Here is a 56106-nt window from a genome sequence, read left to right on the forward strand (position 1 = left end):
GGGGCCAGGACCGCGTTCATCGAGCCGGGCAGCCCCTGGGAGAACGGTTATTGCGAAAGCTTCAACTCCAAGCTCCGCGACGAACTCCTCAACGGCGAGATCTTCTACAGCCTAGCCGAAGCCCGGATCGTCATCGAGAGCTGGCGCTGCCACTACAACACCAAGCGACCGCACTCCTCGCTCGGCTACCGGCCACCCGCTCCAGCCACCGTGCCGTGGCCGGCTGCGCCACCCCAACCTGCTTCGCCGGCCACCTCTACCGTCGCCTGCAAGCCCACCATGCATTAGATTGAAACCGGGCCACCTAACCGGGGCAGGCCATTGCGGCCGGATCAAAGTGCGAAAAATTGGCCGACGATCGGTCGTAACCGTCGAAGACTCTCATGCGTGGCTGAGAAGTCTACCTGTTATTGGCGAAGCGCCGGTCGGTGAACCGCAAGAAAGCCCTGCCAAGCGCCTACACACTGACGAATGGTGGTTTCTAGACGACGACGGCAAGACCGATCGACGGTCGGATCGTCAGACGTCAGATGACCGGCGATGAGAACCACCGTGACGACTAAATATGATTGGCTCGAGGCAGTGGCTTGCGAGCCTAGCTTGGCGCGTCATCCTCGTGTGATCAGGCTCGCGATCCTGCTGTGTGGCCGGTTCAATCCGAATGAGGGGCTTGCTTGGCCTTCGCGCCTCTCCCTTGCGCGATGGCTGGGGTCGAACGTCACGACTGTATCAAGGGCGATCACCCATCTTCGAAGAGTCGGAGCCCTTACGGTTGTTCGCGGCAGGGACGTTTCTCCTGCCCAGCGCAAAGGCAAGGACCGGCGTTCGAACTTCTACATCTTAAACGAGGCATGGGCTGCAGCTGTCCTCGTTCGCCGCCAGAACCTCAATGGGGGTGAAAGGGAAGAGCCGGCACAGCTGCGGAAGGGTCGTTCGAAGCAGCGGCTGACGAGAAAGGTGCCCGGGACAGCCACCCTTTCAGATGACTGTGACGGCAATCATTATACGATAGGTTCAAACCTTATTGAAAATGCTCCGGACCTATCCAACGGAGGCAGATACGCGTGCGCGAAGCGGCTAACGTCTGAGATCCCGCTAACGCCGTCCTTCACAATGCTAAGCGATGCTAATCCAAAAAAACCTAGGAGGCGTAGTGGGCCATTCGATCCATTGCCGAGAAGGCCAAGGTTAGAGTAACAAATTGTGACGCTTGGGGCCTGTCCGACCGCCGACGGCGCAGGCTTTTCCGCCATCTATCCAACCTTCGGACGGTGTCCGCTTCCCAAGCCGCGATCGACAGCAGCACCCTTAGAAATCCGAAGATCAAAACGCTCCTGATGTTGATGCTGCGAACGACGAATTCGCTCGAAAGCTGTCGTCTCGTAGTTAGGTTCTTGCGTCTCTGGATGTTGCCTGCGGTCCCGCTGAGAAATGCAGGGATATCGGGATCATCTTGGTTTTACGGCAGATGGTTGGGGCGCTAACGCGAGGTCGCTCGTTGGTCGATCTGATCCGACCGCTCGCGGTGACGCTGTTCACGTAGCCTCCGTGACGCGAGGAGCGTGGCAGATGGAAGTCGGATCTGGTCGGTCGGATCAAGGACTTGAAGAAGGAGAATGCCTCTTTGCCAGGATGGTGTTGGATCTGACCCGGGAGAATGTGATCCTGCGAAGAGTTGTCTGAATTAGGGGTGGGCCCCAGCTGATGGCGGCGCTATCGACCATGCCGTCTTGGAGTGCAAATGCTGGAGCGGTTGGAATGCCAGGTCGGCAACCCGCTTTGTCGGCTCTACCAAGTTTCGCCAGCAAGCCCACCGTACACTCGTCTTGTGCCAAGCATTTGGTAGGCAGACGAGCGTAACGAATTGTTACGGCAATGGCACCCCAACGCTCTGCATTTGCGGCTGCTTATTTTCGTTCACAGCGCCTGCGCGACTACCAGCGTTGCGGCACACGACCGATGTGCCGTCCTTCCAAATCGGCTGGGCCGATCGGGCTGATCAGACGGGCGAAGCGTCACCAAATGTTACGGTCTATCGTCGCAAGTGCCTGTGGTGAACGCCCAACTGCCAGATGGTTTGCTCAAATCGAGTGAGGGCAGCGCGCTCCACATTCCGTTGTGGTTCCTCATGTGTTGCTTCGGCAACCCGATGCCCGAAGGGTGGTAGCACTCGCGACGATAATGCGCCCTCTGCTCTTTACGCCTCGAAGTTGCCTCCGGTAGCCTGCGCTTATGAAATTGCCAGGCTGAATTCGTGACGTCGCAGAACTTCGATCATTTGCGTCCCCTCAGCGCCGAGCTGCATCGGCTTGGCATCCTAGCGGAGCGCTTCTTCGTCATCGATGCCAACACGTCCTTGATGAAAAGCCGACAGTTCGGCGAGTATATGGTGAAGGAGATCGCGGCCCTGTCCGGGGTCTACGACCGGGACCGTCGCGAGACGACGCATGACCTCTTGCGTCGCCTTTCAGCCGCGCAAATCTTGCCTCGGGAGGTTGCGGACGTCTTCCATGCCATTCGCAAGCGCGGCAATGAAGCCGCTCATGATCTAAGCGGCACACCAGCAGAAGCGCTGGCGGCACTGAAGTTCTGCCGATCGCTCGGCATCTGGTATCGCCGAGCTTTCGGAAGCGATCCACGCTTCCAGCCCGGACTCTTCGTCCCGCCGCAGGCAGCCGCCGACGTTGACGCCGCTACGCAGGCCGAACTGGAAACGCTGCGCCGGACGGTTATCGAGGCCGAGGCTGCACTTGCGGCCTCGAAGGCCTCCGCGGAAGACATGGCCCGTGCTCGTGCCGCAGCGGAGGAACTGGCTCGCCAGGCGGCGGAAGACAGTGCCGTATGGGAGAAGACGGCGGTCGAACTCGAGGCCGATCACGCGGAACTCAACCGAAGGCTTGCACGCCTTCAGGCGGAGGCCGCTGCCAAGCCCGATCAGCAGCTTCGTGAAACCCGCCAAGCCGGCCGGGATGCGGCTACGCGCTTGGAACTCGACGAGCAGCAGACGCGCCTCCTGATCGATGCGCAGTTGCGAGGCATGGGTTGGGAGGCGGACAGCGCGGTGTTGCGCCATTCCGAGGGAATCCGACCGGAGCCGGGGCGCAACCTCGCAATTGCCGAATGGCCGGCGGAGAAGGGGCGTGTCGACTACGTTCTCTTCTGCGGAAGCACTTGCGTTGGCGTCATTGAAGCCAAGCGTGAGGCCGCCGACGTTCCGTCTGTTCTGGCGCAGGCGGAGCGTTACGCACAGATGATCCACCTCAACCCGGAAGAGCGCGTTTCGGGTGGTCCATGGCAGCATGCCTTGGATGAACCTTTCCGCGTGCCGTTCGTCTTCGCAACGAACGGCCGGCCCTTCGTGCGGCAATGGCTGGTCAAGTCCGGCATCTGGTATCGTGATGTCCGGCGGCCGATCAATCACGCGCTGGCGCAGCCGGAATGGTTTTCGCCGGGCGACCTGCTGGCCAAGCTTCAGACCGACGTCGACTCGGCGGCACAAGGCTTGGCCGAGGACGCGTTCGGATCAGGAAAAATCCGTCCCTATCAAGAGGACGCGATTACGGCGGTCGAGCTAGCTCTGGAGAGAGGTCAGCGCGACATCCTAATCTCCATGGCGACGGGAACCGGCAAGACGCGCGCCTCGATCGCCCTCATGTACCGGTTGCTAAAGCACAAGCGCTTCCGCCGCATCCTTTTCCTCGTCGATCGCAAGGCGCTCGGCAAGCAGACGTCGGACGCGCTGGACACCACGGAGATCGAGGGCTTCCTGAACTTCGCTCAGGTCTACAAGGTGGCAGGCCTCGAGCAGAAGGTGCCGGAGCCAGACGATCAGGTGCAGGTGGCGACCGTCCAGTCGTTGATCGCCCGCATCCTGAACGAGCCCGATCCTGCCAAGCGCCCGACACCCGGGACCTTCGACTGCATCATCGTGGACGAGGCGCACCGCGGCTACACGCTCGACGCGGAACTGCGCGAAAGCGACATCGGCTTCCGCGACATCGAGGACTACCAGTCGGCCTATCGCCAGGTCCTCGACTATTTCGACGCCGTGAAGATCGCGCTGACGGCGACGCCGGCGCTCCATACCCGCGAGATCTTCGGGCACCCCGTCTTCCACTACGGCTACCGGCAGGCCGTCGTCGAAGGCTATCTCAACGACCATCTGCCGCCACGGCGCATCACCACCGCGTTGTCGGAGGCCGGCATCCACTATGAGGGCGGCGCGGAGGTCGAGATCGTCGATCGCCGCACCGGGCAGATCGACCTGTTCGAGCTGCCCGACGACGTCTCGCTCGACTACGATCTCGCCGACTTCAACCGCCGGGTCTATTCAGAAGCCTTCAACCGCGTGGTGGCTCAGGCGATCGCCGCCGAAATCCCGCCGGACAGGCCCGGCAAGACCCTGATCTTCGCGGCGCGCGACACCCATGCCGACGATCTCGTGCGCCTGCTGCTGGAGGCGCTGCGCGACGAGCACGGCGCGGACGCCATACCGCACGCGATGGTCGCGAAGATCACCGGGACCGTCGACAAGCCGGATGAGATGATCCTGCGGTTCAAGAACGACCCCCATCCGAAATACGTCGTCACGGTCGATCTTCTCACCACCGGCGTCGACGTCCCCGCGATCTGCAATCTCGTCTTCGTGCGCCGGGTGAGGAGCCGCATTCTCTACGACCAGATGATCGGCCGGGCGACGCGGCTTTGCCCGGAGATCGGCAAGGAGAATTTCCGCATCTTCGATGCCGTCGATCTCTATGCCGAGTTGCAGGAGATGACGGACATGCGGCCCGTCGTCGTGAAGCCCGACATCTCGCTCGGCCAGCTCGTCATCGATCTCGGCAAAGCGGAGGACGAGGAGGACGTGAACTGGGTCGCCGGCCAGGTCGTCGTGCGGATGCGTTCGCTCGCCAGCCGAATGGACGAGGAGACGCGGGCGAGTTTCGAGCGCCATGCGGGCGAGACGGCCGAGGCGGCGATCGGGCGCCTTGCCACGCGCCCCGGCACCGAGCTGGCCGACTGGCTGGCCGACCACCCGCGAGCCGTCGAGCTTCTGGAGCGCCGTCCCGTCGGGGCGGCGCGCGCCAACGACGGCGTCGTCATCTCGACGCATGACGACGAGCTTCTGCGCATCGAGGAGATCTTCGGCCGCAACACGACGCCGGAGGACTACATCACCGGCTTCGAGCGCTTCGTGCGCGAGAACATGAACGAGATCCCCGCCCTCGTCGCCGTCACCCAGCGGCCGCGCGAGCTGACCCGCAAGGAGCTGACGGCGCTTGCCGCGCTCCTCGACGAAAAGAACTATTCCGAGGCCATGCTGCGCGCGGCCTATGGCCGGGCCCGCAATGCCGACATCGCCGCCCACATCATCGGCTTCGTGCGGCAGGCCGCGCTCGGCGACCCGCTGGTGCCCTACGCCGTGCGCGTGGAACGGGCGATCGAGCGGATCGAGCGCTCGCGCGCCTGGACGCCGAAGCAGAAGGACTGGCTGCGCCGCATTGGCCGGGCGTTGAGAGATAAGCCCGTCGCCGATCCCAGCCTCTTCGATCAGGGCTCATTCGCCGACAAGGGCGGCTTCCGGCGCATCTCGCAGGACTTCGACGGCACCCTGGAGGATGTCCTGCACGCCTTCAACGAGGCGATCTGGCAACCCGCCGCCGCGTAAGTCCCGCGTCCGGTCCGACGCCTACGAACGACCGACTGTAACGCCATAGGGTGTCGACACCTCATGAATGCCAACGCCATCGTCCAGAAACTCTGGCGCCTCTGCACCGTCCTTCGCAAGGACGGCGTCACCTACCAGCAGTACGTGACGGAGCTGACCTACCTCCTGTTCCTCAAGATGATGGCGGAGCGCAACCGGGAGGAGGGCAGCCTGCCCGTCGGCATGCGCTGGGCCGATCTCGTCCAGGCGAACGGGCTGTCGAAGCTCGAACTCTACCGCAGGACCCTCGTCACGCTCGGCTCCGTGAGCACCCGCCTCGGCAAGGGCGATGCGCTGGTCACGCCGCCGGGGGAGGGTGCCTCGATGGAGGAGCGAAAGCGCTATGCCGACGCGCGGCTCCTGCCGAAGATGGTGCAGGAGATCTTCGACAACGCTTCGACCTTCATCCGCGAACCCCAGAACCTGACGACGCTCGTCACCGCCATCCACGAACTCGACTGGTTCTCTGAGGAACGCGACCAGTTCGGCGATCTCTACGAGGGGCTTCTTCAGAAGAACGCCGAGGAGACCAAGCGGGGCGCCGGCCAATATTTCACGCCCCGCGTCCTGATCGACGTGCTCGTGCGGCTGATGCAGCCGCAGCCCGGCGAGGTGATCCAGGACCCGGCCGCCGGCACGGGCGGTTTCCTCATCGCGGCCGACCGCTACATGCGCGAGCGCACGGACAACTATTTCGACCTCGGCGAGACAGGGCAGACATTCCAGAAGCACCACGCCTTCCACGGCATGGAGAACGTGCCGGGCACGCTGCGCCTTCTCTTGATGAACCTCTATCTCCACGATCTCGACAGCGACCATGTCGATCTCGGCGATACGCTGTCGGACAAGGGCAAGACGCTCGGCCGCGCCGATCTCATCCTCACCAATCCGCCCTTCGGCCCGGCCGGCGGCGCGCCGACGCGCGACGATCTCTCCGTCACGGCCACCGTCTCCTCCTACCAGCTTCCCTTCGTCGAGCACTGCATCCGCGCGCTGAAGCCCGGCGGTCGGGCGGCGATCGTCGTGCCCGACAACGTCCTTTTCGAGGACGGGCGTGGCAAGGCGCTGCGGAAGATGATGATGGACTGGTGCGACCTCCACACGATCCTGCGCCTGCCCACCGGCATCTTCTATGCGCAAGGGGTGAAGACCAACGTCCTCTTCCTCACGCGCGGCAAGACGGAGACGGGCAACACGAAGGCCACCTGGATCTACGACCTGCGCGCCCAGATGCCGAAGTTCGGCAAGACGACCCATCTGACGGCGACCCACTTCGAGAGCTTCGTCGCAGCCTACGGGCAGGACTCGAACGGCGCGGAGCGCGGCCCCGACGAGGGCGAGGCGGGCCGCTGGCGGCGCTTCTCGCGCGAGGACGTTACCGCCCGCGGCGACAATCTCGACATCTCCTGGCTGCGCGAGGCGGAGGACGAGGCGGAAGAGGGGCTGACCGAGCCGGACGACATCGCGGCGGCAATCCTCGGGCATTTGCAGGCGGCGATGGTGGAGATCGAGGCGCTGAGTGAGGAGCTTGGCGGCGAGATCGACATGCCGGAGGCGGCGGAATGAGTGGGCTGCCGAGGGGGTGGATTGCGACGCAACTCGAAATAATCGCGAAAGTTGGGTGGGGAAATACCACCCTTACAAAAAAGACCTATACGGATAAAGGTTACACTGCGTTTAGCGCCGCAGGTCCCGATGGATTTTTATCTACAGCAGAACATAACGGTTTTGGAATTATACTTTCGGCCATTGGCGCAGGTTGCGGACGCTGCTTTCGAGCGAATGGAAAATGGACCGCGATCAAAAACACTATGACGATTACAGAGTGCTTGGCTGAAAGGGACTACCTGTTCGCCTTCTTGAACGACCCCAAGAGGTGGCCCAAAAAAGGTGGGGCGCAGCCCTTTATTACTCTTGGGGATGCACGCCTCGTATCTATTCCCCTTCCGCCTCTCGCTGAGCAAAAGCGCATCGTTGCCAAGCTGGACGCGCTGTCCGCGAAATCCGCCCGCGCCCGCACCGAACTCGCCCGCATCGAAACCCTCGTCTCCCGCTACAAGCAGAATTTCCTTCGAACATCGTTCTTGGGAAAAGCGACGGAGGAGTGGCGTGCCAAAAGACCGAATCTGGAAGCGGCCTCGGATTTAATCGGTCGGATAACCGCTCCGCCCAAAGCGCGAGGGGGGCGCGACGCAACGGATCGGGTGATTGAGGGGAAGGCCGCTCTCGCTGTCAACAAACCTCAACGGGCAGCACCGTCGAATTGGCAGTGGGTTCCACTGGGTCAAATAGCGCGACAAGAAACCGGACACACTCCCAGCCGGTCTCATCCTGAATGGTGGGGTGGGGATATACCTTGGATTGGCATCAAGGATGCCGGCCTCCATCATGGCCAGATCATTGAAGACACCTTGCAGAAAACGAATGACGCAGGTCTTGCCAATTCTGCGGCTCGGCTTCTTGCAGCAGGAACCGTCTGCCTCTCTAGAACGGCATCTGTAGGCTACGTGACGATCATGGGTAAACCCATGGCGACAAGTCAGGACTTTGTTACGTGGACCTGCACGGAAGCGCTTCTTCCAAAATTTTTGATGTACGCGCTAATGGCAGAGGGGGACGATATTACAGATTTTGGAAATGGGACCACACATACGACGATATACTTTCCGGAAGTGCGCGCCATGCACATTTGTTTGGCGCCCCTCGAAGAGCAGTACGAAATCGTCCGCCGCATCGAAACCGCCTTCGCCCGCATCGACCGCCTTGCCACGGAGGCCAAGCGTGCGTTGACGCTCGTCGGCAAGCTGGACGAGGCGATCCTCGCAAAGGCCTTTCGCGGCGAACTCGTGCCGCAGGACGAGAGCGACGAGCCGGCCAGCGTCCTCCTCGAACGCATCCGCGCCGAGCAGGCGCTCGCGCCGAAGCCGAAGCGTGGACGAGGCGGCAAGCCGTCGCTCGTCTCGTGACGGTGATCGTTGGGGAACGAACGAGAGAAGCCAGGATCATGCCCGCAGCATCACGGGATACGGTTCGCCGATGGATTGTCCATGCGCTAACGGCGCTCGGGCCCTCCAGCCCTCGGGAGGTCTACGACTGGATCCGGCACAACGAGACGGTGCCGGCTGCCGACTTGGCCGGGCAGACCGACGACGGAGAGTGTCTCTTCGAAAAGGAGGTGCGTTTCGCCCGCTGGACGATGCGGCGCGACGGCACGATCGTCAGCCCCCGCCGCGGTGTCTGGGCTTTGACATGAACCGACCATCGCCTTCCCCTTCGAGACGCTGACATGGCGATTCCCGACTACCAATCCCTCATGCTCCCCGTTTTGCGCCATGCGGCCGGCGGCGAGACGCGGGTGCCGGATGTCTCCGAAAAGATCGCCGACGAGTTCGGCCTGTCCGACGTGGAGCGCGACGAACTCCTGCCGAGCGGTCGCCAGCGCGTGCTGCACAACCGCATTCACTGGTCGAAGTTCTACCTGTCGAAAGCCGGTCTCGTCGTCTTTCCGGCTCGTGGGCGCTTCGTTGCGACCGATGCGGGGCGGGCGCTCCTAGCCAGTCCGCCCGAAAGGCTCGATACGCGCTTCCTGGAGTCCTATCCGGCCTTCCGGTCCTGGTACCAGAAGGAAGGTGGGCAGGAGGCGGAAGGGGCAATGGCCGCCGTGGTGCCGGGTTCGCCGGTTGCGGACCCGCAGGCCACGCCCGAGGAGCAGATCGACGCGGCCCACCGCGCCTTGCACGCAGCGCTTCGGGCGGAACTGCTGGATCGCATCCGTGACAACTCGCCCGCTTTCTTCGAGCGCCTGATCGTCGATCTGCTGGTGGCGATGGGCTACGGCGGTGGTCACAAGAACGCCGCCGAGCAGCTCGGGCGCTCCGGAGACGGTGGCGTCGACGGCGTTATCAGCGAGGACCGCCTCGGTCTCGATCGGATCTACGTGCAGGCCAAGCGCTACGCGGAAGGGAATTCCATCCAGCGCCCGGAGCTGCAAAGCTTCGTCGGCTCGCTCGTCGGTCTCGGCGCCTCCAAGGGCGTCTTCGTCACGACGTCGAGCTTCACGAAGGGCGCCACGGAATACGTCCGCAACTTGCTCCAGCGCGTCGTGCTGATCGACGGAGAACGCCTGACGGCGCTCATGATCGAGCACGGCGTCGGCACGAGGCTTCAAATCCGGATCGACATCCAGCGCCTCGACGAGGACTTCTTCACCGAGGACTGACCGCTTGGGGCTGTCGTCGTCCGCGGATGTGATGTGCGTCGGGTCGCCTTCCCCGCAACGGGGTTCAGGAGGTGGTTCCGTTGGATCCGGTCGAGGATGAGACGGGATGGCGAACCTGGTCGTATGGACGAAGACCTTCGAAGCGAACCGGGAGTCAGTCGTGGGTGCCGGAATGCTGGGCGTGCGGGGGTACATTCAGCGCGAATGTGAGGCCCTACATCTGGCGGCACACCCGTTCAGCGACTCATCATAGCTCGAAGCGAACGCGCAGGGACGTTGCAAGGACGAGCACGAACAGCAGGCAATTGCAGTGGGGAAAGAAGTGGGGATCAGTCTCGAGCCGATCGAATTTTCACTGCAATTTCAATGACTTGAGTAAATAAACTGGCGGAGGGAGGGGGATTCGAACCCCCGATACGGTTTCCCGTATACACACTTTCCAGGCGTGCGCCTTCAACCACTCGGCCACCCCTCCAAGCCGCTCCTGGGAGCGGCGTCGGTCCGCGGCGGGCCGCGTCCGGATCGGGGGGCACTAGCATCCGGTGATCGGCCAAGGCAAGCGCAATTCGCGCACGGGCGCCCGCACCTGGTCCAGCCCGCACCAAGCGCCCGTGGCTCGGTCTTGGCGCGCTTTGCATCGGGCGTCGCGGTCACTATGATGGGCATGTTTCGTGCAAGGCCTGTCCTGCTGTCGCCGCCATGGTGCGGTCTCGAACGCCTGAAGGAGAACCGTCATGCGATTGGTCGCCTGGACGCTGCGCCTCCTGGGGTGTCTCGTTCTGGCCGTTGGCGTGGTGCTCGCGGTCGGCGATGCTGCCCGATCCATCGCCGCCGATCGACTCACGCTTCTGTCGATCGACGAGACGCTGGCGATGGCCATGCCCGCCAACCCAGCGGAAGCCGCCACGGCAGGGCCGGCCGCCTCCGGCGTGTTCGGCGCTGCCAGCGAAGGGGCGCCACTGAGCGCGGTATTGGGCCTTCAGCCGGCTTCCGTGGTCGCGGGCCTTGCCGGTCTCCTCCTGATTGCGCTCGGGCGCCCGCAGGGTCGCGGTCGCCGCAGCTATGCCCCGCGACGCAGCAAGGCGGAGTAGAGGCCGCCGGCGCGCCCACGTTTTTTGGTGCACCCGCCCGCAAGGCGTGCCAGTTTGCGGCACGTTTCGCCGGAATTCGTTCGCGGACCGGCGGACTGCACGTGCCCCTCGTGTCAACCCACAGGACCCTCGACGACGCTCATGAAGCACCTCCTCGCCGCTCTTCTGGCCGCCAGCGCTTCCCTGGCCGGGGCCAACGCCCAGGCTGCCGAGATCAAGCCCGCCGTGATCTTCGATCTGGGCGGCAAGTTCGACAAGTCCTTCAACGAATCGGCCTTCAATGGAGCCGAGCGCTTCAAGACCGAGACCGGAACCAGCTACCGCGAGTTCGAGATCCAGAACGAGTCGCAGCGGGAGCAGGTGCTGCGTCGCTTCGCGCGCGACGGCCATACGCCGATCGTGGCCGTCGGCTTCGCCCAGCAGGCGGCGGTCGAGGCCGTGTCGAAGGACTATCCCGACCTTCAGTTCGCGATCATCGATACGGTCGCGGCCGGCGACAACGTGCGCTCCATCCTGTTTCGCGAGGAGGAGGGCTCCTATCTGGTCGGCATGCTGGCGGGCTTGAAGTCGCAGTCCGGCACGGTGGGCTTCGTGGGCGGCATGGACATCCCGCTGATCCGCAACTTCGCCTGCGGCTACAAGGGCGGCGTGATGGCGGCCAAGGCGGACGCCAAGTATCTCGAGAACATGACCGGCACGACGGCGGCCGCGTGGAACGACCCGGTGCGTGGCGGCGAACTGGCGCGCGCGCAGATCGACCAGGGTGCGGACGTGATCTTCCACGCCGCAGGCGCAACGGGCGTCGGTGTTCTTCAGGCCGCGGCCGATGCCGGCAAGTTCGGTATCGGCGTCGACTCGAACCAGAACATGCTGCATCCCGGCCGCGTCCTCACCTCGATGGTGAAGCGCGTCGACAATGCCGTCTATCAGGCCTTCGCGGATGCGGCGGGCGACAAGTGGACGGCCGGAACCCAGGTGCTCGGTCTGAAGGAGGACGGGGTCGGCTACGCGGTGGACGACAACAACCGTTCGCTGTTGACCCCCGAGATGACGGCCGCCGTCGAAAAGGCCAAGGCCGACATCGTGGCGGGCACCACCAAGGTCCACAACTACACGACCGACAACAACTGTCCCTACTAAGGACGCAGACAGGCGTTGTCCGACGCGGACAGCGCCTGTCACGCAAGGAGCCCCCGGCTGGCTCCGTATCGGCACACTGGACGTCCCGCATACCGCTGTGGGACGTCGCGTACACGATCTGGTGCCAGCCCGCTAAGGAACGCGATCGACAGGCTGCTGAAGCCAGCGTTAGCGTCGCGCCGGCCAGAACCCGTACTGGATCGACGTCAGTGGCGGACGCGGCCCATTGCTCGGCTACCCTGCAAGCGCGAGGGGAGCCGGCGCTTGGGTTGCGACGCTCGTCGTCGACTGGGCGCGGTGGAAAGAGCGACTGGTCGATGCCGACGGCGTTGGTGCGCCGGCGCCAGGGCGTACAGCGCGGTCGTCGCCGTCGCGTTGGACCTGAGCCGGAGCCGAACGGCTGCGATCGAGGTCCAAGTAAGCTCGAAAGCGGAAAACGGTGATCGAACCCTTCGTTCTTCTGTCGAGCAAACCACAGCGGTTCATAGGTCAGGATCCGGAGATGCTGGCCGGATTGCGAATGGCCGTCCACGCCACCTGATCGAGCTTTTGGTCTTGCTCCGGCAACTGGCGTCCGGCAGCCGCGCGACTGACGCCGACCCCCGCATCGGCCAGGTCCGCACGTAGAGGGGAGGGGGTCGCACCGGATCGGCTCGCTTGTGCGGCACGACGACGAAGGTGAGGTGGCGCGGTGAAGGGGTGACCGAGCACACCGATTGCGCGGCTCGGTGCTCCAGCATCCGTCGCATTTCCCCTTCCTCGATCGTCGCTTGATACCCCACGGTCCGTCGATGCCGGCGGTCGCCGGTTAGGCAGCGTCTCTTCATACCCACATTGGCATCCCGCAGCACTCGAGGTGCGCGCACCCAGGTTGTGATCGATGCGGGAGTTTATGCAAGAAGACGCAGAGAAGTCGGGTGCCGCAAAGGCGATGCTCGATGGGGCTGCGGAGAAGATGGAGAACGCTCAACGAGCCATCGGCGATCAGTTACGCGAGCCGCGGTACGCACAGCGCCGTATCGGGTCGACGACCTCATACCGCCGCTGGATCCTGAGCCGGAGTCCGGTCCTCTTTATGCGTCGTCGGCATCCTGACCGACTGCTTTGGCTCCCGGCGCGCCGACGACCGGAGGCTCCGAAGCCTGTCCCGTGCGCTGGGGGCATGCGATCTAACGATCTTTGCGTCGCTGCCGCGCTGCTCGTTCTCGGTCCTGACGCGGGCGCGTTCGCTGCATCGCCCAACTGTCCGGGAAGCTGCGCTGGCGGCAAGGCCCCCGCTTCGCGCGGCTCGCACACGCCATGCCGGCGCGGGAGCTTGGCGGGCGCGAGCTCGCCGTCCTGCACCCGAACGCCGCTCTAGGCCGGCCGGCATCCGATGGCTTCGATATGCCTATCTGGTCGCATGTCCTCCGGGTCTCCGGTCGTCTCGCCATCCGGAGCCCACCCGTCCATGCGGTCCATGGCCTCGACCTGAGCCAGACCAGGATCCCGGAAGCGCATGAATGTGTCTGAGAAAGGCTAGCGGTCGCGCAGACGTCTCCGCTCGTAACCGGCTGAAATCTTTGCATCCCGCTCTTCATCCATAGCCCGCTGCGCCCGAATAAGGGAAGCGATCGTCTCGTGGACGTCGCCGCCGCAGGCTTGAATCGCCTCCGCTACCGCCACGTCGATTTCCTCGATCACGGACTGCCGTTCCGGTGTCGCCATCGTCATTCCCCTTCCGATTCGCTCCGGCTGATGATGACTCCGGTAAGGCTCTCAGGGAAGCTTTTGTTCCTAATTCGTTCCGCTTCGTAGGAATGGCTTCCCGGTCGAGGGACCCAGGTTCGAGCTCATGGAACTCGGGACGTAGGGCAGCCTCGAACCGCAGCCGATCACCATCAAGGCGCTGAGCGTCGTCGCTCTCGACACGAGGCCCTTGAACCGTTTTCTCGACCTGTCGGGGGTGAAGCGGACGGTTTTCGGCAGGCTGAAGCCGACCCGGCTTCCTCGCCCGCGTGCTGGACCTCCCCCTTGGCGAACGAGTTGGCACCCTTCCGCCTTCGATCACGCCATGCCGACGCCGCCCGAAGTCGTCGAGATCGCAAAAGAGATGCTCGACGCCAACCCCTGCGCTGTGGTTCCAGGGATCAAGCATGGCGCCGGTCTCACCGTTGCACCCTTGTGCGCTTGCCGGACGATAAACGTTCTGTATTTGTTCTGAGATCGGAGGATCCGGGACAAGGACGACGAGATGCTGGAACTGCGTACGCTGCGACGAGCGCCCGATATCGATGCCGAGGCCGTCGCGATCGATGCCCTCGCCTTCATCGCCGGCGACCAGGAGTTGCTGGGGCGCTTCCTGGATCTGACGGGTTTGCGGGCGGACGAGATCCGAGCGGCCGCCGGGCAGCCCGGCTTCCTCGTCGGCGTGCTGGATTTCGTGTTGGCGCATGAGCCGACGCTGGTGACCTTCTGTCAGAACACGGCCACCGAACCGGAGATGATACAGATCGCCCGCGACCGGCTGGATGGCGCGACGGCCCGGTGATCGGAGCGCTTGGGAACGCGTCGGGTGGCCCACGACGTGTTGCGGTTCGTCGTCGCGTCGGCAAGCGCGACGGACTTGCGCCGATCCGGCAACGCCGCCGCGCCGATCGAACCGATGTCCGGGACGCTCGAGCTGCCGCACGGCGTCGCCCGATCGCGTGCCGTGCCGCTAGATCGCATGGATTGACGGTTCGGCAGATCCCATCGCGTCCCGGACACCGGATCGCGCTACGCGCGAGGGCGGCTCGGGCGCGACCTTTGCCGGATATAATCCGGCTGAACCGAAGCTGAACCGATCGGTTCAGGCTGCTGTGGGCCGATAGCGCCTAAGACCGTCGTCACCGAAACACGAATGGTGACGACGATGACCGACGATCTTCACGACACGCCCCGCCACGCTCCCGACGAAACGCTGCAGGCATCTGAACGGGCGGGACGCCGGCTGCGGCCGTCCCGGCGCAACGCCGTCCTCGGCGCGGGCGCCCTCGGCATCCTGGCGCTCGGCTTTGCCGGCGGCGCAGCGGCCTGGAGTGCGACCCAGCACCGCGAGGCCACCTTCGATGCGGGTCTTGCCACCACGCCGATCAGCCAACTCTCGAACGCGTCCGCGGTCGGCATCGCCGGAGAGGTCGCCGAAATCTACGGCAACAAGTTCGTCGTGAGCGACGGTGCCGCAAAGGCGTTGGTGGAGACCGGACGGGCAGGCGAAGGCGGTAAGCTCGTCACCGTTGGCGAGAGCATCACGGTCCAGGGCCGTTTTCGCGACGGCTTCCTCCACGCAAGCGCCATCCGGCATGCCGACCAGCGGATCGATGAACTGGATCCGCCGCCCCCGCCCCATCGCGGACCCGGCCATGGCGCCCGCGATGCCGGACCGGCCACGTTGGAGGCTCCGGCTGACGCGAACTGACCATCGCGCGCGGCAAGACCAGACCCATCCCATCCCCCAATGTCCGGTGAGACCACCGGACAGATCGCGGGCCCCTTCGACGTCCACCCCTTTGGGACGCCACGGCTCACGCCCCATCCGAAAGGCGCCGGATCGGGCCTCTCGTTCAAGGATCGAGATCCCATGCTCAAGTCAGCTCTGCTCGCGTCGGCATTGGCCGTCGGGTTGACCTCGTTCGCATCGGCGCAGGCGACGCCCGCACCGAACGCCCCACCGCCGCAGGCGGCCGCTGCCGCCGCCGCCATGCCGGGACCGGGGGGCGACGCCCGTCCTATGCCCGGCGACAGGCCGCCCCCGCCCCCTCCGGGCGAGGGACCACGACCGGGCGATCACCGCGGCCCGCCGCCCCCGCCGCCGATGGGCAAGGGTGTCGAAATTCGGCTCGGCCGCGATGCCGGTATCCGCATCAACTGCGGCGACGAGCCGATGGACGCCTGCATCGCGGCCGCCAAGCCGCTGACCGACCGTATTCCGGACATGACCTTGCCCTCGGCGCCGACCGCACCGATCGGCACGCCGGTGCCCTCGGCGAACTGACAACGAGGGGCCGTGCGGCGGGACACCGCCGCACGGCTCCACGGCGGGCACGAACTGGCGGTCCCGGACGGATCGCCGTTCGTCGCGCCGAACGTCGCGCCGGAACTCCTTGTGGGGCAACCCATCTGGTCCGGCCGCGTCGACGTCTTGCGATTCAGCCCAACTCCAGGGTCGTGATGCCGAACACCTCGGCGTCGGATAGACGGGGCGCCGATCCCCGATACATCCGCAGGGTCTCGAAGATCGGTACCCAGTCCAGCGCCCGAACGAGTTCGACGGCCGGTTGATTGTGTTCGGGAACGTCGATCGCGATCCGCTGGCCGGGAACGGTCGCTGCGGCGGCATGAACGAGGCCCCGCGCCACGTCGACGTCGCCGGCGAACAGCGGGCCGATCTTGTAGCCGTCCCGGCACTGGCGAAGCGTGGCATAGCCATTCACCCGCGCGCCATCGGCATTCACGAAGGTGCGGTGCGGGGCCTTCAGCCAATCTGCCAGGAAGGCTCCGCGTTCGGCCGGAAAGCAGCGGCGATCGATCTCGGCGACCGATGCGGCCTGTTCGGCCGGCAAGGGCCGCACCTGTGGGTCCAACGGCCCGACCGGTGCCTCGCCAGCGTAGCGGATCGTTCGATAGGCGGGGACGAAGCCTTGTCGTCGGTAGTTGGCCTGTTGCTCCTGAACGCCATCGAGCCCGATCGTCGCACCCGCCAGCCGCGATATCCCGGCCTGCCAGACGGCGCGACCCAAGCCGTGACCCCTTCGGTCGGGACGCACGATGAACAGCCCGATGAACCCGAACGCGGGTGAATAGCGGACAGCACTGATCGCGGCTGCGAGCGCGCGTCCTTCGAACAAACCGACGAAGCCATCGGGGTCGGCGGCACGAAACGCGTTCGCGTCGGCCAGACCCGGGTTCCAGCCCTCCTGGCTCGCCCAGCCGATCAGGTCCCGGATTTCGTCCAGCGTGAGCGTGCGAACATCAAACGATCTGCTGACGGGACTCATGGATGGCTCTCGCTCCGTTTCGTCCTTCACGTCTAGCATCAAAAGCTCGCCGCGAGCGGCGCACGGAACTGCGGCCTCGTCCGCCCGCTTGCGAGTTCGGTGGGATCGCGCCCTTGCGATCCCGTCCGATCCCGTCACGGGCGAGCGGTTACCTCGTGGCGGGCGTGCGCACGCTGAGCTTGTTTCCGTCGGGATCGCGGAGGTAGGCAACGAAGGCTCCGTTCGGGCGCTCTGCGGGCGGGCTTTCGATGGCCGTCCCACCATGCGCCGTGCCGGCCTGATGCCAGGCACGGACGTGGTCGGGAGTCGGAGCGTGGATGCCGATCGTCCCTCCGTTCGCCGCGGTCGCCGGTTTGCCGTCGATCGGTGTCGTGATCATGAGCCGGCCGTTCTCGTGACCATAGATCAGCCTGCCTCGGGCGTCAGTCTCTCCGGGCCGGCCGCCCAATGCGATGAACGTGGCGTCATAGAAGGCCTTGGACCGTTCCAGATCGTTGCTGCCGATCATGACGTGCGTGAACATGTTCGCTCCTGGACAGGACGAGCCGGTGGCCCGCTGCGGTGCTCAACGATGGAACGGCCGGGAGCGATCCGTTTTCATCCCCGTCCGGAACCGGCGCCGTCTTGAGACATCGCGTCGGATCGGGAGACGTCGGCCATACCGTGCCGCACTCTGACGACGGACCTGGCGCGTAGGAACCGGCAATGACGAAGCCCGAACCGGTCTTCGCCTGACGCTTGGTGTGTACGACAGGCCGGCGGTCCGTCCGCTATCGATCCCTCGATATCCGGACCCCGTCGACGCGGACGCTCGGACCCGGCAGCCGTATCGACTGCTCAGGGGTCAAGCGCCAGGTGGGGCGTAACCGCCGTGATCCGAACCGAACACGGCATGATCGCCGAACTTCGGCCGGTCATGCGAGCCGTGCACATACAAGGCTCGGCGACCAATGCTTGGCGACGCGTCTTCGACAACGGAGAATGGTGGCTCTCCTTCCAAGGAGCCGGGATGCCTGTTCGGGACGATCCCGAGCCTGCGTTGACAGGCAATGGGTCGTACCGGGCGCTGGCGGCATACGTCGCCGACGAACCGGTCTGACGAACGCTGGCCTGCCCGACCTCGCTGGCTCCTTCGCTTTTCGCCAAGGCGAACCGGACGCAGCGCCATCGCAGGCTCTCCCGCGACCGGATCGGCAACGGCGAAAGGAGCCCGATATGATCCGAGGTCGGCCTCTCGCCTGGGTCCGCGAAGCCTAGTTCGAACCATCGACGTGGTGCCTGCCCAAAGGGCACGCTTCCCGAGACGGATGCGTGATGGCCCGCGCAGGAGGATAGCGACCGATCGGTCAGGGCTGGTCGGCCGAGCCGAGCGCAACGGTCAGGGTGACCGCGAGCACCAGGGCTGTCACGACGATCAGCGCCGTCGACAGCGATGTGGCGGTGAGCGTGGCGCTGGCCAGGATGACTCCGGTCGCATTCGACGTGCGCAAGAGGGCGAACACCTCCGGACGCTGGGCCGGCGTCGCCAACCGGTCGAGCACCAGCGAGTAGGTGGTCGCCAGCGGGGCCAGAACCGCTCCGATCAGGACCGCGCCCATGATCGTCACCGCCAGCGAGATATGAAGCGCGGCGAGTCCCGCCCCGAGCGTCATGACGCTCAGGAACGCCACGACGGCGCGGCGCGAGGGCGCTTGGTTGCGCACGCTCACCCAGACGCCGCCCGCAATCGAGGCCAGGCACAGCGGTACCGTGAAGAGGATGGCGGAGGCGGGCGCATACCCGAAGGACAGCGCCAGGGCGACCGCTCCGATCTCGATCGCGGCGATGGCGGAGCTGCCGGCGGCCGAACAGGTCAGCCACAGGAGAATCGACGGACTGAGCACGGAGGTACCGCCGTCCAAGGGGTCTTCGACCGAAACGGGTCCCGTTGATGGTACGAGAAGAGCCGGGAGCGCGCCCAGGAGCGCAAGCGCGGCGATGCCGAGAACAGGGGAAAGGGTGCCGAGGCCCGATGCGGCGACCGGGGCAAGAACGAAGGTCACCTCGTTGAGGGTCGCCGAGACGCCCAGCGCGCGCGGCAGGTTGGAGGCGGGCGTCAGCTGGTTCAGGATGGATCGCAGGAAACCGTAGGCCGCGCCGTTCACCGAGCCGGCCAGGGCGGCCAACGGATAGAGCCAGGCGAAGGCAACATCCGCCGTGGCCAGAACGGCGAGCACCAGAAGAGATGCCGTGCGGATCGCGATCAACCAGCGCAAGAACCCGGCCGCGGGCCGCCTGCGGCCCAGACGGGTGATCGGGATCGCGCCCGCCACCTGAGCCAGCGTCATGACGAGGATGAGGGCCGCCCCACCGCTGGCGTCGCCTGTCAGCAGCAACGCGAGAAGCGAGAACGCCACCGGCCCGGCGGCCTGCGGGACGGTCAGGGTGGCGGCCGAGGCGAACCAGCGCGTCAACGCGAAAGACCTGTTCGCGGCGTCTGTCTTCAACCCGACCATGCACCGGCCCCTCTTTGGGCCGGGCCGTTCCCGGACATTGCTTCCCGCGACGGGATGAGGACGTTACCTCACGGTCGCGACGGTACGTCGAGGCGTTGCCGCAATCAAGGAAAGCGCAGCTTGCCGATCTCGTCGACACGGATCGGGACCCGCTGGATCGGACCCGGCAGACCGCGCGCGTTGCGATGCAGAGGCTCGCGACGATGCGGTGGCCACATGGGGGCGTCGCAGGTTGCGATGCGCCGCCGGTCCGTGAGCCCGGCGAAGCGGTTCCCACCCTTCTGGCGCCGGCGGTGGAATGCCGGATTGCCGGCGCACGAGCCCTGCGGCCTCGTCTCAATGACATACAGCGCTCACGGCCTCGCGCAGCCGGCTCCGCTGGAAACCACGCGCCGTCGCAGCCGCGCTCGGGCAGCGGATGGCTGGAAAAACGCGCGGCCGAGCGGGCGACGAAGGCACGCGATCCCGATGCGCAACTCGGCACGCAGTTCTGCGTCGAGGTTCGACGAGCGGCTCGCCGAACCGGAAGGCCAGCGGCTTGCGCGCGTTGACCCGCCCGATCGCGACGCGCCGTCGCGAGCCCGCATGTCCGCCCCGGCCGCGGCAAGGAGCGCGTTGCCGCGAGCACGCGAGCGGCTTTGGTCAGGAAGCGAACCGTGCGATACCGGAACAGCCGCATCCCGCATCCCGACGGCCATCCAACCCGGACGGGGCTTCCTTGAGGGGCTGTTCCGGCACCCTGCAGGAGCGTCGCGAACCGGCTCGAAAGGAACCGCTTCCGGCTCGGCGGCCCGGTCACGGATGGTGGTCAGAAGTGGATGCCCTTGCCGCGTCCCAGGAAGTCGCAAGCCTTGGCGTTGCCGGCGATGCCGATCAGAAGCGTGCTGAGCTCCGGCTCCAGCACGGCGTCCGCAGCTTCCAGCAGCGGAAGCCAGACGATGCGGCGCTGATCCTGCTCCCGCCACCGCTTCTTCTGGCGTTTCACCCGCAGCGCGAACGCGTCGACGCGCGTCAGCCGGAAGTCGACGCGCGTGCGACGCCAGTAGGTATAGGAGCCGATCGGAACGCGAAGGGTCGAGCCGACCAGGCCCGCTTCCTCTTCGGCCTCGATCGCGGCCGCCTCGTCGTCGCGCCGTCCCTTCATGGGCCAGCCCTTCGGGATGATCCACCGGCCCGTGCCGCGCGAGGTCACGAGACAGACTTCGGCCCGCCGATCCTGGTCGAGGCGAATGGGCACGGCGGCGACCTGGTGGGAATAGCGCTGTGCCCCCACCCGCTCACCGGCCCGTCCGCCGGGGCGCGCTCTCGTCTCCCGCCACGATCCGCAGGTCGCGGATGGCGACGTCCTGCTGCAGGCGGTCCCGCGGGTCGCGATCCGTCAGAACGGCGTCCATGTCCGACAAGGCCGCCACGACATGAGGCGCCGTGTTTCCGAACTTCTCGTGATGGGCGACGAGAACGCTTTTGCGACTGTGTCGCAGGACATCGTGGACGAGCCCGACTTCCAGCGGATCGTATTCCAGGATCGAGCCCTCGTCGTCGATCGCGCTCGCGCCGAGGATCGCGACGTCGAACTTGAAGCGATGCCGGCTCGGGTCCTCGCCCAGCGTCAGGACGCAGGAGTCGCTTCGGCGCACGTAGCCGCCATAGACATAGACCGTCGCCTCGGTGTGGAGCGCGCAGCGATGGGCGACCGTCAGGTTGGGCGTTGCGATCAGGAGACGCGGCCGTCCGGACAGCACCTCGTGCAGGTCGTCGAAGGTGGTCCCGAGGCCGACGAACACGGTGGAGCCGGGCTGGAGAAACTCCTCCAGTCCCTCCATCAGCCGACGCTTGACCGAGATCAGCGTCGCTTGGCGCTCGTCGTGGACATGGCGCGCGACGCCCGGCGCCGCGAAGGCGGCCCCGAAACCCTTCTGAAGGGCGCCCCGCTCCTCGAGTGATCGAAGGTCGCGGCGGATGGTCTGGTGCGTGACGCCGAAACGCTCCGCCAAGTCCGCGACGGGAACCGCGCCGCGGCGTTGAACGGCTTCCACGATCTCGCGCTGACGGGCGAGCGCCCGCGGGGCGAGGCGCTCGTCGTCGCCCCGCGCTTCGGCTTCCGTGAGCGGCATGCCGGCCCCGGTCATGCGAAGCGCACGCCCAGATAGGTCCGGTCGTCGGTCATGATGCCCGCCGTCGTGCCCTTGGTGCTGAGAAAGCGGCCGAGCTTGTCGGGATCCGCGGTCTCGACCTCGCGGAACGCCGCCTCCCATGCCGCGATGCCGAAGCCCTCGCCCGGCTTGAAGTATCCGTCCGAGAACAGTTCCAGCGTTTCCACCTCCTCGACCGGCCAGACGCGGTGGTCGATAAAGGCGGACGGGATCTCGAAGCCGTCGAGGCAGCCGTAGCCCAGAGCACGCTCGGTCGTGTTCACGAAGTCGCCCTGGCCATGCGCGATGCCGCGCCGGACGAGGTCTTCCAGCTCCCATTGCGGCGCGTCCGGCAGGTGTGCGCGGCAGGCGTCCAGCGCGCGGGCCTCGATCTCGCCGACAAGAGCGATCTCGTCGCCCAAGGGACCGGGGGAGGGTGGACGCGTGCCGTTCCAGGTCAGAAAGGAGGAGAGCTCGGCGCAGCGCTCGCGACCGTAGCCGCGCTCCGCCAGGAGCGCCCAGGCCTCGCGCCGCAGGATGCCGGTCACGTCGTCGAGGGGTTTGAGCGACTGGACGAGTTCACGGCCGTTGACCCGCAACCCGCTGTCGCCGACCGCCACCATCTCGAACCGGTCGTCGAACTGGATGACGGCCATGATGGTGCAACTGGCGCGCACGCTCCAGTCGGCCGTCGCCCTGTCCAGCGAGCCGGTTTCCACATAGCCCGCGCGCAGGCTGGCCGTCAGGTAGCGCGCAAAGCTGTCCGGCCCGGTGTAGCGCAACTCGGGGGCGGCGTTTCGATCCCGCTGGGCGACCAGGAAGCGCTCGGTCGCGGCCTTCACGCGGCGCGATGCGAAGCGACCCGACAGCATGCCGTCGTAGCGCGTCCCGTTGCGGTCGGTCACGCCGTCGATCACGGCGTAGCCGGCACCCTCCACGACCACGAAGCTGTCCTCGTTGGTCTCGGGATGGTCGAGGCGCTTGCCGCGCGAGAAAGCTTCCAGATGCATCACAGGGCCATGTCGAAGGAGCCGTCGAGTCGAAAGCCTCCGGCGTCGCGCCGCCGGAGGCTCCGGTAGGAATGCGGCGGGACGAGCCTACTCGCCGATCGCCTGGCGCCACTTGGTCAGCACCGCGTCGGCGCCGCCGAAGGCCTCGAGCGGCTTGACCTCGACGAGCTTGAGCTCGGTCAGCGGCGGCGTGCCTTCGGGTCCCGAGACGTCGGTGCGCACCGAGCGGCGGCCGATGTCCTGGACGAGCCGCTCCTGCGTCGCCTTGGACATGGCCCAGTCGATGAAGACGCGGCCGTTGTCGGTGTTGGGGCCGCCCTTCACGAGGGCGATGCCGTCGGGGGTCGCCGCCGTGCCGTCCTCGAGATGGACGATCTCCATCGGCGCGCCGCCGCGCACGTATTCCAGCGCGTTGTCCTCCAGCATGAGACCCATGCTGGTCTCGCCGTCGGCTACGAAGCGGGGTACCGCGCCGGACGAGTCGGTGAACACGAAGTTCCGGGCGATCTTCGCGTATTCGTCCCAACCCTTGTCGCCGAACACGGTCAGCACCGTCTGCAGCTGCTGCATCGCCGAACCGGATCCGTCGGCGCGGGCCGAGGCGATCTGGCCCTTCCATTGCGGATCGGCCAGCGCCGCCCAGGTCCGGGGCGCGCCGTCCATGGGCTGCAGCTCGGTGTTGACGGCCAGGACGTAGACCACGGCCGTGTAAGGGGTCCAGGCCGGGCTTTCCACGAACTGCGGATCGACCTTGTCCATCTCCTTCGGCTGGTAGGGCTCGAGAAGATCGGCATACTCGGTGAGCTGGCTGCCGGTGACGCTCCAGATCACGTCGGCGGCGGGCTTGCCCGCCTCGGCGCGTACGCGGCGGGCGATGTCGCTCGAGCCGAGCTTCACCACTTCGGCGCGGATGCCGGTTTCCTGTTCGAACATCGGCAGAAGCGTATCGACGATCGAGGCCTTATGGGCCGTGTAGACGACGACCGACTTCTCCTGCGCGAGCGCGGGTGCCGCGAAGACGCCGGACAGCGCGACGCCCAAGATTCCGCCCAGAACTGTACGTCTTCGAAACATGGTTCCTCCCGTAAATGTTCGAAGTCAAATATCCTTGGCATCGATTGTTGTCTCAACGCTGTTCGTGTTGCAACATGAAAATATAAGCGGCGGTTACGAACATGTTGGGTGCTGCGGAGGAGAGGTGGGTCTCATGGCGTACTTGCAGGTTCGGGACGCGACCAAGAGCTTCGCGGGCGGTACCACGGCGTTGCGCGGCGTCTCGCTCGACGTTCGGCGCGGCGAGTTCTTCACGCTGCTCGGCCCCAGCGGCTGCGGAAAGACGACGCTTCTGCGCGCCATCGCCGGCTTCAACCCGCTGACGTCGGGCACCATCGCGGTGGATGGCATCGACCTGACCAGCGTGCCCCCGCACAAGCGCGACATCGGCATGGTCTTCCAGGACTATGCGGTCTTCCCGCACCTCTCCGTCTTCGACAACGTCGCCTTCGGTCTGAAGCCGCGCAAGGTTCCGCCCGCAGAGGTGGCCCGCCGCGTCCCGGAGGCGCTGGAGGCGGTGCGGCTCGCCGCGCTCGCCGATCGGCTGCCGGCCGCCATGTCGGGCGGCCAGCAGCAGCGCATCGGCCTGGCCCGCGCGATGGTCATCAACCCGCGCCTGCTCCTGATGGACGAGCCCCTGTCGAACCTCGACGCGAAGCTGCGCATCGAGCTGCGCGAGGAGATCCGGGATATCCAGCAGCGTGTCGGCATCGCGACGATCTACGTGACGCACGACCAGGAGGAGGCGCTCGCCATCTCCGACCGGATCTGCGTGATGAGCAACGGCCATGTCGAGCAGGTCGGCACGCCGGAAGCGATCTACGGCGATCCGCAGACCCTGTTCGTCGCCCGGTTCGTGGGAACCCTGAACGAGCTGGAGCGCGGACCGGCACTCGCCGATCTTCTGCAGCGGCTCGATCTGGGCGCTGCGGACCGCGACGGCGTCACCTGGACGATCCGTCCCGAGGACATCCGTCTCGTCTCGTCCGGCGCGGCCGATACGGCGGCGCTCGAGGGCGTCGTGTCGAAATGCACCTATCTCGGCCGCGAAGCGCACCTTCACCTGCGAACACCGGCGGGCGACCTGATCGTTCATGTCGTGAACCCGTCGCGCGTCGCCGTTCCCGCCGCCGGCGCGACGGTCGCCGTGGCGGTCGGGCGAGAGGCTCTCATGGGATTTGATGGGGAAGGGCGGCGCGTCGCGGCGCGGGGAGGGGCATGATGGCGCGGTTGTCCTTCTGGAACGGCGTCCTGGCCTTCGCCTGGGTGCTGCTCTTCGTTCTCCTCCTGGTGCCGGTCGGCTCGGTTCTCCTGTCGAGCTTCTTTGACGGCGCCGGTCAGCCGACGCTGGCGAACTACGCCGCCTTCCTGACCGAGACGCGGTTCCACAGGGCCTTCCTGAACACGCTGATCGTCGGCTTCGGCGGCATGATCGGCGCGCTCCTCCTGGGCGCGGCGATGGCCTTCTGTCTGTCGCGCTTCCATATCCGCGGCGGGCGCTTCGTTTCGCTCCTCGCGATCCTGGCGCTCGTCTCGCCGCCCTTCATCGGCGCCTATTCCTGGATCATCCTGTTCGGCGCGGGCGGGCTGGTGCGAACCGGTCTGCGCGAGGTCGGGATCATGATCCCGACCCTCTACGGGGTCAGCGGCATCCTCGCGGTCTTCTCGCTGAAGTTCTATCCCTACGTCTATCTTCTCACGTCCGGCGCGCTCGCCAACGTCAACCGCTCGCTGGAGGAGGCGGCGGAGGGATTGGGCCTCACCCCCTGGCAGCGTACCCTGAAGGTCTCGTTCCCGCTGGTTCTGCCCGCCCTTTCGGCCGGCAGCCTTCTCGCCCTGATCCATGCCATCGCGGACTTCGGGACGCCGCGCCTTCTCGGGCGCGGCTTCAACGTGCTCGCCACGGAGGCCTTCACGCTCTACTCCGCCGAGATCGGCTCGAACCTTTCGATGGCGACCACGATCAGCGTCGTGCTCGTCGCCCTGTCGATGATCTTCGTTCTCGCCCAGCGCTACATGTCGCGGCGCAACGTCTACCACGGCAACATGATCAACAAGCCGGACCGGCGGCAGCTCAGCGGCTGGCGGAACGTCGCCGTCCACGCGCTGGTCTACGTCATCGCGCTTCTGGGCGCGCTGCCCGCGATCATCGCAGTGATCTACTCGTTCCGCCGCACGAGCGGCCCGGTCTTCCAGTCCGGCTTCGCGCTCCAGAGCTACGAGCGCATCGTCTACGGCCTCGGCGACGTCGTGTGGAACTCGCTCAGCTTCTCGGCGATCGCCGTCGTGCTGATCGTGCTCGCCGGCACGCTGATCGGCTGTCTCGTGGCGCGGCGCACGACGCTCGGTACCTCCGCGCTCGATGGCGCGATGATGATCCCCTACGTCATGCCCGGCATCGTGATCGGCATCGCCTATATCGCGGCCTTCAACACCGGGCCGCTGGTGCTGACGGGAACGGCTGCGATCATCATCCTGTCGATCTTCGTGCGGCGCCTTCCCTACACGGTGCGCACCACCGCGACCGCGCTGCGCCAGATCGGCCCGAGCCTGGAGGAAGCGGCGGTCTCGCTCGGCTACAGTCCGTTCCAGGCCTTCCGGCGCATCACGGTGCCCCTGATCGCGCCGGGCATCGTGGCGGGCGCCATGCTGAGCTTCGTCACCGCGATCAACGAGCTGTCCTCGTCGCTGGTGCTCTATGTCGGGCGCACCATGACCATGCCGGTGCGCATCTACCTCCTGATCCTCGACGGCGACTTCGGGACGGCGGCCGCCCTATCCACGATCCTTCTTGTGGTCAGCGGCACGGCGGTCTACGCGGCCTTCGTGTTTCTGGGGCGCGACGAGCGCGCGCTGCTGTGAGGCGGCCCGGCAGTCCGTCCGCTCCGCCTTTCCAGGCCCGCCATCATCTGCGACTTTGAAAGGCTCCTTTTCGGCCCGAATTTCGGGGCCGGGCGGCCTTGGCCCTCCCGATCGCGTCCCGCCGCTTCCTCACGCATTCGATCCCTCGTGAAGCCGCCATGCAGTCCGTCATCGTCATGATCAACCTTGCAGGCGCCGTGGCCCTGCTCCTGTTCGGGCTGGCGGAGGTCAAGCAGGGCGTCCTCCAGGCCTTCGGCGGGCGGCTGAGAGCCGTCCTGGCGGCGGGAACGCGTCGCTCCTGGCGGGCGCTCCTGTCGGGACTGGGCGCGACGCTCGCGCTGCAAAGCTCGACGGCGACCGGCCTCATGACCGCCTCGTTCGTGGAGCGGGGCCTCGTCGAACCCCGCATGGCCCAGGTCGTCCTGCTGGGCGCCAACATCGGCACGGCTCTGACGGCCTGGATCGTGGCGGCCGGCATCGCGTGGCTTTCGCCGGTCCTGCTCCTTCTCGGCTTCGCGCTGCGCCGCAACGGCGCGGGCCCGCGCCAAGGCGCGGGCATCGCCCTGATGGGCGTCGGGCTGCTGCTCCTGTCCTTGCATCTCCTGAGCCTTGCGACGGAGCCGATGCGCGCCTCGCCGGCTCTGGCCGCTTTTATCGGCCTTCTGGACGACGCCTGGCCCGTCGCCCTCCTGCTGTCGGCCGGGTTGGCCCTTGCGGCGGCGAGCAGCCTGGCGGTCGTCATCCTCGTCACCGCGCTCGCCGCCGCTGGGATCCTGTCGGACGGCCTGGTCGTCGTTCTGGTGCTGGGGGCCAATCTCGGCGGGGCGATCCCGCCGGTACTGGCGACCTCGGGTGCTCCCATGGCGGCCCGTCGCGTGGTCCTCGGCAACCTCGTGGTGCGAGGCTGCGGAACCCTCGCGGTGCTGCCTCTGGCGGACCGGCTCGGCGATGCGCTCACGAACCTCGGCCTGGCCGGACCGAACCTGCCCGTCGACGTCCACCTCCTGTTCAACCTCGCGCTGGCGCTTGCGGCCTGGCCGCTTGCGGGATCGCTGGCCCGCCTGATGCGGCGCCTCCTCCCCGATACCCCTCAGGAGCGGAACGCGCCGAAGTTTCTGGATCCGACGGAGCTTTCGACGCCGGTCGTGGCCCTGGCGAGCGCGACGCGCGAGGTTCTGGGCGTCGGCGATCTCGTGGAGAAGATGCTGTGCGACGTCCGGGACGCCTTTCGCCAGCGGGACCCCACGTTCCTGCGCGGCATCGAGCCGCTGGAGAAGGACGTCGACCGTTTGCAGCAGGCGGTGAAGATCTACATTGCCCAGATCAGCCACGACGAGGGTTCCGATAAGGCGCACGAGCGCTCGGCCGAGATCGTGGACTACGCGATCAACCTCGAGCATATCGGCGACATCATCGAGAAGGGATTGGTCCCCGAGATCGGCAAGATGGTGGCCTTCGATCTGCGCTTCTCCGACGAGGGCTTTCGCGAACTCGACAGCTTCATGGAGACGACGATCGAGAACCTGCGCATGGCGCAGACCATCTTCGTCACCCGCGACCTCGACCTGTCCCGTCGCCTCATGGACGCCAAGCTGACGGTCCGGCAGATCGAGAAGACCTCCGCCGCGCGCCACTTCCAGCGACTGCGCGAGAACCGGCGGGCGAGCATCGAGACCAGCTCCCTCCATCTCGACATCCTGCGCGACCTCAAGCGCATCAACGCCCATATCGCCTCGGTCGCCCATCCGATCATGGACGCCGAAGGTCTTCTCGTGGAGAGCCGGGTCCGGCACGGAGCGAGCGGCCTGCCGTCGAGCGTGGTCTCGAACTAGGGTTGGAGCGTTCGGGGATGTCGTCCGGGTCGCGCCGTCTCGGCGAAGGCGCGGACCCTCAGGCCGCGTCGGCTGCCACGATGCGCAAGAGGTCTGCCTTCGTGCCAGGCGACCCTGCGATCACGGGGCCTCCGGCCATCAGGCCGCTCCACCCGGCGGGATCGACGATCCAGCCGCCGGCCTCCTCGACCAGCACGAAGCCGGCAAAGCAGTCCCAGGCGTTCATGTGCGGCTCCCAGTAGGCCGCAAGCCGCCCTGCCGCGACATAGGCCAGCATCAGCGCGCCGGATCCGTTGCGGATGAACATGCCGCCTTCGTCCAGGAGCCGCCCGACGACGTCGGAAACGACACGGCTGGGAACGCGATGGTTGGCGCCGAGGCCGAGAACGCCGGTCTGAAGCGTCGCCGTGTCGGAGACGCGGATCGGCTGCCCGTTCAGCGTCGCGCCCCCGCCGCGCCGCGCGGAGTAGAGCTCGTCCGTGGTCGGGGCGTAGATCACGCCGGCCACGATCCGATCGCCCTCCATCACGGCGATCGACACGCACCAGGCGGGGATGCCGAAGACGAAGGGGCTCGTGCCGTCGATTGGGTCCATGACCCAGCGAAAGCCGGACGTGCCCTCCTGCAGCCCGTATTCCTCGCCGAGCAGGCCGTCCGTCGGAAAACGCGCCGCGATGCGCTCGCGCAGCAGCGTCTCGACCTCCTTGTCGGCGATGGAGACGACATCCTGCCCGTTCATCTTCTGATCGATCGTCAGGCGGGAGCGGTCGCGGAAGTAGCTGAGCGCGACGCGCCCGCCCTCGCGGGCGATGGTCTCGGCCAGGCTCTGTCGGTCGGCTACGGCGGTCCGGGTGGGTTCGATCGTGTCGGGCATGATGGTCTTTCAGGCAGGGATCAGGGCGACGCCGCGCTCGTGCAGGCCGATGCCGATGTCGCTGGCGACGGGACGCACGGTCTCGATGGCCGTGTCGACGACGAAGAGGCGTCCCAGCGCCGTCTCCACCTCGTATTCGATGTGGTCGCCGAGATAGGCGGCGCTGGCGACGCGCCCGTCGAGCCGGCCGGGGCCGGGCTCGCTGAGCGTGATGGCGTTCGGGCGGATGGCGAGCTGGGCGGCGCCCTCGCGCGCGGCGGGTGCGCGGATGGGATGGCGCAGGCCGCCGAGACGGGCTTCGAGCCCGCCGTCCCCGGCACGGGCCACCTCGCAGGGAACGACGTTCGCCTCGCCGATGAAGTCGGCGATGAAGGAGGAGGCGGGCGCCTCGTAGAGCTCGCGTGGGGAGCCGGCCTGCGCGATCTCGCCGCTCTTCATGACGACGATCCGGTCGGACACGGCCAGCGCTTCCTCCTGGTCATGCGTCACGTAGACGGCGGTGAAGCCGAGGCGCTGCTGGAGCTCGCGGATCTCGGTGCGCACATGCCGGCGCAGCCGGGCGTCGAGGTTGGACAGCGGCTCGTCGAGGAGGAGGACCTGGGGTTCGAGAACGAGTGCGCGGGCCACCGCGACGCGCTGCTGCTGCCCGCCCGACAACTCGCTCGGCAGGCGCTCGGCGAACCCTTCGAGGCCGACAAGGGCAAGCCCCTCACGGGCGCGCTCCAGCGCCTGGCGCTTCGAGCTGCCGCCCGAGCGTAGGCCGTAGGCGACGTTCTCGCCGACGCTCATATGGGGAAACAGCGCATAGGACTGGAACACCATCGAGACGTCGCGCTCGTTGGCGGGCAGGTTGGTGACGTCGCGCCCGCCGATCAGGATGCGCCCCGCCGTCGGTTGCTCGAGGCCCGCCAGCATGCGCAGCGTCGTGGTCTTGCCGCAGCCGGAAGGGCCGAGCAGCGTGACCAGCGTGCCCGGCTCGATGTCGAAGCTGAGCTGGCGGATGGCGACGACCGACCCGAACCGCTTCTCGACGGCCTCGAAGCGCACGGATCCCTTGGCGGTTGGGCTGGTCATGCGGGCGACTCCTCGGACAGCGTGGCGGCGGTAATGGGTGCGGCGGCAGCCGGCGCCGTGTTGCGCGTCTCGCGCCGCAGCGTTCGCTGGCCGATCACGAGCTGGAACAGGCCGATCACGCAGACCATCACCACGATCAGGACGGCGGAATAGGCGATGGCGACGCCGTACTCGCCGTTCTCGGTGAGGCCGACGATATAGGAGGTGGCCATGTTGTACTGGGCGCTGACGAGGAAGATCACGGCACTGATCGAGGTGATCGAGCGCACGAAGGAATAGACGAGCGCTGCGACGATCGCCGGCTTCAGGAGCGGCAGCACGACGCGCCGGAGCGTCGTGAAGGAGTTGGCGCCGAGCGTCAGCGACGCCTCGTCGAGGCTGCGGTCGAGCTGGCTCATGGCCGCGATGCCGCCGCGCACGCCGACCGGCATGTTGCGAAACACGAAGCAGATCACGAGGATCAGCGCGGTGCCGGTCATCTCGATCGGCGGCAGGTTGAAGGCGAGGACGTAGGACACGCCGATCACCGTGCCGGGGATGGCGAAGGAGAGCATCAGCACGAACTCCAGCGCCTCGCGGCCGGCAAAGCGCTGCCGCACCAGAAGGTAGGCCGAAAGGAGGCCGACCAGCGCCGTGAGGGGGGCGGCGATGAGGGCGATCTCCATCGTGGTCCAGAACGAATCCCACGCGACGCCGGTCCACAGAAGGCCGCTGTCCCCAGCCGAGACCGAGAAGGCCTTGGCGTAGTGGTCCAGCGTCAGCGTGTTGTCGAGGCCGAGCGTCCGCACGAAGCTGCCGGCGATGATCATCGCATAGACGGTCAGCGTGAAGAGCACCCAGACCGAGACGACGGCGACCACCACGGCGCGCAGCCTGCGGTCGAGCGGCGCGTGGCGCCCCGAGTCCCCCTTGCCGGTCACGGTCGTGTAGCTGCGCCCGCGCAGCCACAGGCGCTGCAGGAAGAAGGCCGACAGGGTGAAGCCCAGAAGGACGAGCGCGAGCACGGCGGCGCGGGCCGGGTCGTTCTGCGCGCCGACCACGGCAAAGAAGATCTCGGTCGACAGGACGCCGTGGCTGCCGCCGAGCACCAGCGGATTGCCGAAGTCGGCCATGCTCTCGATGAAGCCGACGAGGAACGCGTTGGCAAGGCCCGGGCGCATCAGCGGAAAGGTGACGGTCCAGAACGTGCGCCAGCGGTCGGCCCGCATGGTCTGCGCGGCCTCCTCCATGGCGGGGCTGATGCCCTCCATGACGCCGATCAGCACCATGAAGGCGATCGGCGTGAAGCTCAGCATCTGCGCGATCCAGATGCCGGGCAGGCCGTAGAGCCAGCGTCCGCCGTCTAACCCGGTCAGCGCGAGGACGCCCTGCGTGATGACGCCCGAGCGGCCGAACAGGAGGATCAGGGCCAGGCCGATCACGAAGGGTGGCGTGATGATGGGGAGGATGGTGAGAAGGCGCAGCAGCCGCTTGAACGGAAAGGCGGTGCGGGTCGCAACGAGCGCGAAGGCGAGGCCGAGGATCGTCGTACCGAGACCGGTGCAGATCGCGAGCGTCACGGTGCGCCAGGCGAGGCCGCAATGGCCGGAACCGGTGAGGCAGGCGAGCGACCAGATCGACGGGTCCTGGATGTTCGACAGGAAGCTCGAGGCGTCGAAGGAGCCGTCGAGCGCCTGGAAGGCGCCGGCAAACAGGCTCGCCAGCGGATAAAGGACGAAGGCGGTGACGAGCGCGACGACCAGCGCGATAGCCGACAGGACGAAGGCATCGCCCCGCAGGCGCCCGCGCTCGGCCAACCCGAAGGCGAGGAACAGGAGGAAGGCGAGGGCGAGGGTGACGGCGCCGAGGCCGAAGGGCGGCTGGCCGTCGTCCAGGGGGCCGAAGAGACGCTCCCAGCCGCTCCAGTTCCAGCCGCCGTAGCCGATCGCCAGACCCTCCGTGACGAGGAACGCCAGACCGATGCCGCCGACGGCCGCGAGCCATCGTCCCCGCCGCTCGCCGGGGGCGACGAAGCGCAGGGCGACGCCCGCGGCGATCGCCAGGCCCAGCGGCACCAGCCATAGGGCCGATCGCAGCCCGATCTGAAGGAGGCCCGGTGCCGCGTCCGCCGAGAAGGGCCAGGCGCTCGCCCAGCCGAGGGACCAGATGCCGCCCTCCAGCCCGTACCAGGGCAGGATGGCGAAGGCGACGAGGGCAAGGGCCAGCGCACCATCGAGCCGGCGAGCGCGCGAATCCATCGACGGATCCTCCCGAAAGGTGGGCCGGCGGGGCCTTGAGCGGCGCCCGCCGGCGAAGGATCAGTTGGCCGAGGCGCCGATCTCGCGGTCCCAGCGCTCCAGAAGCGCCTTGCGCGTGTCCGCATTGCCGTATTTCGCGAAGTCGTAGTCGATCAGCTTGATCTGATCGAGCTTGGGCGCCTCGGGTGGCACCGTGGCGCTCTTGTTGGAAGGAAGCTGGAAGCTGTCGGCCTCGGCGGCCTTGGACTGAACCTCGGGCGACAGCGCCCAGTCGTAGAAGACCTTGGCGTTCTCGAGGTTCTTGGCGCCCTTGACGATCGACATCGAGCCGACCTCGAAGCCCGTTCCCTCGCACGGGGCGACGGTCTTCACCGGGAAGCCCTGCTTCGTCATCGCCACCGCATCGTGCATGAAGACGATGCCGATGCCCGTTTCGCCGCGCGCCGCCGCCTTCACGGGGGCGGAGCCCGACTTGGTGTACTGCGTGACGTTGCCGTTCAGCGCCTTCTGGTAGGCGAAGGCCTCGTCCTCGCCCATGAGCTGGACGAGCGTGGCGAGCGCCGTATAGGCGGTACCCGACGAGTTCGGGTTGGCGATCTGGATCTCGCCCTTGTACTTCGCGTCGGTGAGATCCTTCCAGCAGGCGGGCGCAGCCAGGCCCTTCTTGTCCAGGATCTGCGTGTTGTAGCCCCAGCCGAGCGCACCGGAATAAACGCCCACCGTCTTGTAGCCCGAGACCTCGGCCTGCTTCTGGGCCCACGGCTGCAGTTGGTCCAGCATGGGCGACTTGTATTCCAGCGTCAGGTTGTCGTCGGCCGCCTGCAGGTGCGGATCGCCCGTGCCGGCCCACCAGACGTCGGTCTTCGGGTTGCGGGCTTCGGCCCGGAGGCGGGCATAGGCCTCGCCGGAGCTCATGCGGACCATGTTCACATCGATGTCGTGGCTGGCCTCGAACTCCCGCTCCATCAGCTCGCACCATTTGACGTCGGCGGCGCAGACAAGATTCAGCGTGCCCGCCGCTCGGGCGGGCAGGGCGGCAGCCAAGGCGCCGAACAGAATGGTGGTGACGAGAAGTTTGGTGCGCATGATCGAGCCTCCCAGCATCGTGAACGTTTTGCACTCGTGTGCAAGCTCGACTGCGGGCGGAGGATTGTCAACTGCGCATGACCCTGCAATCCTGTGTCTCGGATGAATGCACGGCCATGCAGGGAAGGGGCGGGGACCTGAGCAAGACGACGCGCCCTTCGGTGGGGCCCGCCTTTGCGAGCGCGCAGGAGGTGGCGCGACGGGCCGGGGTCTCGCGCTCCGCCGTCTCGCGGGCCTTCACCCCCGGCGCCAGCATCGCGCCCGACACGCGCGCCAAGGTGGAGGCGGCCGCGGCCGAACTCGGCTACCATGTGAACCATCTGGCCAGGGGCCTGATGCGCCAGCAGACCGGGATCGTCTGCCTCGTCGTCGCCGACATCCAGACACCCTACCTCTCGCGGCTTCTGGAGAACCTGTCGCGCCGGCTGCAGGAGGCGGGCAAGGTCGTCATGGTGCTCAACGCGGGGCGGGCGTCGGGCAACGTGGAAGGGGCGCTGCGGCAGACCCTCAACTACCGCGCCGACGCGACGGTCGTGCTTTCCGGCACGCCCTATCGCTCCATCGCGCAGAGTTGCCTCGACAGCGGCCAGCGCTTGGTGCTTCTGAATCGAAACGACCACCTGCCCGGCACGGTCAATCTGTCGGTCGACAACGCCCGCGCCGCCCGCACGGCCGCGACCCTTTTCCTTCACGCGGGCTATCGACGTCTCGCCCTCGTCACCTCGGGGGTCGGGACGCCTAGCCTCACGGCCCGGCGGAACTGCTTCCTTGCCACCGCCGGTGAGGCAGGCGTCGAGGTCCATGTCTGGGAAGGCGGCGCGACGGCCTACGAGAGCGGTCTTCAGGCCGGAACGGCGCTGTTCTCGTCGGCCGAGCCGCCCGACGCCGTCTTTGCGGTGACCGATCTTCTGGCCTGCGGCGTCATGGACGCCGCGCGCCACCGCTTCCGGCGCCGCGTGCCGGACGACGTCGGCGTCATCGGGTTCGACGACATCGAACAGGCCGGATGGGCGTCCTACGACCTGACGACCTTCGGCCAGCCCGTCGCCGAGATCGCGGACTGGACGGTGCGCGTCGTCGCGGGCGGGACGGTCGAGGAGCCCGCGGACAGGGTGTTCGAGGCGCCGCTGGTTTGGCGGTCGTCGGTCGCGCGGTCCCTCTAGCGCGCATCGCTCCGGGGCCGTCCCGGAAGCGCCGAACTACGGAGCCCGGATCCCCGGTACGGATCCGGATCGCCGGCTCAGGCCGCGCGCCGGGTTCCGGCCTTGCGCGCATACATGCGCTCGTCCGCCCGGCGCGCGATCTCATCGATCGTGTCGTGCGAGCAGATCGCCGTGGTGCCGACGCTCGCGCCGATGCGCGCCGTACCCTGCGGCACCGGAATCGGCTGCCGGATCGCGTCCGAGATCCGATCGGCGAGCCGTCGAGCCCGGTCGCGGTCGCCGGTCAGAAGCACGACGAACTCGTCGCCGCCGACGCGCGACACGAACGCGTCCTCTCCAACGATCGCTGCGATACGCCTTGCGACAGCGCACAGGACGAGATCGCCGGCCTCGTGCCCCAAGGTGTCGTTGACGGACTTGAACCGGTCGAGGTCGATGCCGAGCCAGTGGAGGCCGCCGAGCTTCTCGTTGAGCGCCTGCCGCACGACCGCTTCGAGCTGGCGGCGGTTCCAAAGGCCGGTCAGCGGATCCGTCGTGGCCAGGCGTTCCACGGAACGGCGGTCGAGCAGGGCCTCGACCGCTCGGGCGTACTGCAAGCGGCAGTGTCCGAGCACCGATATGATGCCGGCGAGCATCGAGACCGCCAGATACGTGCTGGTGGTGTCGTCCAGCATCGCCAGAAAGGCCGCGGGCATGGCGAGAGGGATCGTCGTCTGCAGGTAGCCGATCTTGGGCTGGAGGGCGACATAGGGGATCGGGCCGTAGGCCATGCCGACCGCGGTCGCGAGCGCCCAGTTCAGCATCGACGCGTCGCCGCCGAGAATAACCAGCGAGGTGAAGGCGGCGAACGCCAGCGACAGTCCGATGCCCCCGACACCATACGCGGCCTGCCAGCGGATCTGGGTGCGCCGCGACTGCGAGCGCTCCCCGAACCGCGCATAGCCTTCCGCCACGGCGATGCGCACCGCGCACGCCAGCCAGACCGCGATCGCGCCGAGCACCATGCTGATCGACGGCGACTGATGAACGGCGGCGACCGTGGGCGCGATGGCGATGAGGACCATCCATCGAACGCCGGTGCGCGACTCGTACATGCGGGCCGTCAGGTCGGCGACGACCTCGTCGGGCAGGGCTCGGTAGGCCGGTATGTTCGTCCGCGTCATACCAGAGCGTTCCCTAGCGTCATGGGAAAACTACGTAGCTCTCGTTAACGGCTCGTTTCCGCCCACCCCCGCCATCGCCGTCCGGCTGCCCGAGGCGAGGGCCGATGCGCTAGTCCTCCACCCCAAACGCAAGGGCTGTCCGGGTTGCCGGGCGTCGATGCGGGCCGAACGGATTGCGGTCATGGCCAAGCTGTTCGCCCTGCAGGAGCCGGCAAGCCGGCGTCATCCTGCAACGAGGGGTGCAAGGAGGGCGATCCGCGACCCCAGGCGTTGCCCGATGGAGGGTTGGGCCCCTGTTGCCGTGACCGGGTATCTTCGACGGTCGATCCGTTTCGAAGCGCTTCGTTAGATCGTCGTTATCGTCTCGCGGCGTAGCCTTGCGGCTCTATCGGGAGGTTTTGCATGGACGTCCGTTTCGCCGCGCTTGTCGTGTTCCTGGTTGGAATGGTCCAGGCCGACGTCGGATGGGCGCGCGAATGGCTGGTGGAGCGCGTGACCGGGACGGCGTGGTCGATCGGCAGCTCCAGCCAGCGCACCGAACTGAAGGCTGGCGCATCGGTCGAGGAAGGCCTGACCATCGCAACCGCAGCCGACGGGCGCATCCGCTTGTCGGCCGACAACAACGTGATGACCCTGGGTCCGGGAAGCATCGCGGCGGTCAGACCCAAGTCCTTCTTCAGTTCCAAGACCGAGGTGCAGCAGCAGGTCGGCACGATCGAGTTCGACGTCGAGAAGCGGGCCAGCCCGCACTTCACGGTGCAGACGCCGTTCATGGCGGTTGTGGTCAAGGGCACGGCCTTCAGCGTCAACGTCGCCAAGACCGATACGCGTATCTCGGTCAACCGGGGCCTCGTGCAGGTGCGCGATCTGCGGAGCGGCGAGACCGCCGGCATAGCGGCCGGGCAGCGCGCCAGCGTTTCCACCCGGTCGGCCGGTCTGCAGACGGCGGGCCCGCAGGCGCCCGCGCCGTCGCCCGGAAAGCCCTCCGCGCCGAGCGTCGCGCCGGTCGGCCAAACCCTGCAAGGCTTCCGCACGACGCAGGCCGCCGAGCAGGCCAGGGCGAGTGTCGCGGCGTCGAGAACCACGAACGCGACGGTCGGCGGCGATGTCGCCACCCGTTCGTTCGGCTTTGCCGCGAGTGTGCCGTCCGCGGACGAGGACCGGTCATCGACCTCGTCCCGGTCCTCCGGCTTCGGTGGCTTCGGCGGCGGCCTGAACGGCGGCGGTGGAGATCGGTCGGCGCGCGATGCCAATGCCGGCGCCAACCCGGAAGCGTCCGCAGCCGCGGCAAGCGAGCGGGAGACGCGGAGTGCCGAGACGGCGACGTCTCCTTCTCCGAACGCGAACGGGCCCGACCAGGGAACCGGGGGACGAGGTCCGGACCGGGGCGATACCTCGACCGGCAACCCCGGACGTGGCCCGAGCGGTGTGGGGCCGGGCGGGGCGGAGCCCGGATCCGGCGGACCGGGTCGAGGCCCGAACGGCCAGGGACCCGATCGCGATGGACCCGGTCGTGGGCCGGACGGCGTTGGCCCGGGGAGTGATGGTCCCGGGCGCGGTCCGGACGGCAAGGGTCCCGGCGGACCCGGCGGCGGACCGGATGGAAAGGGCCAAGGCGCAGACAACCCGGGCCGTGGGCCGGACGGCAAAGGTCCCGGTGGCGATGGGCCGGGTCCGGCGGGGCCGGGGCCCGGCGGGGACGGGCGCGGCCCGGACGACAAGGGCGGTGCGGGCGATGGTCCAGGCCACGGCCCGGACAAGGACAAGGACAAGGACAAGGACAAGGACAAGACCCGTCCCGGACTGGGCGGTATCGGGCGCGATATCGTCAACATCGGACGCGACGTCGTGGACGGTATCGGGCGGGGACGCGGAAACAGCTCCGACACCGGCTCGCGCGGGGGCTTGAGCCTCGGCACCAAGTGACCCGCAGGAACCGAACGCGCCGGGCCCCTGGTCCGGCGTCCTGTCGAGAGCCGACCCGGACACGACGCTGCGGCCACGGCCGTCGCCGGCGATGGATCGCAGCACCGGAAGGAACGGCGCCGAGATGTTGAGCCATGACGTCTTGGCCCGTGTCTCACGAAGGGCGGCTGCGTGGTTCCGGCATGGTGCACCGCTTGCGGGCTTGGCGATCTGTCTCTGCATCGCCGGTCAGTCCGGGCTGATCGCGTCGCTTGACCGCCGGCTGTCGGATGCCCGGTTTGGCGGGTTCGATCGACCGGCGACCGGCGAGATCGTGCTGGTCGACATCGATGCCGGAAGCTTGGCCGAGGTGGGTATCTGGCCTTGGCCACGCCACCTCTACGGCGATCTGATGCAGGCCGCGGCGCGAGCCGGGGCTGCGCGCATCGCCTTCGACGTCGACTTCTCCGCCGCATCGAGGCCCGACGAGGACGCCGCCTTCGCGCAGGCCCTGGCGACCTCGGGATTGGAAACGTTTCTGGCCGCGTTCGTCCAGACCGATCCGGCTTCGGGACGCACCCGCGCCTCGATGCCGATCGAGCCGCTGCTGTCGGCGGCCTGGCCCGTCTCGATCAACGTTCCCGTCGACGCGGACGGGCGCATCCGGCGCTTTCCTTGGTCGATGGACATCGGGGGCGAGACGGTCGGCTCCATGCCCGCGGTCCTTGCCGATCGCCAGGTGGATGGGGGCGAGTTCCTGATCGACCATGCGATCGAGGCCGCCTCGATCCCGCGCCTTTCGGTTGCCGATCTCCTTGGCGGGCGCCTGAAGGACGGATCGCTGGCGGGGAAGACGCTGATCGTGGGCGCCACCGCGATCGAACTCCACGATCTCTTCCCGGTTCCTCGCGCCGGCATCGTCTCGGGGTCGACCGTGATCGCCCTTGCGGCGGAAACGCTGTTGCAGGACCGGGCCCTGTCGCCCTGGACGCCTTCCGTTCCGCTTCTGGCGGTCTTGATGGGCTTCGGCGGCTGGCTTGTCGCGCGGGTTTCGCTTCGATCCCTCCTGATGGTTCTCCTGGGCGCGATGGTCGCGACCGAGGCCGTGGCGATCGGGTTCTACGTCGAGTTCGCCGTCGTGGCCCAGACCGCAGCGCTTCTTGGGACCTTCGCGGCGCTTGCGGTTTGGGGTCTCCTGCGGGAGTTCGACCTGCGCAAGATCCGGTTGTGGGCGGCCGGTATCGAGACGCGCAACACCGGCCGCCTGCTGGAGCGGGTCGTCGTCGACGGGTTCGATGCCGTCGTCATCGTGCAGGAGGGGGAGCGCATCGTCCGCTTCAACGAGGCGGCCCGCGTCCTGCTTGGTTGGCCCGAAACGACACAAACCGGCATGGCGGCCGATCTGCCGGATGCGGTCGGCTCGGCGCTACGGACCGCATCGCTCGAGGCGGACGAGACCGCGGAGCGCCCGATCGCCGAGCGCGGCATGACGCGCGTCCCGATCGACGGCACGTCGCGGATCGTCGAGTACGCGGTCGTTCCGTTCTGGATGGAGCGCTCGCACTGGCGTCGCGGCGACGCGACGCGAACGCGCTACGCCAGTATCACGCTGCGCGACGTCACGGATCGCGAGGAGGCGCAGGAGCGCCTGCGCCATGCGGCCCTGCACGACAGTCTCACCGATCTTCCCAACCGGCGCGCGCTGGATACCGAACTCGATCTCATGCTGGGCGGCGACGGACCCGTCACGCTGATGGCCTTCGATCTCGACCGGTTCAAGAGCGTGAACGACGCCCTCGGCCATGCCACGGGAGATGCCGTGTTGCGGGAGGCTGCCAGACGCGTTGGCGCAGTCCTGCCCGGCGATGCCCGCCTGTTCCGGCTCGGAGGAGACGAGTTCCTCGCGGTCCTGCGCACCGCGGATCCGGTAGCCGCACGCCTCGTCGCGGAACGGATCGTCGAGCGGATCGCCCAGCCCTTCGACGTGAACGGGCACCGCGTCGGGATCGGCATCTGTATCGGCCTTGCAGGGGCGGGCGATGCCCGCCGCGACGCATCCGTCCTGCGGCGGCAGGCCGACGTCGCCCTGTATCAGGCGAAGCGGACCGGGACCGGTTCGATCGTCTGGTACGATTCCGTCATGGACGGGACGCGCCTCCAGCGCCTGGCACTCGAACGGGACCTTGTCGAGGCGGTCGAGGCCGAGACCTTCGAACTCGTCTATCAACCGCAGGCGCGCCTGTCGGACGGCACCTGGACCGGAGCCGAGGCGCTTCTTCGCTGGCACCATCCCGAACGCGGCTTCGTATCGCCGGCGGAGTTCATTCCCGTGGCCGAGGAGATGGGCGTGATCCACGAGCTGGGGGCGTGGGTCCTTCGAACCGCCTGCCGGGATGCGCAGGCCTGGCCGGCGAGCGCGAAGGTCGCCGTGAACGTGTCGCCGATCCAGCTCGTCGCCGGCGACCTCGTCGCAGCCGTTCGCGCGGCGCTCGAGGGCTCCGGCCTCGATCCGAGACGCCTGGAGCTCGAGATCACCGAGTCCGCCTTTGTCGGCGAGGACAAGCGGCTCGCCGGGACCTTCTCCGAACTCCTGGCGATGGGCGTGACCTTCGCGCTGGACGATTTCGGCACGGGCTACTCGTCGCTCGGCTACCTGCACCGGTTTCCCATCAGCAAGATCAAGATCGACCGGAGCTTCGTGGCCGATCTTCCGGGCAGCCGCCCTTCGGAGGCCGTCCTGCGGTCGGTTGTCGCGCTGGCCGACGGCCTGGGTCTCCGGGTGATCGCGGAAGGGGTGGAAACGCTGGCCCAGGCCGAATGGCTGCGCGACATGGGCTGCGAGGAGGTGCAGGGATACCTGTATTCACGGCCTCTCGACCGGTTGCGGGCTGTCCAAACGCTGTCGGCCGGATCCTTCGATCCGATCGGTTCGCGCAACGACGCGCATCGGCGCCGCGCCCACGGCTAGATCGCCGGCGTCTCGCTGGGGTGGCCGGCTGCGCGCGTCGCTTCGCCTTCGGGGACCGGAGATGCTAGGGAGCCGGACCCCCAGAACCGGAGACCGTCTCATGCGCCACGTCATCTTCGACACCGATCCCGGACAGGACGATGCCGTTGCGATCCTGACGGCTCTCGGCTCGCCCGGGGAGATCGAGGTGCTGGGCATCTCGGCGGTCGCCGGCAACGTGCCGCTCCACCATGCCGAGCGCAACGCCCGGCGCATCGCCGAGCTGGCCGGACGCGCGGACTTGCCCGTCTATGCCGGCGCCGACCGTCCCTTCACGCGTGGCCTCGTCACCGCCGAGCACGTCCATGGCTCGACCGGTCTGAACGGGCCGGACCTGCCCGAACCCACGATGCCGCTCCGCGAGGGCCATGCGGCCGACTTCATCATCGAGACCGTGCGCTCGCGGCCCGAGCGAAGCGTGACGATCGCCGCGCTCGGACCCCTCACCAACGTCGCGCTGGCCCTTCTGAAAGCCCCCGACATCGCCGGGCGGCTCGAGGGCATCGTGCTCATGGGCGGAGCCTATTTCGAGGTCGGCAACATCACGCCGGCCGCCGAGTTCAACATCTATGTCGATCCGGAAGCGGCTGCCGTCGTCTTTCGCTCGGGCGCGCCGATCACTGTCCTGCCGCTCGATGCAACGCACGGCATGCGCTCCACCGAGGCGCGCATCCAGGCCTTCGAGCGGATCGGCAACAGGACGGGCGCGGCGGTCGCGGCCATGCTGCGCTTCTCGGAAGTCTACGACCTCCAGAAATACGGCTGGGACGGCGCGCCGCTGCACGACCCCTGCGTCACCGCCTTCCTGCTCGAACCCACGATCTTCGAGGGGCGGGCGGCGAACTGCGAGATCGAGTGCGCGAGCGCGCTGACGCGCGGCATGACGGTCGTGGACTACTGGGGCGTGACGGACCGCGCGCACAACTGCTTCTTCGTGCGCTCGGGCGACAGCGACCGCTTCTACGCGCTTCTCGCCGAGCGCGTCGCGCGCCTGCCCTGAGCCGTCAGTAGTGCGGCGGCCGCGTCGCCTCGGGAGCGGGCGCGGCCGCCTCCTCGAGCGCCAGGAAGCGCTCGGCGAGCTGGCGCAGCGTCCGCTCGGTCCGGTCGAGCAACGCGCCCTGGCGTGCCAGCTCGCCCGACAGCTCCTCGATCGCGCGCTCCTGATGCGCTAGACGGATCTCCAGCTCCGTCACCCGGTCCTCGGCGCCGCTCATGCGAGGATGCCTTCCATCGCCCGGCGGGCCGGAGCGGGCAGGGGCGCGGGGCGGCGCGTCGTTCGGTCCACGTGGACATGAACGAAGATCCCCTCGGCCGCGGCCGCATCCTCGCCTTCCCGGAACAGGGCGATCCCGTAGCTCACGGAGGACGTGCCCAGCCGGTCGATGCGCAGGCCCACCTCGATCCGGTCGGGATAGCCGATCTCGGCATGGTAGCGGCAGCCGGTCTCGGCCACGAAGAACATCGAGCCGTTGTGATGGTCGGCCAGGCTCGCCCGGATCAGCCAGCTCGTCACCGCCGTGTCGAAGAACGAGTAGGTCGCCGCGTTGTTGAGGTGGCCGTACATGTCGTTGTCGGCCCAGCGCGTCGGCACGTCCACGAACGCGCGGTACTGGTGGCGCCGACCGGGCGCGGGGCGGGAGGTGTCGGACATGGGATCGGCTTTCCACGGGAGGACGATAAACCCTCCCATGAGCTGGCAGGCGCGTGCGATCAAGCCGTGGCCGGCGGCTCTGGCGCTTCCCCGCGCCGCCCGATAGTGTCGCGCGCCATGACGCCTGCCGACCCATCGCCCGTCCCGATAGCAGACGCCCGGCCGCTCGCGATCGAGCTCGTCGGCATCTCCAAGCGCTTCGGCGCCGTCCAGGCCAACCGCGACATTCGCCTGGCCGTCTCGCAGGGCACGATCCACGGGATCGTGGGCGAGAACGGGGCTGGCAAGTCGACGCTGATGTCGATCCTCTACGGCTTCTATCAGGCCGACGAGGGCGAGATCCGCATCGCGAACAAGCCCGTGCGCATCGCCGACTCGAATGCCGCGATCGGCCTGGGCATCGGCATGGTCCACCAGCACTTCATGCTGGTGCCGAACTTCACCGTGCTCGAGAACGTCATGCTGGGCGCCGAAGGGGCGAGCCTCCTCGGCTCCGGTATCCGCCGCGCGCGCGCGGAGCTGAAGCGCCTCGCCGACGAGCACGGCCTTGCCATCGATCCCGATGCCGTGGTGGAGGACCTCCCGGTCGGCCTCCAGCAGCGGGTCGAGATCCTGAAGGCGCTGTATCGCGGTGCGCGGATCCTGATCCTCGACGAGCCGACGGGTGTCCTCACCCCGGCCGAGGCGGACCAGCTTTTCGCGGTCCTGCGCCAGCTGCGCGCCGAGGGCGTGACGGTGATCCTGATCACCCACAAGCTGCGCGAGATCCTGAGCGTCACCGACAACGTCTCGGTGATGCGGCGCGGCGAGATCGTGGCGACGCGCCCGACCGCGGGAACCAGCGCCGCCGAGCTCGCCGAGCTGATGGTGGGGCGTCGCGTCCTCCTGCGCGTCGAGAAGGGCGCGGGCGCGCCCGGCGCACCGCTTCTCTCGGTGCGGGACCTCACGGTGCGCGACGAGCGCGGCGTCGCCATGGTGGATGGCGTGTCCTTCGACGTGCGGGCCGGTGAGATCGTCGGCATCGCCGGGGTCGCGGGCAACGGGCAGTCGGAACTCCTGGAAGCGCTGTCGGGCCTCAGGCCCATCGAGCGCGGCGAGGTTTGGCTGCGCGGCGAGGCGCTGGGCGCGGGCGGCGCCGCCTATCCCGACCCTGCCGTCTTGCGCGATCTCGGCCTCGCCCACGTGCCGGAGGACCGGCACCATGTCGGCCTCGTCCTGCCCTTCACCGAGGCCGAGAACGCGGTTCTCGGCTACCACCGCGATCCGCGCTTCCAGCGTGGTCCCTTCCTCGACCGGGGCGCGATCCGGCAGGAGGCGCAGGCCAAGATCACGGCCTATGATATCCGCCCGCCGTCCGCCGACCTCAAGACCGCGAACTTCTCGGGCGGAAACCAGCAAAAGATCGTGCTCGCGCGCGAGATGGAGCGCGATCCGGCCGTGCTCCTGATCGGCCAGCCGACCCGCGGCGTCGACGTCGGGGCGATCGAGTTCATCCACCGGCGCATCGTGGAGATGCGCGACAGCGGCAAGGCGATCCTCCTCGTCTCGGTAGAGCTCGACGAGATCCGCTCGCTCGCCGACCGCATCCTCGTGATGTTCGCGGGCCGGGTCGTGGGCGAGCGCGGCGCCGAGGCGGGCGAGGGCGAACTCGGCCTCCTGATGGCGGGCGAGACGGGGCGGGAAGCCGCCGAATGAGGGACGCGCGCGTCTCGCTCGTGACGCTCGGCGTCGCCGACCTCGACCGCTCCAGCCGCTTCTACGAGGCGCTCAGCTGGCGTCGAACCGAGGCGGGCAACGCGAGCGTCGTCTTCCTGCAGGGCGAGGGGACCGTCCTGTCGCTCTTCGGCCTGGACGATCTGGCCGGTGATGCAGGGCTCGAGGCCGCGCCGCTTCCCGACTTTCGCGGCCTGTCGCTCGCCCTGAACCTGGCGACCCGAGCCGATGTCGACCGCGTCTTCGCCGCCGCGCTGCGGGCGGGCGCCCGTTCCGTGAAGCCGCCGCAGACGGTCGTCTGGGGCGGCACTTCCGGCTATTTCGCCGATCCCGACGGACACCTGTGGGAACTCGCCCACAACCCCTTCTTCCCGCTCGACGAGCGCGGCCACATCGACCTCACGGAGCTTGGCGCATGAGCCGACCCTATGCCAAGCTGCCCGGCTGGATCGACCACGGGGTGATCCCGCTGGTCAACGTCGTGGTGGCCTTTCTCGTGGCGGGGCTGGTCGTGCTCCTCGTCGGCGAGAGCCCCGTGGAGGCGGCCCGCCTCATGCTGCGGGGCGCTTTCGGCTACGGCGAAGGCTTCGGCTTCACGCTCTACTACGCCACGAACTTCCTGTTCACGGGGCTCGCCGTCGCGGTCGCCTTCCACGGCGGGCTGTTCAACATCGGCGGCGAGGGACAGGCCTATGTCGGGGGCCTGGGTGCGGCGCTGGTCGGACTGACGCTCGGCGCCGTCCTGCCCTGGTACCTCAACCTACCGCTCGCCGTTATCGCCTCCGCCGCCTTCGGCGCGGCCTGGGCCTTCCTGCCCGGCCTCCTCCAGGCCAAGCGCGACTCGCACATCGTCATCACCACGATCATGTTCAACTTCATCGCCTCGGCGCTGATGGTGTACCTGCTCGTCAACGTCCTGCGTCCGGTCGGCTCCATGCAGCCCGAGACCGTGGCCTTTGCGGAAGGGGGCCGCCTGCCGCGCCTCGACGCCGTCTTCTCGGCCCTCGGGATGGATCTGGGCGGCGCGCCGCTCAACGTCTCCTTCTTCGTGGCGCTTGCGGCGGCCTTCGGTGTCTGGGTCCTGATCTGGCGCACGCGCCTCGGCTACGAGATCCGCACGCTCGGCCATTCGCCGCGCGCGGCGCGCTACGCCGGCATGAGCCCGTCGCGGCTCATCGTCACGATCATGCTGATCTCGGGCGGGCTCGCCGGCATGATGGCGCTGAACTCGGTGATGGGCGACCAGTACCGCCTGCAGCTGAACTTTCCCGCCGGTGCCGGCTTCGTCGGCATCGCGGTGGCGCTGATGGGGCGCGGCCATCCCGCCGGCATCCTGCCGGCCGCCCTTCTGTTCGGCGTCCTCTACCAGGGCGGGGCGGAGCTCGCCTTCGACATGCCCGCGATCTCGCGCGACATGATCGTGATCATCCAGGGGCTCGTGATCCTGTTCGCGGGCGCGCTCGAGAACATGCTGCGGCCCGGCATCGGCGCCGCCTTCCAGTTCGTGCGGCTGCGCCCCGCCCAAGGGGTGGTCGAGACGGGGGAGGCACGTTGATGGACTGGCTCGCGGTTCTCAACCTCGTCGATTCGACGCTGCGCCTGTCGGCCCCGCTCGTCTTCGCGGCGCTCGCCGGCCTCTACTCCGAGCGCTCCGGCGTCTTCGACATCGGGCTGGAGGGCAAGATGCTGGCCTCGGCCTTCACGGCCGCCGCGGTCGCGGCCGTCTCGGGCTCGGCCACGCTCGCCCTTCTCGCCGGCATCGGCGTCGCGGTGGTGTTCTCGCTCATCCACGGCCTGGCCTCGATCACCTATCGCGGCAACCAGATCGTGTCGGGCGTGGCGCTGAACTTCGTGGCCTCTGGCCTCACCATCATCCTCGGCGCCGCGTGGTTCGGCTTGGGCGGCGGCACGCCGAACCTTCCGGCCGAGGCGCGCTTCCTGCCGATCGACCTGCCGGGCGCGGAGGCGGCACGCGCGATCCCCGTTCTCGGGCCGATCTACGCGGAAGTCGTGTCGGGGCAGAACCTCCTTCTTTATCTGGCCGTTCTCGCCGTGCCGCTGACCTGGTGGGTGCTCTACCGCACGCGCTTCGGGCTGCGGCTGCGGGCGGTCGGCGAGAACCCGGGCGCGGTGGACACGGCCGGCATCTCCGTCACCTGGCTGCGCTACCGCGCGGTGATCATCTGCGGCGTCCTGACGGGTCTGGCCGGCGCCTATCTCTCGATCGCCCAGTCCGCCGCCTTCTCGCGCGAGATGACGGCGGGGCGCGGCTACATCGCGCTGGCGGCGCTGATCTTCGCCAACTGGAAGCCGGTGCCGGTTCTTTTCGCCTGCCTGCTCTTCGGCTTCCTAGATGCGCTTTCGATTCGCCTCCAGACCACGGCGCTGCCGCTGGTCGGGCAGATCCCGCCCCAGTTCGTCCAGGCGCTGCCCTACATCCTGACCGTGATCCTCCTCGCCGGCTTCGTCGGCAAGGCCTCGCCGCCGCGCGCGGGCGGCGTCCCCTACGTGAAGGAGCGCTAGGCGTCCCATGTCCGACGATCTGTTCAGCAAGGCCCGCTCGGCCATGCGCAAGTGCCATGCGCCCTATTCGCGCTTTCCCGTGGGCGCGGCGCTGCGCACCGAGGACGGACGCATCTATGCCGGATGCAACGTCGAGGTCGTGAGCTTCCCGGAGGGCTGGTGCGCCGAGACCACGGCCATCGCCCACATGGTGATGGACGGCGGCGGCGTGATCGCCGAGATCGCCGTGGTCGCCGAGAAGCTGCGCGCCTGCTCGCCCTGCGGCGGCTGCCGCCAGCGCATCGCCGAGTTCGCGCGGCCCGACACGCGCGTCTTCCTGTGCGACGCCGCGGAGGGCGTCGTCGAGACGGTGCTGATGGAGGACCTTCTTCCCAAGGCCTTCCCGACGGAGGCGGTGCGTTGAGCGAGGTGCTGCACGCCAAGCTCGAAGGACGCCGCCCGCGCATCGCCCTCGTGCTCGGCTCCGGCCTCGGTGCGCTTGCGCAGGAGCTGACCGAGGCCGTGCGCATCCCCTATGGCGACGTGCCCGGCTTTCCGCGCTCGGCCGTCAGCGGCCATGGCGGCGAGATCGTCGCCGGCCGGCTGAACGGCGCGGAGGTGCTCGTGCTGTCGGGCCGCGTCCACTACTACGAGCGAGGCGATGCGGCCGCCATGCGGCCGGCGTTGGAGATCTTGCAGGCGGTCGGGGTCGACACGCTTCTTCTCACCAACGCCGCCGGCTCGGTGAACCCGGCGATCGAGCCGGGCGAGGTCATGCTGATCGAGGATCACATCGCCTTTTCCGGCATGAACCCGCTGATCGGCGAGCAGAGCGACCGGCGCTTCGTCGGCATGACGCAGGCCTACGACCGGACGCTGCACGAGCAGCTGGCCAAGAGCGCCGAGACGATCGGCGTTCCCATCCAGTCCGGGGTCTACATGTGGTTCTCCGGCCCCTCGTTCGAGACGCCCGCTGAGATCCGCATGGCGCGGCGCCTCGGGGCCGACGCGGTCGGCATGTCCACCGTGCCGGAGGTCATCCTTGCCCGCTTCCTCGGAATGCGCGTGGCGGCCGCCTCCGTCATCACCAACTGGGGCGCCGGCATCACGGGCGCCGAGCTCAGCCACGCGGAGACCAAGGAGGTCGCTCCGCGCGGCGGCGCCAAGCTCGCGCGCATCCTCGCCCACGCGCTTCCCCTGATCCATTGAAAAGCCAGACCGCATGACCGACGCCGAGCTTGCCACGATCCTGATCCGCCGCCTCGACCTCACCAACCTCGACGACGGTTGCACCGCCGCCGACGTCGACGCGCTGATCGAACGGGCGGCGACGCCGGTCGCGGCCGTGGCCGCGATCTGCATCTGGCCGCGCTTCGTGGCGCAGGCCCGCGCGAGGCTGCCGGCGGACATGCGCCTGGCCTGCGTCGTGAACTTTCCAGACGGAGGCGAGGACGTTGCCGAGACGTGCCGCGAAACGCGGCAGGCCGTGGCGGACGGCGCCGACGAGATCGACCTCGTGGTCTCGTGGCGGCGCGCGGGCGACCGGCCGGACCTCATCCGCGACCAGGTGCGCGCCGTGAAGGAGGCCGCGGGCACGGCCCGCGTCAAGGCGATCCTCGAGACCGGCGACCTCGCCGATCCCGCGCTGGTCCGCGCGGGGGCCGAGGCGGCTCTCGACGGCGGCGCGGACGTCCTCAAGACCTCCACCGGCAAGACCGGAACGGGCGCGACGCCGGAGGCCGCGCGCATTCTCCTGGACGCCGTCGCCCGTCGCGGGGGCGCCGCCGGCTTCAAGGCATCGGGCGGGGTCAGGCGCTTCGAGGATGCCCGCAGCTACTATCGCCTCGCGGAAGAGATCCTGGGCGCGGGGCAGGCCACCGCCGAGCGCTTCCGCATCGGCGCCTCGGGCGTTCTCGCCGACCTCGTGGCGGTGGCCGGCGGCGAGCGGCGCGCGGACGCGGTCGCGGGCTACTGATGGCGCGCTTCCTGCCGCAGGAGGCGATCCGGCAAAAGCGCGACGGCGCGACCCTCGATGCGGCCGACATCCGCCGGCTCGTCGAGGGCGTGACGGGAGGCGAGGTCAGCGACGCGCAGATCGCGGCCTTCGCCATGGCGGTCTTCCTGCGCGGTATGACGCCGGGCGAGACGGTGGAGCTGACGCTCGCCATGCGCGACTCCGGCGACGCGCTGCGCTGGGACGACCTGCCGGGACCCACGTCCGACAAGCATTCCACCGGCGGGGTCGGCGACAACGTCTCGCTGATGCTGGCGCCGATCGCCGCCAGCTGCGGCCTCTTTGTGCCGATGATCTCCGGGCGCGGCCTCGGCCATACGGGCGGCACGCTCGACAAGCTCGAGGCGATCCCCGGCTACGACGTGCGGCCCGACGAGGCGACCTTCCGCCGCGCGGTGCGGGAAGCGGGCTGCGCCATCGTCGGCCAGACCGCGCGCCTCGCGCCCGCCGACGGCCGCCTCTACGCCGTGCGCGACGTGACGGCGACCGTGGAATCGGTGCCGCTCATCACGGCGTCCATCCTGTCCAAGAAGCTCGCCGCCGGGCTGCGGTCGCTGGTGCTCGACGTAAAGACGGGTTCGGGCGCCTTCATGAGCCGGCGCGAGGATGCCGAAACGCTGGCCCTCTCCCTGGTCGAGGTGGCGCGCGGGGCGGGCCTCGCGGCGTCCGCCCTCGTCACCGACATGGACCAGCCGCTGGCCTCGGCGGCCGGCAACGCGGTGGAGGTCGCGAACGCCGTCCGCTTCCTGACCGGCGAACGGCAGGACGCGCGGCTGCGCGAGGTGACGCTGGCGCTGTGCGGCGAGATGCTCGTTCTCGCCAAGCTCGCCGAGACGGCCGAGGCGGGCATCGCCGTCGCCGCGCGTGCGCTCGATGAGGGCCATGCCGCCGAGCGGTTCGGGCGCATGGTCGCGATGCTCGGGGGGCCTGCCGACTATCTCGAGCGCTTCGACCACCATCTGCCGGAGGCGCCCGTGCATCTGGCGGTCTCGGCCGGCGAGGCGGGCACGGTCCGGGCGGTCGATGCGCGGGCGCTCGGGCTCGCGGTCGTGCAGCTCGGCGGCGGCCGGACGCGGGCCGAGGATCCGGTGGACCCGGCGGTCGGGCTGACCGATCTCGCTGCGATCGGGCAGCGCGTGGAGCGCGGCGACGCCCTCGCCCTCGTCCACGCGCGCGACCGTGCCTCGGCCGAGGCGGCCGTGGCCGCGGTGCGGGCGGCCTACGATGTCGGCGAGGCGACGGCCGCGGGGCCTGCGGTCATCGGCCGGATCGGATGATGCGCGCAAAGACCGGAGTCTAGGGCTCCAGCGTCAGCCAGCCGTCCGCGACGCCGTAGCGCTTGAGGGACGTCAGGTAGCTCATGCCGAGCAGCACCGTGTCGCCGAGCGCGTCGCCCCGCAGCACCATCGCCTCCGCCGGGCGCGGCGGGAGGGTGCCGAGCGCGAGGCGGTCGATGCGCACGAGCGCGGCCGCCGTCTCGCCGTTCGCCGTACGCGCCCGGTAGCGGAACTCGGCGGGCGCCGGCGCCACACCGATCCGTCGCGCCGTCGCCTCGCTCATCGCGACATAGGTCGCGCCGGTGTCCACCAGCACCGCGAGGCGCCTGCCGTTCGCGGTCGCCTCGGACCGGAAGTGCCCGTCGGCGTCGGCCGCCAGGCGCAGGCCGCGCGCCGGCGCCGCGGTGGCGACCGACGCCTCGACGAGGCGCGGGGCGGGGTCGATCGCCTCCGGCTGCGCAAGGCTCGCCTGGTAGCGCTCGAAGGCCGATGGGAAGGCCAGCGCCAGGACGGAGGCGCCCGTCGCCATGACGAGAAGGAGCTTGGACATGGACAGGGCCGCGCGCGAAGGGTCGAGCGACCAGCCTGCGCGCGTCATCCTTGCGGAAACGCTGACGGGCCGAGGGTACGGCTCGTCATGGTGAAGGATGCGTTGAGAGACGACCTTACTTCGTGCCGTACATGCGGTCGCCCGCATCGCCGAGGCCCGGCACGATGTAGCCCCGTTCGTTCAGCCGCGCGTCGATCGAGGCGGTGAAGATCGGGATGTCGGGATGGGCCGAGCGGAAGCGCTCAATGCCCTCAGGCGCCGCCAGAAGGCACAGGAAGCGGATGTTGCGCGCGCCCCGCTCCTTCAACTTGGTCATGGCGGCCGAGGCCGAGTTGGCGGTGGCCAGCATCGGGTCCACGACGATGATCAGGCGGTTCTCCAGATCTTCGGGGGCCTTGAAGTAGTATTCCACCGGCTGCAGGGTCTCGTGGTCGCGATAAAGGCCGATATGGGCGACGCGCGCGGCCGGCACGAGGTCGAGCATGCCCTCGAGCAGCCCGTTGCCGGCGCGCAGGATCGAGGCGAAGACGAGCTTCTTGCCCTCCAGGATCGGCGCGTCCATCTCCTCCATCGGCGTCTCGATGCGCATGGTGGTGAGGTCGAGCTCGCGCGTCACCTCGTAGCAGAGCAACGTCGAGATCTCGCGCAGCAGGCGGCGAAAGCTCGCCGTCGAGGTCTCCTTCTTCCGCATCAGGGTCAGCTTGTGCTGGACGAGCGGGTGATCGATGACGGTGACGCCGTCCATGACTGGGCCTCGCGAAAGGTGATCGGTTGCCGAAGGGGATTAGCGGGTCGCGGGCGGTGCGCCAAGCCGGAGCGCGGCGGTGACGAGCCTCTCCAGGAGCCTTTGCCGCGTCGCGGCGTCCACGAAGGCCGCCTCGATCGCCTGGCGCGTCAGCATCACGGGGTCGAGCCCTTGCGTCTCGGCGAAGCGGTACTCGGCGGCCAGGTCCGTGCCGAAGAAGGGCGGGTCGTCGGTCGAGACCGTAACGCGCACGCCCGCCTCGCTGAGCGCCCGCAGGGGATGGTCGTCGGATCCGAACACGCCGAGCGCGAGGTTGGAGCCGGGGCAGACCTCGAGCGTCACGCCCTCGCGCGTCAGGCGCTCCACGACGCGCCGGTCCTCGACGGCGCGCACGCCATGGCCGATGCGCGAGACGCCGAGCGCGTCCAGCGTCTCGGCGACCGCTCCGGCCCCCGCGAACTCGCCGGCATGAGCCGTCAGCCCGAGGCCGGCGTCGCGCGCGATCCGGAAGGCGGGCGCGAAGTCGGCGGGCCGCCCCGCGCGCTCGTCGCCCGCCAGTCCGAAGCCGGTGACGAGCGGCTCGGCGCAGGTCGCGGCAAGACGCGCCGCCGCCTCGACCGACGCCACGCCGAAGTGCCGGACGCCCACCACGACGAGGCGTGCCACGATCACGTGCGCGCGCTCGGCCTCCTGCGCGCCGGCCGCCACGGCCCGGATGTAGGCGAGCGGGTCGAGACCGCTCGAGCGCGCGTGGTCGGGCGAGACCGTGAGCTCGGCATAGATCGCGCCCTGCCGCGCGATCGAGGCGAGATAGCCCGCGGCCAGAGCCCGGTAGTCGTCGGGCGTGCGCAGGAGCGTGGCGATCCGGTCGTAGCTCTGGAGAAAGCTCGTGAAGTCCCGCCAGCGGTAGCGCTCGCCCGCGATCGCATCCTCGACGGACACGCCCTCGCGCGCGGCCAGCATGCGTGCCATCGCGACCGGCATCGCGCCCTCGATGTGGCAGTGGAGTTCGGCGAGCGGCGCGCTCACAGGACGCTGCGCCCGTGCCGGCCCGGCGGGAGGCCGAGATGGGCCGCGATCGACTCGCCGATATCGGCGAACGTGTCCATCGGGGGGAGGGGCCCCGGCGCCAGGCCTGGCCCGCAGAAGAGCACGGGAACGGCCTCGCGCGTGTGGTCGGTGCCCTCCCAGGTCGGGTCGCAGCCGTGGTCGGCGGTGAGGCACAGCAGATCGCCCGGGCGCAGCGCCGCTGTGAGCTCTGGCACGCGCGCGTCGAAGCGCTCGATCTCCGCGGCATAGCCCGCCGTGTCCCGCCGGTGCCCGTGCACCATGTCGAAGTCGACGCAGTTGGCAAAGACGAGGTCACCGTCCCGCGCCTCGCGCAGCGCCGCCAGCGCGGCGTCGATCACCGCCCCGTTGTCGGCGGCCTTGAGGACGCGCGTCACGCCCTGCCCCGCGAAGATGTCGGACACCTTGCCGACGGCATGGACCGCTCCGCCGGCGGCCGACACGCGGTCGAGCAGCGTCGGTTCGGGCGGCGGCACGGCGAAGTCGCGCCGGTTCGCGGTGCGCCGGAAGTTGTCCGCGCTCGTGCCGGTGAACGGGCGGGCGATGACGCGGCCGATGCGCAAGGGGTCAACGAGGCGGCGTGCAATCCGGCAGAGCTCGAGAAGGCGCTCGAGGCCGAAGCTCTCCTCGTGGGCGGCGATCTGGAGGACGCTGTCGGCCGAGGTGTAGAGGATGGGCCGGCCGGTCGCCACGCTCTCCTCGCCCAGCTCCGCGATGATCTCGGTGCCGGACGCGTGGCGCTCGCCCAAAACGCCCGGAAGACGCGCCTCCGCCACCAGTTGCGCGACGAGGTCCGGCGGAAAGCAGGGTACCTGCCTCGGAAAGTAGCCCCACTCGAAGGGCACCGGCACGCCCGCGATCTCCCAATGTCCGGACGGCGTGTCCTTGCCGCGCGAGCGCTCCGTGGCGCGGCCGAAGCGCCCGCCGGTCGCCTCGCCGCGCGCCCGGCCTGCGGCGTGGAAGAGGCCGAGGCGGGCGAGGTGTGGGGCGAGAAGGGGGCCTGAGCGCAAGCCTGCGCGGTCGGCCCGGCCTGCGGCGGCCGCCGCCTCGATATGGCCGAGCGTGTCGGCGCCCTCGTCGCCGTAGCTCGCCGCATCCGGCGCTCCGCCGATGCCGAGCGAGTCGAGGACGATCAGAACGGCGCGCGGCATACGGGCTCCAGGACGGCGGCGGGACCCGATCATGCCATGTCGGATGCGCGCGGGTAAACGCAGCTCCGGAGGACGTTTACGGGGTGGTGCCTGCGCTGGCGCCCACCATGCCCTCGCGAGCGGTGAACTGCCCGATGGCGCTGGTCAGGCTCGTCTGCGTGTCGCCGATCGTGGCGCGCGGCTCGCACTGCGGCGCACAGGCATAGGTCGTTCGCGCGGCCTGGCGGTAGATCCGCAGCGTTCCCGCCTCGGTGGAACCCACGGTGACCTGATCGTCCAGGATCACGGCGCCGTCGGTTCCCAACACCACCACGTTGGTGGTCCCGTAGGAGCGCCCCGTGAGTACGAGCGTCTGGGCGTCGTGCACCGCGACGTCGGCGATCGCGGGGTTGCCGATCACGACGGTCTCGGCCGGCCGCGCGATCTTGAGGATCCGGGCCTGGTCGATCGCGACGCGCAGATCCGGCTCGTCCGCCTGGGCGACCCCCATCGGCAGGGCGAGAAGAACGGCGAGGATGGGGAGGGCTGCACGCATGCGCTTCGCGGGTCCTCGTCAGGATCAGGGTCGGGTCTTAATCCTTAAAGCCGGATGCCTAATGGCCGGTTACTGGAATGGATTCCGAACTGATTCAGCATTCCAGCAAGATCGAACCATTCAGCGGATGTTAACCCTGCCCATTAAGCGCGTTGCAACGGCGGTTCGCTAGGTTGAACCCATCCGAGGCATCGGAACGATGTTCGGGAAAGGCTTCACCAAACTTTAGGTCATCCAGGAAGGACGTCCGATGTTCCAGCTCATCAATCGCTTCAAGAAGAATTCCAAGGGCGCGACCGCCATTGAGTACGGCCTGATCGCCGCGCTGATCGGCACCGCGATCATCGGCGCCGTCACGATCGTCGGCTCGAACCTCAGCACGACGTTCGGCGATATCGGCACGGCTGTCGAGACCAAGAAGTAATCAGGTCCCGGTCTGTCTCAATATAGCTGAGGAGATCCACGCGATGCTGATGGCTCTCCTTGCCTTTCCCGCCGCGATGATCGTCGCGGCGGGAACCGATCTCTGGCGCATGACGATCCCCAACACGCTGGTGATCGTCCTCGCGCTCGCCTTCTTTCCCTATGCGCTCGGCCTCGGCCTGCCGCTTCCCGCGATCGGCCTGCATCTGGCTGCCGGGTTTGCGTTTCTTATTCTCGGCATCCTCTTCTTCGCCCTGAACTGGATGGGCGGAGGCGATGCCAAGCTGATCGCGGCCGCCGCCTTGTGGCTCGGGCCCGGCCCCGAACTCCTGCGCTACCTTCTCCTCGCTTCCGTGCTTGGCGGCGTCCTGACGCTCGCGCTGCTCCTGTCGCGCCGCCTCGTCGCACCCGCGACCGGTCACAGCTCGATCGACCGCCTGCTGGATCCCGCCAACGGCGCGCCCTACGGCGTCGCGCTCGGGATCGCCGGGCTTCTCGTGACGCCCTCGCTGCCGGGGGCCGCGATGCTGTTCGCCGGCCTCGGCCTGGGATGGTGAACGCATCCTTTGCGGGTTTCGCGCTTCGTTAACCATGTGGTGAGACTTCCCCTGTCATAAACCGTCCTGGGCTCCGTGGGGGAGCCGTGCGTGTCGGGGGATGACATGAGCGTGGTCCGCGTGGCGATCTTCGGTGTCGCCGCCGTTGCAGCAGTCGGGGCGGGCCTTGTCGCCCTCAAGCTCTCGGCCCGGACCGAAGAGCCGGTGATCATCAATGCCCAGCCGGTGGAGCCGCCCATCAAGCTGGTGGACGTGCTGGTCGCCTCCCGCGACATCCCGATGGGCGGGCGTGTCGACGACGCGCTCGACTGGATGAAGTGGCCCGAAGACGGCGTCTCCGCCACGCTCCTGCGCCGCGACAGGCGCCCGGACGCCCTCGCCGAGCTGAAGGGCTCCATCGCCCGGCAAAGCTTCTTTTCCGGCGAGCCGATCCGAGAGGCCAAGCTGATCAAGAGCGATCGCGGCTTCCTGTCGGCCATCCTGCCCGAGGGCAAGCGCGCCATCGCGGTCTCGATCTCCACCGAGACGGCCGCCGGCGGCTTCATCCTGCCCAACGACCATGTCGACGTGATCATGACGCGCTCGCGCGAGGCGACGCCGTCCCAGCCGGCCGGCATCGATACCGAGACCGTGCTCAAGAACCTGCGTGTCCTCGCGATCGACCAGAACGTCGAGGAGAAGGACGGCGAGCGCGTGGTGGTCGGCTCCACCGCGACGCTGGAGGTCGACCCCAAGCAGGCCGAGGCGCTGACCGCCGCCGCCCGCATGACCGACCGCCTGATCCTGTCGCTGCGATCGCTGTCGGACTCGGTCCCCGGTTCGCCCGGCTATGCGGCCTTCCTTCTGGAACAG

General features: G+C 68.2%; 50 protein-coding genes and 1 tRNA gene (1 of these 51 only partly in view). 30 read left to right on the forward strand and 21 right to left on the reverse strand.

The window, feature by feature from the left end; all coding sequences use genetic code 11:
- The 5 genes from BLQ76_RS18115 to BLQ76_RS18145 form a co-directional block, all read left to right on the forward strand.
- Window positions 1–288, forward strand: a 288-nt coding sequence (locus BLQ76_RS18115; protein WP_139184053.1) for an integrase core domain-containing protein, incomplete at its 5' end; no start/stop codon positions are given.
- A 1966-nt stretch (window positions 289–2254) separates the two neighbouring features.
- Window positions 2255–5668, forward strand: coding sequence for a type I restriction-modification system endonuclease (gene hsdR, locus BLQ76_RS18120; RefSeq protein ID WP_090676308.1), 3414 nt, complete (start codon window positions 2255–2257; stop codon window positions 5666–5668).
- 63 nt (window positions 5669–5731) lie between these two features.
- Complete coding sequence (locus BLQ76_RS18125; RefSeq protein ID WP_090676309.1) at window positions 5732–7273, forward strand: class I SAM-dependent DNA methyltransferase; 1542 nt, start codon at window positions 5732–5734, stop codon at window positions 7271–7273.
- Window positions 7270–8673, forward strand: coding sequence for a restriction endonuclease subunit S (locus BLQ76_RS21815; RefSeq protein WP_139184054.1), 1404 nt, complete (start codon window positions 7270–7272; stop codon window positions 8671–8673). Before BLQ76_RS18125 ends, BLQ76_RS21815 begins: the two co-directional genes overlap by 4 nt.
- 320 nt (window positions 8674–8993) lie before the next feature.
- Window positions 8994–9926, forward strand: coding sequence for a restriction endonuclease (locus BLQ76_RS18145; RefSeq protein WP_090676313.1), 933 nt, complete (start codon window positions 8994–8996; stop codon window positions 9924–9926).
- A 385-nt stretch (window positions 9927–10311) separates the two neighbouring features.
- On the opposite strand, the gene BLQ76_RS18150 is transcribed toward BLQ76_RS18145, so the two are convergent.
- A tRNA-Ser gene (locus BLQ76_RS18150) sits at window positions 10312–10401 on the reverse strand.
- A 259-nt stretch (window positions 10402–10660) separates the two neighbouring features.
- On the opposite strand from BLQ76_RS18150, the gene BLQ76_RS18155 reads away from it, so the two are divergent.
- On the forward strand, window positions 10661–11017 hold the full coding sequence (locus tag BLQ76_RS18155) for a hypothetical protein (RefSeq protein ID WP_090676316.1): 357 nt from the start codon (window positions 10661–10663) through the stop codon (window positions 11015–11017).
- A gap of 141 nt (window positions 11018–11158) precedes the next feature.
- Entirely contained in the window at window positions 11159–12157 is a 999-nt protein-coding gene (locus tag BLQ76_RS18160; protein ID WP_090676319.1) for a BMP family lipoprotein, read from the forward strand.
- A gap of 1518 nt (window positions 12158–13675) precedes the next feature.
- Here BLQ76_RS18160 and BLQ76_RS18165 read toward each other — a convergent pair.
- Window positions 13676–13870 carry a hypothetical protein gene (locus tag BLQ76_RS18165; RefSeq protein ID WP_090676322.1) on the reverse strand — a complete coding sequence of 65 codons (195 nt, stop codon included), beginning with the start codon at window positions 13868–13870 and terminating at the stop codon, window positions 13676–13678.
- A gap of 520 nt (window positions 13871–14390) precedes the next feature.
- Here BLQ76_RS18165 and BLQ76_RS18170 point away from each other — a divergent pair.
- The 4 genes from BLQ76_RS18170 (at window position 14391) to BLQ76_RS21820 (ending at window position 16172) form a co-directional block, all read left to right on the forward strand.
- The gene (locus BLQ76_RS18170) at window positions 14391–14687 is read left to right on the forward strand and encodes a DUF3572 domain-containing protein (protein ID WP_090676325.1); all 297 of its coding nucleotides are present in this window, start codon (window positions 14391–14393) and stop codon (window positions 14685–14687) included.
- Between the two features lie 24 nt (window positions 14688–14711).
- Window positions 14712–14873, forward strand: coding sequence for a hypothetical protein (locus tag BLQ76_RS22230; RefSeq protein WP_170842652.1), 162 nt, complete (start codon window positions 14712–14714; stop codon window positions 14871–14873).
- 177 nt (window positions 14874–15050) lie between these two features.
- Window positions 15051–15596, forward strand: coding sequence for a hypothetical protein (locus BLQ76_RS18175; RefSeq protein WP_139184055.1), 546 nt, complete (start codon window positions 15051–15053; stop codon window positions 15594–15596).
- 162 nt (window positions 15597–15758) lie between these two features.
- Window positions 15759–16172, forward strand: coding sequence for a hypothetical protein (locus BLQ76_RS21820; RefSeq protein WP_139184056.1), 414 nt, complete (start codon window positions 15759–15761; stop codon window positions 16170–16172).
- 154 nt (window positions 16173–16326) lie between these two features.
- Here BLQ76_RS21820 and BLQ76_RS18185 read toward each other — a convergent pair whose 3' ends face one another.
- Window positions 16327–17175, reverse strand: a complete 849-nt coding sequence (locus BLQ76_RS18185) for a GNAT family N-acetyltransferase (protein ID WP_090676335.1) — start codon at window positions 17173–17175, stop codon at window positions 16327–16329.
- A gap of 148 nt (window positions 17176–17323) precedes the next feature.
- Window positions 17324–17698, reverse strand: coding sequence for a VOC family protein (locus tag BLQ76_RS18190; protein WP_090676338.1), 375 nt, complete (start codon window positions 17696–17698; stop codon window positions 17324–17326).
- A 369-nt stretch (window positions 17699–18067) separates the two neighbouring features.
- Between BLQ76_RS18190 and BLQ76_RS18195 the strand changes: the two genes are divergently transcribed.
- Window positions 18068–18274, forward strand: coding sequence for a hypothetical protein (locus BLQ76_RS18195; protein WP_090676341.1), 207 nt, complete (start codon window positions 18068–18070; stop codon window positions 18272–18274).
- A 247-nt stretch (window positions 18275–18521) separates the two neighbouring features.
- Here the strand turns inward: BLQ76_RS18195 and BLQ76_RS18200 are convergent, their stop codons facing one another.
- The 5 genes from BLQ76_RS18200 to BLQ76_RS18215 all read right to left on the reverse strand — a co-directional run bounded on the left by BLQ76_RS18200 (window position 18522) and on the right by BLQ76_RS18215 (window position 23886).
- Window positions 18522–19628 carry an MFS transporter gene (locus BLQ76_RS18200; RefSeq protein WP_090676343.1) on the reverse strand — a complete coding sequence of 369 codons (1107 nt, stop codon included), beginning with the start codon at window positions 19626–19628 and terminating at the stop codon, window positions 18522–18524.
- A gap of 850 nt (window positions 19629–20478) precedes the next feature.
- Window positions 20479–20907, reverse strand: a complete 429-nt coding sequence (locus BLQ76_RS18205) for an NUDIX hydrolase (RefSeq protein ID WP_244519716.1) — start codon at window positions 20905–20907, stop codon at window positions 20479–20481.
- Between the two features lie 40 nt (window positions 20908–20947).
- On the reverse strand, window positions 20948–21799 hold the full coding sequence (locus BLQ76_RS18210) for a DeoR/GlpR family DNA-binding transcription regulator (protein ID WP_170842653.1): 852 nt from the start codon (window positions 21797–21799) through the stop codon (window positions 20948–20950).
- A complete protein-coding gene (locus tag BLQ76_RS22235) occupies window positions 21796–22812 on the reverse strand; it encodes a hypothetical protein (protein WP_170842654.1) in 1017 nt (338 codons plus the stop codon). Before BLQ76_RS22235 ends, BLQ76_RS18210 begins: the two co-directional genes overlap by 4 nt.
- 87 nt (window positions 22813–22899) lie before the next feature.
- Window positions 22900–23886, reverse strand: a complete 987-nt coding sequence (locus tag BLQ76_RS18215) for an extracellular solute-binding protein (RefSeq protein WP_090676348.1) — start codon at window positions 23884–23886, stop codon at window positions 22900–22902.
- Window positions 23887–24019: 133 nt separating this feature from the next.
- Between BLQ76_RS18215 and BLQ76_RS18220 the strand changes: the two genes are divergently transcribed.
- The 3 genes from BLQ76_RS18220 (at window position 24020) to BLQ76_RS18230 (ending at window position 28559) form a co-directional block, all read left to right on the forward strand.
- On the forward strand, window positions 24020–25087 hold the full coding sequence (locus tag BLQ76_RS18220; protein WP_090676349.1) for an ABC transporter ATP-binding protein: 1068 nt from the start codon (window positions 24020–24022) through the stop codon (window positions 25085–25087).
- Entirely contained in the window at window positions 25087–26727 is a 1641-nt protein-coding gene (locus tag BLQ76_RS18225) for an ABC transporter permease (protein ID WP_170842655.1), read from the forward strand. Before BLQ76_RS18220 ends, BLQ76_RS18225 begins: the two co-directional genes overlap by 1 nt.
- 158 nt (window positions 26728–26885) lie before the next feature.
- Window positions 26886–28559 carry a Na/Pi cotransporter family protein gene (locus tag BLQ76_RS18230; protein ID WP_090676353.1) on the forward strand — a complete coding sequence of 558 codons (1674 nt, stop codon included), beginning with the start codon at window positions 26886–26888 and terminating at the stop codon, window positions 28557–28559.
- Window positions 28560–28617: 58 nt separating this feature from the next.
- Here BLQ76_RS18230 and BLQ76_RS18235 read toward each other — a convergent pair whose 3' ends face one another.
- From BLQ76_RS18235 to BLQ76_RS18250, 4 genes are read right to left on the reverse strand one after another with little or no spacing between them, the layout of a single operon-like run.
- Window positions 28618–29433: an inositol monophosphatase family protein gene (locus tag BLQ76_RS18235; RefSeq protein ID WP_090676356.1), complete on the reverse strand. Its 816-nt coding sequence runs from the start codon at window positions 29431–29433 to the stop codon at window positions 28618–28620.
- A gap of 9 nt (window positions 29434–29442) precedes the next feature.
- Window positions 29443–30507 carry an ABC transporter ATP-binding protein gene (locus BLQ76_RS18240; RefSeq protein ID WP_090676358.1) on the reverse strand — a complete coding sequence of 355 codons (1065 nt, stop codon included), beginning with the start codon at window positions 30505–30507 and terminating at the stop codon, window positions 29443–29445.
- Window positions 30504–32744 carry an ABC transporter permease gene (locus tag BLQ76_RS18245; RefSeq protein WP_090676360.1) on the reverse strand — a complete coding sequence of 747 codons (2241 nt, stop codon included), beginning with the start codon at window positions 32742–32744 and terminating at the stop codon, window positions 30504–30506. The genes BLQ76_RS18240 and BLQ76_RS18245 overlap by 4 nt, the downstream gene beginning before the upstream one ends.
- A gap of 60 nt (window positions 32745–32804) precedes the next feature.
- The gene (locus tag BLQ76_RS18250; protein ID WP_090676470.1) at window positions 32805–33830 is read right to left on the reverse strand and encodes an ABC transporter substrate-binding protein; all 1026 of its coding nucleotides are present in this window, start codon (window positions 33828–33830) and stop codon (window positions 32805–32807) included.
- Between the two features lie 116 nt (window positions 33831–33946).
- Here BLQ76_RS18250 and BLQ76_RS18255 point away from each other — a divergent pair, with 116 nt between their 5' ends.
- The gene (locus tag BLQ76_RS18255) at window positions 33947–34993 is read left to right on the forward strand and encodes a LacI family DNA-binding transcriptional regulator (RefSeq protein ID WP_090676363.1); all 1047 of its coding nucleotides are present in this window, start codon (window positions 33947–33949) and stop codon (window positions 34991–34993) included.
- 77 nt (window positions 34994–35070) lie between these two features.
- Here BLQ76_RS18255 and BLQ76_RS18260 read toward each other — a convergent pair whose 3' ends face one another.
- On the reverse strand, window positions 35071–36156 hold the full coding sequence (locus tag BLQ76_RS18260; RefSeq protein ID WP_090676365.1) for a GGDEF domain-containing protein: 1086 nt from the start codon (window positions 36154–36156) through the stop codon (window positions 35071–35073).
- Between the two features lie 402 nt (window positions 36157–36558).
- Between BLQ76_RS18260 and BLQ76_RS18265 the strand changes: the two genes are divergently transcribed.
- The 3 genes from BLQ76_RS18265 (at window position 36559) to BLQ76_RS18275 (ending at window position 42068) form a co-directional block, all read left to right on the forward strand.
- Window positions 36559–38082 (forward strand): FecR domain-containing protein, encoded by a 1524-nt coding sequence (locus BLQ76_RS18265; protein WP_090676367.1) that lies wholly within the window; start codon window positions 36559–36561, stop codon window positions 38080–38082.
- A 124-nt stretch (window positions 38083–38206) separates the two neighbouring features.
- The gene (locus BLQ76_RS18270; protein ID WP_170842656.1) at window positions 38207–41029 is read left to right on the forward strand and encodes an EAL domain-containing protein; all 2823 of its coding nucleotides are present in this window, start codon (window positions 38207–38209) and stop codon (window positions 41027–41029) included.
- A gap of 100 nt (window positions 41030–41129) precedes the next feature.
- A complete protein-coding gene (locus BLQ76_RS18275) occupies window positions 41130–42068 on the forward strand; it encodes a nucleoside hydrolase (RefSeq protein ID WP_090676373.1) in 939 nt (312 codons plus the stop codon).
- Between the two features lie 4 nt (window positions 42069–42072).
- Here BLQ76_RS18275 and BLQ76_RS18280 read toward each other — a convergent pair whose 3' ends face one another.
- Window positions 42073–42282, reverse strand: a complete 210-nt coding sequence (locus BLQ76_RS18280; RefSeq protein WP_090676375.1) for a SlyX family protein — start codon at window positions 42280–42282, stop codon at window positions 42073–42075.
- Complete coding sequence (locus tag BLQ76_RS18285) at window positions 42279–42719, reverse strand: acyl-CoA thioesterase (protein WP_090676376.1); 441 nt, start codon at window positions 42717–42719, stop codon at window positions 42279–42281. The genes BLQ76_RS18280 and BLQ76_RS18285 overlap by 4 nt, the downstream gene beginning before the upstream one ends.
- Before the next feature lie 117 nt (window positions 42720–42836).
- Between BLQ76_RS18285 and BLQ76_RS18290 the strand changes: the two genes are divergently transcribed.
- Genes BLQ76_RS18290 through deoA form a run of 8 tightly spaced genes read left to right on the forward strand, consistent with a single transcriptional unit; the run spans window position 42837 to window position 50225 of the window.
- Window positions 42837–44414 (forward strand): ABC transporter ATP-binding protein, encoded by a 1578-nt coding sequence (locus BLQ76_RS18290; RefSeq protein ID WP_090676377.1) that lies wholly within the window; start codon window positions 42837–42839, stop codon window positions 44412–44414.
- Window positions 44411–44851, forward strand: coding sequence for a VOC family protein (locus BLQ76_RS18295; protein ID WP_090676379.1), 441 nt, complete (start codon window positions 44411–44413; stop codon window positions 44849–44851). Before BLQ76_RS18290 ends, BLQ76_RS18295 begins: the two co-directional genes overlap by 4 nt.
- Window positions 44848–45987, forward strand: a complete 1140-nt coding sequence (locus tag BLQ76_RS18300; protein ID WP_090676380.1) for an ABC transporter permease — start codon at window positions 44848–44850, stop codon at window positions 45985–45987. The genes BLQ76_RS18295 and BLQ76_RS18300 overlap by 4 nt, the downstream gene beginning before the upstream one ends.
- Window positions 45987–46955, forward strand: coding sequence for an ABC transporter permease (locus BLQ76_RS18305; protein ID WP_090676382.1), 969 nt, complete (start codon window positions 45987–45989; stop codon window positions 46953–46955). The genes BLQ76_RS18300 and BLQ76_RS18305 overlap by 1 nt, the downstream gene beginning before the upstream one ends.
- Window positions 46956–46962: 7 nt before the next feature.
- Entirely contained in the window at window positions 46963–47358 is a 396-nt protein-coding gene (locus BLQ76_RS18310; RefSeq protein WP_090676384.1) for a cytidine deaminase, read from the forward strand.
- On the forward strand, window positions 47355–48143 hold the full coding sequence (locus BLQ76_RS18315; protein ID WP_090676385.1) for a purine-nucleoside phosphorylase: 789 nt from the start codon (window positions 47355–47357) through the stop codon (window positions 48141–48143). The genes BLQ76_RS18310 and BLQ76_RS18315 overlap by 4 nt, the downstream gene beginning before the upstream one ends.
- Window positions 48144–48156: 13 nt before the next feature.
- Window positions 48157–48909, forward strand: a complete 753-nt coding sequence (gene deoC, locus BLQ76_RS18320) for a deoxyribose-phosphate aldolase (protein WP_090676387.1) — start codon at window positions 48157–48159, stop codon at window positions 48907–48909.
- Window positions 48909–50225, forward strand: a complete 1317-nt coding sequence (deoA, locus tag BLQ76_RS18325) for a thymidine phosphorylase (protein ID WP_090676388.1) — start codon at window positions 48909–48911, stop codon at window positions 50223–50225. Before deoC ends, deoA begins: the two co-directional genes overlap by 1 nt.
- 19 nt (window positions 50226–50244) lie before the next feature.
- On the opposite strand, the gene BLQ76_RS18330 is transcribed toward deoA, so the two are convergent.
- The 5 genes from BLQ76_RS18330 to BLQ76_RS18350 form a co-directional block, all read right to left on the reverse strand.
- On the reverse strand, window positions 50245–50775 hold the full coding sequence (locus BLQ76_RS18330) for a TIGR02281 family clan AA aspartic protease (RefSeq protein WP_170842657.1): 531 nt from the start codon (window positions 50773–50775) through the stop codon (window positions 50245–50247).
- Between the two features lie 115 nt (window positions 50776–50890).
- Window positions 50891–51520 (reverse strand): uracil phosphoribosyltransferase, encoded by a 630-nt coding sequence (gene upp / locus BLQ76_RS18335; RefSeq protein WP_090676391.1) that lies wholly within the window; start codon window positions 51518–51520, stop codon window positions 50891–50893.
- A gap of 39 nt (window positions 51521–51559) precedes the next feature.
- On the reverse strand, window positions 51560–52549 hold the full coding sequence (add, locus tag BLQ76_RS18340; protein ID WP_090676393.1) for an adenosine deaminase: 990 nt from the start codon (window positions 52547–52549) through the stop codon (window positions 51560–51562).
- Entirely contained in the window at window positions 52546–53739 is a 1194-nt protein-coding gene (locus BLQ76_RS18345; RefSeq protein ID WP_090676394.1) for a phosphopentomutase, read from the reverse strand. The genes add and BLQ76_RS18345 overlap by 4 nt, the downstream gene beginning before the upstream one ends.
- Before the next feature lie 76 nt (window positions 53740–53815).
- The gene (locus BLQ76_RS18350) at window positions 53816–54274 is read right to left on the reverse strand and encodes a pilus assembly protein N-terminal domain-containing protein (protein ID WP_090676396.1); all 459 of its coding nucleotides are present in this window, start codon (window positions 54272–54274) and stop codon (window positions 53816–53818) included.
- Window positions 54275–54524: 250 nt separating this feature from the next.
- Here BLQ76_RS18350 and BLQ76_RS18355 point away from each other — a divergent pair, with 250 nt between their 5' ends.
- The 3 genes from BLQ76_RS18355 to cpaB form a co-directional block, all read left to right on the forward strand.
- Complete coding sequence (locus BLQ76_RS18355) at window positions 54525–54698, forward strand: Flp family type IVb pilin (RefSeq protein ID WP_090676397.1); 174 nt, start codon at window positions 54525–54527, stop codon at window positions 54696–54698.
- A gap of 43 nt (window positions 54699–54741) precedes the next feature.
- A complete protein-coding gene (locus BLQ76_RS18360; protein ID WP_090676399.1) occupies window positions 54742–55254 on the forward strand; it encodes an A24 family peptidase in 513 nt (170 codons plus the stop codon).
- A 105-nt stretch (window positions 55255–55359) separates the two neighbouring features.
- Window positions 55360–56106, forward strand: the 5' portion of a protein-coding gene (cpaB, locus tag BLQ76_RS18365; RefSeq protein WP_090676400.1) for a Flp pilus assembly protein CpaB. It continues 75 nt past the right edge of the window; only the first 747 of its 822 coding nucleotides appear in the window; its start codon is at window positions 55360–55362; its stop codon lies beyond the right edge, outside the window.

Origin of the sequence: Aureimonas jatrophae (genome assembly GCF_900104035.1) — a bacterium.
In the GTDB taxonomy this organism is placed as follows: Bacteria; Pseudomonadota; Alphaproteobacteria; order Rhizobiales; family Rhizobiaceae; genus Aureimonas; species Aureimonas jatrophae.

Bases quoted from the DNA above. Each gene is read 5' to 3' on its own strand.
- BLQ76_RS18225 (WP_170842655.1), top strand. From the start codon at position 25,087: ATGGCGCGGTTGTCCTTCTGGAACGGCGTCCTGGCCTTCGCCTGGGTG.
- BLQ76_RS18240 (WP_090676358.1), bottom strand. From the start codon at position 30,507: ATGACCAGCCCAACCGCCAAGGGATCCGTGCGCTTCGAGGCCGTCGAG.
- BLQ76_RS18285 (WP_090676376.1), bottom strand. From the start codon at position 42,719: ATGTCCGACACCTCCCGCCCCGCGCCCGGTCGGCGCCACCAGTACCGC.
- BLQ76_RS18220 (WP_090676349.1), top strand. From the start codon at position 24,020: ATGGCGTACTTGCAGGTTCGGGACGCGACCAAGAGCTTCGCGGGCGGT.
- BLQ76_RS18160 (WP_090676319.1), top strand. From the start codon at position 11,159: ATGAAGCACCTCCTCGCCGCTCTTCTGGCCGCCAGCGCTTCCCTGGCC.
- BLQ76_RS21820 (WP_139184056.1), top strand. From the start codon at position 15,759: ATGCTCAAGTCAGCTCTGCTCGCGTCGGCATTGGCCGTCGGGTTGACC.
- BLQ76_RS18250 (WP_090676470.1), bottom strand. From the start codon at position 33,830: ATGCGCACCAAACTTCTCGTCACCACCATTCTGTTCGGCGCCTTGGCT.
- BLQ76_RS18165 (WP_090676322.1), bottom strand. From the start codon at position 13,870: ATGACGATGGCGACACCGGAACGGCAGTCCGTGATCGAGGAAATCGAC.
- BLQ76_RS18125 (WP_090676309.1), top strand. From the start codon at position 5,732: ATGAATGCCAACGCCATCGTCCAGAAACTCTGGCGCCTCTGCACCGTC.
- BLQ76_RS21815 (WP_139184054.1), top strand. From the start codon at position 7,270: ATGAGTGGGCTGCCGAGGGGGTGGATTGCGACGCAACTCGAAATAATC.
- BLQ76_RS18260 (WP_090676365.1), bottom strand. From the start codon at position 36,156: ATGACGCGGACGAACATACCGGCCTACCGAGCCCTGCCCGACGAGGTC.
- BLQ76_RS18310 (WP_090676384.1), top strand. From the start codon at position 46,963: ATGTCCGACGATCTGTTCAGCAAGGCCCGCTCGGCCATGCGCAAGTGC.
- BLQ76_RS18355 (WP_090676397.1), top strand. From the start codon at position 54,525: ATGTTCCAGCTCATCAATCGCTTCAAGAAGAATTCCAAGGGCGCGACC.
- BLQ76_RS18175 (WP_139184055.1), top strand. From the start codon at position 15,051: ATGACCGACGATCTTCACGACACGCCCCGCCACGCTCCCGACGAAACG.
- BLQ76_RS18235 (WP_090676356.1), bottom strand. From the start codon at position 29,433: ATGCCCGACACGATCGAACCCACCCGGACCGCCGTAGCCGACCGACAG.
- BLQ76_RS18170 (WP_090676325.1), top strand. From the start codon at position 14,391: ATGCTGGAACTGCGTACGCTGCGACGAGCGCCCGATATCGATGCCGAG.
- BLQ76_RS18360 (WP_090676399.1), top strand. From the start codon at position 54,742: ATGCTGATGGCTCTCCTTGCCTTTCCCGCCGCGATGATCGTCGCGGCG.
- BLQ76_RS18195 (WP_090676341.1), top strand. From the start codon at position 18,068: ATGATCGCCGAACTTCGGCCGGTCATGCGAGCCGTGCACATACAAGGC.
- BLQ76_RS18210 (WP_170842653.1), bottom strand. From the start codon at position 21,799: ATGACCGGGGCCGGCATGCCGCTCACGGAAGCCGAAGCGCGGGGCGAC.
- BLQ76_RS18155 (WP_090676316.1), top strand. From the start codon at position 10,661: ATGCGATTGGTCGCCTGGACGCTGCGCCTCCTGGGGTGTCTCGTTCTG.
- BLQ76_RS18245 (WP_090676360.1), bottom strand. From the start codon at position 32,744: ATGGATTCGCGCGCTCGCCGGCTCGATGGTGCGCTGGCCCTTGCCCTC.
- BLQ76_RS18190 (WP_090676338.1), bottom strand. From the start codon at position 17,698: ATGTTCACGCACGTCATGATCGGCAGCAACGATCTGGAACGGTCCAAG.
- BLQ76_RS18265 (WP_090676367.1), top strand. From the start codon at position 36,559: ATGGACGTCCGTTTCGCCGCGCTTGTCGTGTTCCTGGTTGGAATGGTC.
- BLQ76_RS18345 (WP_090676394.1), bottom strand. From the start codon at position 53,739: ATGCCGCGCGCCGTTCTGATCGTCCTCGACTCGCTCGGCATCGGCGGA.
- BLQ76_RS18295 (WP_090676379.1), top strand. From the start codon at position 44,411: ATGAGGGACGCGCGCGTCTCGCTCGTGACGCTCGGCGTCGCCGACCTC.
- BLQ76_RS18305 (WP_090676382.1), top strand. From the start codon at position 45,987: ATGGACTGGCTCGCGGTTCTCAACCTCGTCGATTCGACGCTGCGCCTG.
- BLQ76_RS18280 (WP_090676375.1), bottom strand. From the start codon at position 42,282: ATGAGCGGCGCCGAGGACCGGGTGACGGAGCTGGAGATCCGTCTAGCG.
- BLQ76_RS18230 (WP_090676353.1), top strand. From the start codon at position 26,886: ATGCAGTCCGTCATCGTCATGATCAACCTTGCAGGCGCCGTGGCCCTG.
- BLQ76_RS18330 (WP_170842657.1), bottom strand. From the start codon at position 50,775: ATGTCCAAGCTCCTTCTCGTCATGGCGACGGGCGCCTCCGTCCTGGCG.
- BLQ76_RS18290 (WP_090676377.1), top strand. From the start codon at position 42,837: ATGACGCCTGCCGACCCATCGCCCGTCCCGATAGCAGACGCCCGGCCG.
- BLQ76_RS22235 (WP_170842654.1), bottom strand. From the start codon at position 22,812: ATGCATCTGGAAGCTTTCTCGCGCGGCAAGCGCCTCGACCATCCCGAG.
- upp (WP_090676391.1), bottom strand. From the start codon at position 51,520: ATGGACGGCGTCACCGTCATCGATCACCCGCTCGTCCAGCACAAGCTG.
- BLQ76_RS18255 (WP_090676363.1), top strand. From the start codon at position 33,947: ATGCAGGGAAGGGGCGGGGACCTGAGCAAGACGACGCGCCCTTCGGTG.
- BLQ76_RS18275 (WP_090676373.1), top strand. From the start codon at position 41,130: ATGCGCCACGTCATCTTCGACACCGATCCCGGACAGGACGATGCCGTT.
- BLQ76_RS18350 (WP_090676396.1), bottom strand. From the start codon at position 54,274: ATGCGTGCAGCCCTCCCCATCCTCGCCGTTCTTCTCGCCCTGCCGATG.
- deoC (WP_090676387.1), top strand. From the start codon at position 48,157: ATGACCGACGCCGAGCTTGCCACGATCCTGATCCGCCGCCTCGACCTC.
- BLQ76_RS18185 (WP_090676335.1), bottom strand. From the start codon at position 17,175: ATGAGTCCCGTCAGCAGATCGTTTGATGTTCGCACGCTCACGCTGGAC.
- BLQ76_RS18145 (WP_090676313.1), top strand. From the start codon at position 8,994: ATGGCGATTCCCGACTACCAATCCCTCATGCTCCCCGTTTTGCGCCAT.
- deoA (WP_090676388.1), top strand. From the start codon at position 48,909: ATGGCGCGCTTCCTGCCGCAGGAGGCGATCCGGCAAAAGCGCGACGGC.
- BLQ76_RS18300 (WP_090676380.1), top strand. From the start codon at position 44,848: ATGAGCCGACCCTATGCCAAGCTGCCCGGCTGGATCGACCACGGGGTG.
- BLQ76_RS18215 (WP_090676348.1), bottom strand. From the start codon at position 23,886: ATGTTTCGAAGACGTACAGTTCTGGGCGGAATCTTGGGCGTCGCGCTG.
- BLQ76_RS18270 (WP_170842656.1), top strand. From the start codon at position 38,207: ATGTTGAGCCATGACGTCTTGGCCCGTGTCTCACGAAGGGCGGCTGCG.